The organism is Alcaligenes sp. 13f (assembly GCF_020496585.1).
Lineage (GTDB): Bacteria > Pseudomonadota > Gammaproteobacteria > Burkholderiales > Burkholderiaceae_B > Alcaligenes > Alcaligenes phenolicus.
Genome location: NZ_JAHKKC010000012.1, coordinates 57,374 through 113,893 on the forward strand (window position 1 = coordinate 57,374; position 56,520 = coordinate 113,893).

The 56,520-nt window shown below is 56.7% G+C and carries 55 protein-coding genes (1 of these 55 running past the window's edge); 37 read left to right on the plus strand and 18 right to left on the minus strand.

Translation table 11 applies throughout. The annotated features are described in order from the left end of the window. The first annotated feature begins 36 nt into the window (after positions 1-36). Genes smc through ligA form a run of 3 tightly spaced genes read left to right on the plus strand, consistent with a single transcriptional unit; the run spans position 37 to position 6,713 of the window. Positions 37-3,561, plus strand: coding sequence for a chromosome segregation protein SMC (gene smc / locus KOE80_RS11875; RefSeq protein WP_226349206.1), 3,525 nt, complete (start codon positions 37-39; stop codon positions 3,559-3,561). 45 nt (positions 3,562-3,606) lie between these two features. Next, entirely contained in the window at positions 3,607-4,629 is a 1,023-nt protein-coding gene (locus tag KOE80_RS11880; RefSeq protein WP_226349207.1) for a cell division protein ZipA C-terminal FtsZ-binding domain-containing protein, read from the plus strand. Further along, on the plus strand, positions 4,626-6,713 hold the full coding sequence (gene ligA, locus KOE80_RS11885; RefSeq protein ID WP_226349208.1) for an NAD-dependent DNA ligase LigA: 2,088 nt from the start codon (positions 4,626-4,628) through the stop codon (positions 6,711-6,713). The genes KOE80_RS11880 and ligA overlap by 4 nt, the downstream gene beginning before the upstream one ends. Positions 6,714-6,911: 198 nt before the next feature. Here ligA and KOE80_RS11890 read toward each other — a convergent pair whose 3' ends face one another. Genes KOE80_RS11890 through msrB form a run of 4 tightly spaced genes read right to left on the minus strand, consistent with a single transcriptional unit; the run spans position 6,912 to position 8,926 of the window. Then, positions 6,912-7,688 (minus strand): peptidylprolyl isomerase, encoded by a 777-nt coding sequence (locus KOE80_RS11890; protein ID WP_026483124.1) that lies wholly within the window; start codon positions 7,686-7,688, stop codon positions 6,912-6,914. Between the two features lie 8 nt (positions 7,689-7,696). Beyond that, positions 7,697-7,960, minus strand: a complete 264-nt coding sequence (locus tag KOE80_RS11895; protein ID WP_009456641.1) for a BolA family protein — start codon at positions 7,958-7,960, stop codon at positions 7,697-7,699. 7 nt (positions 7,961-7,967) lie between these two features. Next, a complete protein-coding gene (locus tag KOE80_RS11900; protein WP_009456639.1) occupies positions 7,968-8,534 on the minus strand; it encodes a septation protein A in 567 nt (188 codons plus the stop codon). Beyond that, the gene (gene msrB, locus KOE80_RS11905) at positions 8,531-8,926 is read right to left on the minus strand and encodes a peptide-methionine (R)-S-oxide reductase MsrB (RefSeq protein WP_009456637.1); all 396 of its coding nucleotides are present in this window, start codon (positions 8,924-8,926) and stop codon (positions 8,531-8,533) included. The genes KOE80_RS11900 and msrB overlap by 4 nt, the downstream gene beginning before the upstream one ends. Before the next feature lie 339 nt (positions 8,927-9,265). Between msrB and KOE80_RS11910 the strand changes: the two genes are divergently transcribed. The 4 genes from KOE80_RS11910 to KOE80_RS11925 all read left to right on the plus strand — a co-directional run bounded on the left by KOE80_RS11910 (position 9,266) and on the right by KOE80_RS11925 (position 14,228). Then, a complete protein-coding gene (locus tag KOE80_RS11910; protein ID WP_009456635.1) occupies positions 9,266-10,435 on the plus strand; it encodes an ABC transporter substrate-binding protein in 1,170 nt (389 codons plus the stop codon). 138 nt (positions 10,436-10,573) lie between these two features. Then, positions 10,574-11,611: a branched-chain amino acid ABC transporter permease gene (locus tag KOE80_RS11915; RefSeq protein ID WP_035272757.1), complete on the plus strand. Its 1,038-nt coding sequence runs from the start codon at positions 10,574-10,576 to the stop codon at positions 11,609-11,611. Between the two features lie 5 nt (positions 11,612-11,616). Next, the gene (locus KOE80_RS11920; protein ID WP_226349209.1) at positions 11,617-13,449 is read left to right on the plus strand and encodes an ABC transporter permease subunit; all 1,833 of its coding nucleotides are present in this window, start codon (positions 11,617-11,619) and stop codon (positions 13,447-13,449) included. Continuing rightward, complete coding sequence (locus tag KOE80_RS11925; RefSeq protein ID WP_026483121.1) at positions 13,446-14,228, plus strand: ABC transporter ATP-binding protein; 783 nt, start codon at positions 13,446-13,448, stop codon at positions 14,226-14,228. Before KOE80_RS11920 ends, KOE80_RS11925 begins: the two co-directional genes overlap by 4 nt. Here the strand turns inward: KOE80_RS11925 and KOE80_RS11930 are convergent. The 6 genes from KOE80_RS11930 to fdxA all read right to left on the minus strand — a co-directional run bounded on the left by KOE80_RS11930 (position 14,225) and on the right by fdxA (position 19,249). Further along, a complete protein-coding gene (locus KOE80_RS11930) occupies positions 14,225-14,866 on the minus strand; it encodes an OmpW/AlkL family protein (protein WP_035274508.1) in 642 nt (213 codons plus the stop codon). The genes KOE80_RS11925 and KOE80_RS11930 overlap by 4 nt on opposite strands. Positions 14,867-15,202: 336 nt before the next feature. Further along, positions 15,203-15,916 carry an ATP-binding cassette domain-containing protein gene (locus KOE80_RS11935; protein WP_226349210.1) on the minus strand — a complete coding sequence of 238 codons (714 nt, stop codon included), beginning with the start codon at positions 15,914-15,916 and terminating at the stop codon, positions 15,203-15,205. Between the two features lie 244 nt (positions 15,917-16,160). Then, positions 16,161-16,799 (minus strand): endonuclease III, encoded by a 639-nt coding sequence (gene nth / locus KOE80_RS11940; protein WP_026483118.1) that lies wholly within the window; start codon positions 16,797-16,799, stop codon positions 16,161-16,163. Then, positions 16,796-17,437, minus strand: a complete 642-nt coding sequence (locus KOE80_RS11945) for an RnfABCDGE type electron transport complex subunit B (RefSeq protein WP_009456623.1) — start codon at positions 17,435-17,437, stop codon at positions 16,796-16,798. Before KOE80_RS11945 ends, nth begins: the two co-directional genes overlap by 4 nt. A 52-nt stretch (positions 17,438-17,489) precedes the next feature. Then, entirely contained in the window at positions 17,490-18,713 is a 1,224-nt protein-coding gene (locus KOE80_RS11950) for a polyhydroxyalkanoate depolymerase (RefSeq protein ID WP_083053269.1), read from the minus strand. A gap of 212 nt (positions 18,714-18,925) precedes the next feature. Next, positions 18,926-19,249, minus strand: coding sequence for a ferredoxin FdxA (gene fdxA / locus KOE80_RS11955; protein ID WP_009456619.1), 324 nt, complete (start codon positions 19,247-19,249; stop codon positions 18,926-18,928). 240 nt (positions 19,250-19,489) lie between these two features. On the opposite strand from fdxA, the gene pncB reads away from it, so the two are divergent. Beyond that, positions 19,490-20,665, plus strand: a complete 1,176-nt coding sequence (gene pncB, locus KOE80_RS11960; RefSeq protein WP_035272486.1) for a nicotinate phosphoribosyltransferase — start codon at positions 19,490-19,492, stop codon at positions 20,663-20,665. A 181-nt stretch (positions 20,666-20,846) separates the two neighbouring features. Here pncB and KOE80_RS11965 read toward each other — a convergent pair whose 3' ends face one another. Next, complete coding sequence (locus tag KOE80_RS11965; protein ID WP_226349211.1) at positions 20,847-21,365, minus strand: flavodoxin family protein; 519 nt, start codon at positions 21,363-21,365, stop codon at positions 20,847-20,849. A gap of 83 nt (positions 21,366-21,448) precedes the next feature. On the opposite strand from KOE80_RS11965, the gene KOE80_RS11970 reads away from it, so the two are divergent. The 4 genes from KOE80_RS11970 to accD all read left to right on the plus strand — a co-directional run bounded on the left by KOE80_RS11970 (position 21,449) and on the right by accD (position 26,864). Continuing rightward, positions 21,449-23,743 carry a RelA/SpoT family protein gene (locus KOE80_RS11970; protein ID WP_031232614.1) on the plus strand — a complete coding sequence of 765 codons (2,295 nt, stop codon included), beginning with the start codon at positions 21,449-21,451 and terminating at the stop codon, positions 23,741-23,743. A gap of 75 nt (positions 23,744-23,818) precedes the next feature. Further along, complete coding sequence (trpB, locus tag KOE80_RS11975) at positions 23,819-25,018, plus strand: tryptophan synthase subunit beta (protein WP_009456612.1); 1,200 nt, start codon at positions 23,819-23,821, stop codon at positions 25,016-25,018. 16 nt (positions 25,019-25,034) lie between these two features. Continuing rightward, a complete protein-coding gene (gene trpA, locus KOE80_RS11980) occupies positions 25,035-25,868 on the plus strand; it encodes a tryptophan synthase subunit alpha (RefSeq protein ID WP_009456611.1) in 834 nt (277 codons plus the stop codon). A 117-nt stretch (positions 25,869-25,985) separates the two neighbouring features. Then, positions 25,986-26,864, plus strand: coding sequence for an acetyl-CoA carboxylase, carboxyltransferase subunit beta (gene accD / locus KOE80_RS11985; protein ID WP_035272491.1), 879 nt, complete (start codon positions 25,986-25,988; stop codon positions 26,862-26,864). A gap of 487 nt (positions 26,865-27,351) precedes the next feature. Here accD and KOE80_RS11990 read toward each other — a convergent pair whose 3' ends face one another. Next, on the minus strand, positions 27,352-30,693 hold the full coding sequence (locus tag KOE80_RS11990; protein ID WP_226349212.1) for an Rne/Rng family ribonuclease: 3,342 nt from the start codon (positions 30,691-30,693) through the stop codon (positions 27,352-27,354). A 488-nt stretch (positions 30,694-31,181) separates the two neighbouring features. On the opposite strand from KOE80_RS11990, the gene KOE80_RS11995 reads away from it, so the two are divergent. From KOE80_RS11995 to KOE80_RS12010, 4 genes are read left to right on the plus strand one after another with little or no spacing between them, the layout of a single operon-like run. Then, positions 31,182-32,144: an RluA family pseudouridine synthase gene (locus KOE80_RS11995; protein ID WP_264180248.1), complete on the plus strand. Its 963-nt coding sequence runs from the start codon at positions 31,182-31,184 to the stop codon at positions 32,142-32,144. A gap of 2 nt (positions 32,145-32,146) precedes the next feature. After that, entirely contained in the window at positions 32,147-32,800 is a 654-nt protein-coding gene (locus KOE80_RS12000; RefSeq protein ID WP_009456607.1) for an HAD family hydrolase, read from the plus strand. Positions 32,801-32,854: 54 nt separating this feature from the next. Further along, the gene (gene msrP / locus KOE80_RS12005; RefSeq protein ID WP_026483107.1) at positions 32,855-33,808 is read left to right on the plus strand and encodes a protein-methionine-sulfoxide reductase catalytic subunit MsrP; all 954 of its coding nucleotides are present in this window, start codon (positions 32,855-32,857) and stop codon (positions 33,806-33,808) included. Continuing rightward, on the plus strand, positions 33,808-34,416 hold the full coding sequence (locus KOE80_RS12010; RefSeq protein WP_115633916.1) for a sulfite oxidase heme-binding subunit YedZ: 609 nt from the start codon (positions 33,808-33,810) through the stop codon (positions 34,414-34,416). Before msrP ends, KOE80_RS12010 begins: the two co-directional genes overlap by 1 nt. A 42-nt stretch (positions 34,417-34,458) precedes the next feature. Here the strand turns inward: KOE80_RS12010 and KOE80_RS12015 are convergent, their stop codons facing one another. From KOE80_RS12015 to KOE80_RS12025, 3 genes are read right to left on the minus strand one after another with little or no spacing between them, the layout of a single operon-like run. Beyond that, positions 34,459-35,268, minus strand: a complete 810-nt coding sequence (locus KOE80_RS12015; RefSeq protein ID WP_009456601.1) for an N-acetylmuramoyl-L-alanine amidase — start codon at positions 35,266-35,268, stop codon at positions 34,459-34,461. Between the two features lies 1 nt (position 35,269). After that, positions 35,270-35,992, minus strand: coding sequence for an SAM-dependent methyltransferase (locus tag KOE80_RS12020; protein ID WP_226349213.1), 723 nt, complete (start codon positions 35,990-35,992; stop codon positions 35,270-35,272). A 12-nt stretch (positions 35,993-36,004) separates the two neighbouring features. Next, entirely contained in the window at positions 36,005-36,559 is a 555-nt protein-coding gene (locus KOE80_RS12025) for a Maf family protein (protein WP_021446872.1), read from the minus strand. 77 nt (positions 36,560-36,636) lie between these two features. On the opposite strand from KOE80_RS12025, the gene KOE80_RS12030 reads away from it, so the two are divergent. The 21 genes from KOE80_RS12030 to rarD all read left to right on the plus strand — a co-directional run bounded on the left by KOE80_RS12030 (position 36,637) and on the right by rarD (position 54,181). After that, entirely contained in the window at positions 36,637-36,870 is a 234-nt protein-coding gene (locus KOE80_RS12030) for a hypothetical protein (RefSeq protein WP_226349214.1), read from the plus strand. A 29-nt stretch (positions 36,871-36,899) separates the two neighbouring features. Continuing rightward, the gene (locus KOE80_RS12035; protein WP_226349215.1) at positions 36,900-37,421 is read left to right on the plus strand and encodes a YceD family protein; all 522 of its coding nucleotides are present in this window, start codon (positions 36,900-36,902) and stop codon (positions 37,419-37,421) included. 74 nt (positions 37,422-37,495) lie between these two features. Further along, positions 37,496-37,678 (plus strand): 50S ribosomal protein L32, encoded by a 183-nt coding sequence (rpmF, locus tag KOE80_RS12040; protein WP_003800968.1) that lies wholly within the window; start codon positions 37,496-37,498, stop codon positions 37,676-37,678. Between the two features lie 41 nt (positions 37,679-37,719). Continuing rightward, complete coding sequence (gene plsX, locus KOE80_RS12045) at positions 37,720-38,808, plus strand: phosphate acyltransferase PlsX (protein WP_226349216.1); 1,089 nt, start codon at positions 37,720-37,722, stop codon at positions 38,806-38,808. Between the two features lie 25 nt (positions 38,809-38,833). Beyond that, on the plus strand, positions 38,834-39,811 hold the full coding sequence (locus KOE80_RS12050) for a beta-ketoacyl-ACP synthase III (protein WP_226349217.1): 978 nt from the start codon (positions 38,834-38,836) through the stop codon (positions 39,809-39,811). 46 nt (positions 39,812-39,857) lie between these two features. After that, positions 39,858-40,796: an ACP S-malonyltransferase gene (fabD, locus tag KOE80_RS12055; RefSeq protein ID WP_226349218.1), complete on the plus strand. Its 939-nt coding sequence runs from the start codon at positions 39,858-39,860 to the stop codon at positions 40,794-40,796. Beyond that, positions 40,797-41,540: a 3-oxoacyl-ACP reductase FabG gene (gene fabG, locus KOE80_RS12060; protein WP_021446870.1), complete on the plus strand. Its 744-nt coding sequence runs from the start codon at positions 40,797-40,799 to the stop codon at positions 41,538-41,540. A 184-nt stretch (positions 41,541-41,724) separates the two neighbouring features. Then, entirely contained in the window at positions 41,725-41,964 is a 240-nt protein-coding gene (gene acpP, locus KOE80_RS12065) for an acyl carrier protein (protein ID WP_003800961.1), read from the plus strand. Positions 41,965-42,104: 140 nt separating this feature from the next. Beyond that, on the plus strand, positions 42,105-43,337 hold the full coding sequence (gene fabF, locus KOE80_RS12070; protein WP_021446869.1) for a beta-ketoacyl-ACP synthase II: 1,233 nt from the start codon (positions 42,105-42,107) through the stop codon (positions 43,335-43,337). A 274-nt stretch (positions 43,338-43,611) separates the two neighbouring features. Then, entirely contained in the window at positions 43,612-43,797 is a 186-nt protein-coding gene (locus KOE80_RS12075) for a hypothetical protein (protein ID WP_226349219.1), read from the plus strand. Beyond that, a complete protein-coding gene (gene rpoE, locus KOE80_RS12080) occupies positions 43,797-44,399 on the plus strand; it encodes an RNA polymerase sigma factor RpoE (RefSeq protein ID WP_009456579.1) in 603 nt (200 codons plus the stop codon). The genes KOE80_RS12075 and rpoE overlap by 1 nt, the downstream gene beginning before the upstream one ends. A 9-nt stretch (positions 44,400-44,408) precedes the next feature. Further along, positions 44,409-44,903 (plus strand): sigma-E factor negative regulatory protein, encoded by a 495-nt coding sequence (locus KOE80_RS12085; protein ID WP_021446868.1) that lies wholly within the window; start codon positions 44,409-44,411, stop codon positions 44,901-44,903. After that, positions 44,900-45,925, plus strand: a complete 1,026-nt coding sequence (locus KOE80_RS12090; protein ID WP_226349220.1) for a MucB/RseB C-terminal domain-containing protein — start codon at positions 44,900-44,902, stop codon at positions 45,923-45,925. Before KOE80_RS12085 ends, KOE80_RS12090 begins: the two co-directional genes overlap by 4 nt. Before the next feature lie 24 nt (positions 45,926-45,949). Then, a complete protein-coding gene (locus KOE80_RS12095; RefSeq protein WP_035272508.1) occupies positions 45,950-47,458 on the plus strand; it encodes a DegQ family serine endoprotease in 1,509 nt (502 codons plus the stop codon). Positions 47,459-47,701: 243 nt separating this feature from the next. After that, positions 47,702-49,495 (plus strand): translation elongation factor 4, encoded by a 1,794-nt coding sequence (gene lepA / locus KOE80_RS12100; protein WP_026483097.1) that lies wholly within the window; start codon positions 47,702-47,704, stop codon positions 49,493-49,495. Between the two features lie 64 nt (positions 49,496-49,559). Continuing rightward, the gene (lepB, locus tag KOE80_RS12105; RefSeq protein WP_009456564.1) at positions 49,560-50,444 is read left to right on the plus strand and encodes a signal peptidase I; all 885 of its coding nucleotides are present in this window, start codon (positions 49,560-49,562) and stop codon (positions 50,442-50,444) included. Continuing rightward, positions 50,444-51,202, plus strand: a complete 759-nt coding sequence (gene rnc, locus KOE80_RS12110; RefSeq protein ID WP_009456563.1) for a ribonuclease III — start codon at positions 50,444-50,446, stop codon at positions 51,200-51,202. The genes lepB and rnc overlap by 1 nt, the downstream gene beginning before the upstream one ends. After that, a complete protein-coding gene (era, locus tag KOE80_RS12115; RefSeq protein ID WP_026483096.1) occupies positions 51,199-52,089 on the plus strand; it encodes a GTPase Era in 891 nt (296 codons plus the stop codon). The genes rnc and era overlap by 4 nt, the downstream gene beginning before the upstream one ends. Then, entirely contained in the window at positions 52,082-52,672 is a 591-nt protein-coding gene (gene recO / locus KOE80_RS12120; protein WP_026483095.1) for a DNA repair protein RecO, read from the plus strand. The genes era and recO overlap by 8 nt, the downstream gene beginning before the upstream one ends. A gap of 1 nt (position 52,673) precedes the next feature. Further along, positions 52,674-53,279, plus strand: coding sequence for a PIN domain-containing protein (locus tag KOE80_RS12125; RefSeq protein WP_035272512.1), 606 nt, complete (start codon positions 52,674-52,676; stop codon positions 53,277-53,279). Further along, positions 53,276-54,181: an EamA family transporter RarD gene (rarD, locus tag KOE80_RS12130; protein WP_035272513.1), complete on the plus strand. Its 906-nt coding sequence runs from the start codon at positions 53,276-53,278 to the stop codon at positions 54,179-54,181. Before KOE80_RS12125 ends, rarD begins: the two co-directional genes overlap by 4 nt. Before the next feature lie 245 nt (positions 54,182-54,426). On the opposite strand, the gene epsC is transcribed toward rarD, so the two are convergent. The 3 genes from epsC to KOE80_RS12145 all read right to left on the minus strand — a co-directional run. Continuing rightward, positions 54,427-55,356: a serine O-acetyltransferase EpsC gene (gene epsC, locus KOE80_RS12135; RefSeq protein WP_021446866.1), complete on the minus strand. Its 930-nt coding sequence runs from the start codon at positions 55,354-55,356 to the stop codon at positions 54,427-54,429. 266 nt (positions 55,357-55,622) lie between these two features. Next, the gene (locus KOE80_RS12140; protein WP_009456559.1) at positions 55,623-56,333 is read right to left on the minus strand and encodes a Bax inhibitor-1/YccA family protein; all 711 of its coding nucleotides are present in this window, start codon (positions 56,331-56,333) and stop codon (positions 55,623-55,625) included. 81 nt (positions 56,334-56,414) lie between these two features. Next, positions 56,415-56,520 carry the final stretch of a DNA polymerase III subunit chi gene (locus KOE80_RS12145; protein ID WP_226349221.1) on the minus strand. 317 nt of this gene lie beyond the right edge of the window, so 106 of the gene's 423 nt are visible here — the last part of the coding sequence; the start codon falls outside the window, past its right edge; its stop codon occupies positions 56,415-56,417.

The window sequence follows — 56,520 nt, forward strand, 5'->3', positions numbered from 1 at the left end:
GTTCAAATTGGTCTTTTCTGAGCTGACTTCTACCCTGTGCGTCTAACCCAGATCAAACTAGCTGGTTTCAAATCCTTTGTGGACCCGACCTCCATCCCAACTCCCAGTCAGTTGGTTGGCGTTGTCGGGCCCAACGGCTGTGGAAAATCCAACATCATCGATGCGGTGCGCTGGGTGCTGGGCGAGAGCAAAGCCTCCGAGCTGCGTGGCGAGTCCATGCAGGACGTGATTTTCAATGGCTCCTCGCAACGCAAACCGGCGGGCCGCGCATCGGTTGAGCTGGTTTTCGATAATTCTGAAGGGCGGGCCTCGGGTCAGTGGAGCACCTATGCCGAGATCTCGGTACGGCGTGTCCTGAGCCGGGACGGGACCAGCAGCTACTTTCTGAACAATCAGGCTGTTCGCCGGCGTGATATTCACGACATCTTCCTGGGTACGGGCTTGGGGGCGCGGGGTTACGCCATCATCGGGCAGGGCATGATCAACCGCCTGATTGAAGCCAAGCCGGAAGAACTGCGTGTGTTTCTGGAAGAAGCCGCAGGCGTGTCGCGCTACAAGGAGCGTCGTCGCGAAACAGAAAGCCGCTTGCGCGATACCCGTGAAAACCTGCTGCGAGTGGAAGACATTCAAAGAGAACTGGATGCGCAGTTGGAGAAATTGCAGGCGCAGGCCGAAGTGGCACGCCAGTATCGTGACTTGCAGCAAGACGGTGAGCTCAAGCAAAACCTGCTGTGGCTGCTGAAAGAGTCCAATGCACAGAGCGATCAAAAAGCCCGTTTCCTGGCGATTGAACAGGCTCAGACCAAGCTGGAAGAATCCATTGCCGGTTTGCGGCATGCCGAATCCACGTTGGAGTCGCAGCGACAAGCTCATTTACAGGCTGGCGATGCTTTGCATCTGGCGCAAAGCCAGTTGTATGAGGCGGGCTCTCAAGTGTCCAGCCTGGAAGCAGAAATTCGCCACGTGCTGGATTCGCGCAGCCGCATGGCGCAGCGCCGTGAGCAACTGGAACAACAGCAGCATGACTGGATTGAACAACAAGAACATTGCCAGCAAGAACTGGAAAACAGTGAGCAGCAGCGCGAAGAAGCCGCGGTAAAGCTGGAAGAATTACAGATTTTGCTGGAAGAGGCTCAAGGAGCCTTGCCCGATCTGGAGCTGCGTGTACGCGAACAGGCTCAGCGTCGGGACGAAATGCGCATGGCTTTGGCGCGTCTGGAACAGAATTTGGCCCTGGCTGCGCAATCGCAGCGTGATGCCGACCGTCAGATCCAAGGTGTGGAGCAGCGTCAGGAGCGCTTGAAGCAGGAATTGCGCGAACTCAATGCCCCGGACCCGGACAATCTGGAGCGCCTGCAAGGCGATCTGAACATGCTGCAAAACCAGTTGCAGCAAGCTCAGGAGCATATGCAGCAACTGGAAGCCCAACTTCCTCGACTGGAAGAGGAGCGCAAGAAGGCGCAGGAGCAAGCCTTGCAAGGCGGGCAGGATATGGCCCGTCTGGAAGCACGTCATCTGGCCTTGAGTCGTTTGCAGGAGGATGTGGCGCGCAAGGGAACTCTGGAACCCTGGCTGGCCAAGCATGGACTGGAGAGCATGAAGCGTCTATGGCAAAGCCTGGACGTGGAAAAAGGCTGGGAAACTGCGCTGGAGGCTGTGCTGCGCGAGCGCATGACGGCCTTGGAGCTGCGCCGCCTGGATATGGCCGCAGCTTTCGCCAGTGATGCACCACCGGCCCGTTTAAGTTTTTATCAGTTGCCCGAGGCGGGAGCGCCGGCCAAGCCTGCCCTGGATTTACCCTTGTTGACTTCGGTGTTGCGACAGCAAGAGGGTGGCTTGCGCAGCTTGCTGGATAATTGGTTGCACCAGGTTTATGTCTGTCAGGACTTGAAGCAGGCCCTGAGCTTGCGCGATCAACTGACAGATCAAATGGCAATCGTGGTGCGTGACGGCCATTTGGTGGATAAGCACAGCATTCGCTTTTATGCACCCGACTCCGAACAAGCCGGGATGCTGGCACGTCAGCAGGAAATTGCTCATCTGGAGCGCGAGCTGCGCGGCGCTCAACTGATTGTCGATGAACTGGGCCATACCAGCACCCAGGCCGAAATGGCCTTGCAGCAAGTGCGTAACGGCCTGGTTCCGGCCCGGGCCCGCGTGGGCGAGCTGACAGCTCGGATGCACGATGTGCAGCTGGAGCACTCCAAGTTGGCCCAACAGGCGCAGCAGTCGCAAGAGCGTGGTAGTCGCATCAACGAAGAGCTGGAAGAACTGGCAGTACAGCGCGAAGAGCTGCAGGCGAACCGCGAGGAGTTCGAGGCCCGCTTTGAAACGCTGGATGAAGAGCTGGCCGAACATCAGGGCGTGTTTGCCGAAGCGCAGATGGAAGGCGAGAAGGGCGCCGAACAGGCAGAACAGGCCCGCCGTACCGTACACGAGCGTGAGCGCGCCGTGCATGATGCCCAATTTGCCGAGCGTGCTTTGGTGCAGCGCATGGCCGAACTGCAGCGCAATCTGGCCCTGGCGCAGGAGCAGGCACAACGCACGGCCGGTCAGCTGGAGGGTTTGCAAGGCGAACTGCTGGATCTGGATGCTTCCGCTGCACAAGCCGGTTTACAAGATGCCCTGGAGTTGCGTGCCGAACGTGAAGAAGCCGTTCGTCTGGCAAAAATTCAACTCGATACGCTGGCTGCCCAATTGCGTGAGCATGAACAGGCCCGTGCCGAGAACGAAAAGAATCTGGCCCCCTTGCGCGAGCAAGTCACTGAATTGCAGTTGCAGGAACAAGCGTCGCGTCTGGCGGTCGAACAGTTTGCTGAACAGCTGGACAGCAGAAAGGTAAACCGTTCCGAACTGTGGAGCTTGTTACAGGAAAAGACACCGGAATGGCAGCGTGTGGGCTGGTTGCAGTCTGAAGTGCAGCGCATCTCGCGCCAGATTGAAGGCCTGGGTCCGGTGAACCTGGCGGCCCTTGAGGAGCTGACTACGGCCCAGGAACGCAAGACCTATCTGGATGCTCAGCATAAAGATTTGAGTGATGCCATCGAGACTCTGGAAGATGCGATTCGCAAGATTGACCGCGAGACGCGCCAGTTGCTCATGGAAACATTCAACATCGTTAATCAGCACTTTGGCGAGCTTTTCCCAAGGCTATTTGGTGGTGGAGAGGCTAAACTGACGATGGTGGGCGATGAAGTGCTGGAAGCTGGGGTGCAGGTCATGGCTCAGCCACCAGGCAAGCGCAATAGCACGATTCATTTGCTCTCTGGTGGTGAAAAGGCATTGACAGCGACAGCGCTGGTTTTTGCCTTCTTCAAGCTCAATCCCGCACCCTTTTGTTTGCTGGACGAGGTGGATGCGCCACTGGATGATGCGAATACCGAACGCTATGCCAATCTGGTGGCCAGCATGAGTGACCAAACCCAGTTTTTATTTATTTCTCACAATAAAATTGCCATGCAGATGGCCAAACAACTGATCGGGGTCACCATGCAAGAGCAAGGTGTATCCCGAATTGTGGCAGTGGACGTAGACGCTGCCATGCAAATGAGCAGTGTGTAAGCCTGTTTTTTTTAATCCGCTAGTGTTGATTCGACGGAACTGACAATGAGTGATTTGCAAATCGCACTGATTTTATTGGGCATTTTGCTCATCTTGCTCGTGGTGGTCTTTAACTGGTGGCAAGACCGCCGAGTGCGCCAGCAGATGCAAAGCCAATTCCCGGATGGGGATACCGATCCCTTGATGAGCCAGCTCACCGAGCTGGAACGCCGCGAGCCCAGCATGACGCGTGGCGGTGATTCTGCGTCTGCTGACGGTGAGCACGATGCGGCCGAGGCCGACTGCACGACCGAGGCCGTTATCGATATCAGTTTCAGCCAGCCCGTGGATGCTCAGGATCTGGCTCAGGCCTTGCAATCGGTATCGCGTACCGGTGCCAAGTCTGTGCGTTATTTCGCGGAATGCGAAGGGGGCGGTCATCGTGCTCGCCTGCGTTCGGGCGAGTCCTACGCCAGCATGCAGATTGCCGTTTTGCTGGCCAACCGTAGTGGCCCCTTGTCGGCGATCGAGTGGTCGCAGGTCTGGATGGCTGCGCAAGCGCTGGCACAGCAGTTTGATGGTTCGGTAGAAGGTCCGGAACAGGATGATGTGCTGCGTCGTGCGGCTGCCCTGGATAATACCTGCGCTGATCTGGATGCCCTGGTGGGCGTGTCGGTGCGCTTGCCTGGCCCCATGCCTGCCTCGTCCGTGATTCAAATGGTCAAGGATGCCGGCTTTCTGCCCTTTGGCCAGCAACTGGCCTGGTTGGCAGATTCGGGACAGCCCCGTTTCACCGCCATGTTCGATGGTGCCCAGCCCAAAGATATTCAGTCGGCCAGCATTGAGCGTATCGACTTGCTGCTGGATTTGCCCAACAGCCCGGCGGACGATCATGCCTTCAGCCGCATGGCAACGGTGGCCCGTGATCTGGCCAGCCGTCTGGACGGCGTGGTGCTGGATGATCAAGGTCGCCCCTTGCCCGAGAGCACCGACCAAAACATTGATGAACAACTAAGTAATCTGTACGAACGCCTGGAGCAGGCTGGCTTTACAGCAGGCCAGGAACGTACAGGCAGGATTTTTTCGTGAGCTTGAAGCGAGTACAGCAGTTACATGAAGAACTGGCCCAGCATAACTGGGCCTATTACGTTCAGGATGCGCCCAGCATTTCGGACGCGCAATACGACGCATTGATGAACGAGCTGCTGGCGCTGGAAGCCGAGCACCCGGAATGGATTACTCCGGACTCGCCCACACAGCGTGTGGGTGCAGCGCCTCTGGACGGTTTTGATACGGTTCAGCACGCTGTCCCCATGCTGTCCTTGGGTAATGCCTTTGATGCTGAAGAAGTTCAGGCCTTTGACAAGCGTGTCGCCGATACCCTGGTCGAGGCAGGTGTGGTGGGACTGGACCGTCGGGTAGATTATCTGGCCGAATACAAGTTTGACGGCTTGGCGATCAGCTTGCGCTATGAGCAAGGCCTGTTGGTACAGGCATCGACTCGCGGTGATGGCACCACGGGCGAGGACGTCACCAGCAATATTCGCACCATCAAGTCCATTCCTCTGCGCTTGCGTGGCGAGGCGGCACAATTGCCCGCCGTGCTGGAGGTGCGAGGCGAGGTTCTGATGAACCGGGCGGACTTTGAGCGCCTGAACGAGAACCAGACCAAGCGTGGCGAGAAAGTATTTGTGAATCCGCGTAATGCGGCTGCAGGCAGCTTGCGTCAGCTGGACCCGAAAATAACTGCCAAACGGCCTTTGCGCTTTTTTGCCTATGGTTGGGGTGAGGTCAGCCCCATGCCTGCCGCGAATCAGCCGCAAAGTGCCTTGTTTGCGGAACCCGCTGGCGAGGCACTACCTCGTGATACCCAATCGGGCATGATGGACTGGCTGGAAAGCCTGGGTATGCCGTTGAGCCGCGACCGTAAAGTTGTGAAGGGCGTGCAGGGCTTGCTGGATTTCTATGGTGAAACCCAGCAACGTCGTCCCGGTTTGCCCTTTGAAATTGACGGTGTGGTCTACAAGGTCAACTCTTTGGCTGCACAGCGTGTCCTGGGCTATGTGGCCCGTGCGCCGCGCTTTGCTGTTGCTCACAAATTCCCCGCACAAGAAGAAATGACGCGTGTGGAGAGTATCGAGTTTCAAGTAGGCCGTACTGGGGTTGTCACGCCCGTCGCGCGCTTGAAGCCGGTCTTTGTGGGCGGTGTCACAGTCACTAATGCCACGCTGCATAACGAAGACGAGGTGCGTCGCAAAGATGTGCGAGCCGGCGATACCGTCGTGGTGCGTCGTGCCGGTGATGTGATCCCTGAAGTGGTTGCTGTGGTGTTGGAGCAGCGCCCCGAAAGTAGTGTGCCTTTCGAGATGGTCAAGGAGTGCCCCGCTTGTCAGTCGGCGCTGGAGCGTCTGGAAGGAGAGTCCGCCTGGCGTTGTACTGGCGGCCTGATTTGTCCCGCCCAGCGCAAGCAAACCCTGATTCACGCGGCCAGCCGTAAAGCGCTGGATATTGAAGGTTTGGGTGAAAAGCTGGTGGATCAGTTGGTGGAAACAGGTCTGGTCCATACCTTGGCTGATATTTTCAAGCTGAAAGTCGAAAAGCTGGTGCTGCTGGAGCGTATGGGACGCAAGTCGGCCGAGAACCTGATCGAGGCGATTGATAAGGTGCGCGAGCCGGCTTTAAATCGCTTGATTTACGCCTTGGGCATTCGCCATGTGGGTGAGACCACGGCGCGCGATCTGGCACAGCATTTTGGCTCCTTGCAGGCATTGGAGCAGGCTGATGAAGAAGCGCTGCTGCAAGTCAATGAGGTGGGCCCGGTTGTAGCAGCTTCCGTACGGCACTTTTTCCAGGAGCCGCATAATCGTGAGGCCCTGGATGCGCTGCTGGCGGCTGGGGTGACTCCTCAACAGGCGCAAGCCCGCGCCAATAGCGCTAATCTGCCGCTGGCGGGCAAAACGGTGGTCATTACAGGTACGCTACCCAGCATGAGCCGCGACGAAGCTACACGCCGTGTATTGGAAGCAGGGGGCAAGGCCAGTGGCTCGGTCTCCAAAAAGACGGCCTATGTGCTGGCAGGCGCAGAGGCGGGTTCCAAGCTGACCAAGGCGCAGGAGTTGGGCGTGACTATTCTGGACGAAGCCCAGTTCCTGGCTTTACTGGAGGGTGAATAGCACGGGGTGAGCCGTGAAGTTCTGGTGGCTTGAATCGTCCCGGTAGTGATTCAGTAGTGATCTGGGCTGGCCGTCACCTCATGAGCGACCTCCAGTGAAGGAGATCTTCACTACAAACAAATATGGCGCCCTTGAGGCGCCATATTTGTTTTTCCTGCCAGCTGCTTTATCGGGAAAACAAAGCGGCTGTCAAAGCCATTACTTGATGTTGGCTTCTTTCAGGATTTTCTGCTGGTACTCAGCCAGCTTGCGCTGACGCATCATTTCTTCCAGCTGAGGCTTCACTTCGGCCATGGCGGGGAAGGTCACAGGGCGAGCATCGTCCACCTGGATGATGTGCCAGCCAAACTGCGACTGCACAGGTGCAGCGCTCAGCTCGCCTTTTTTCATCTTCTCTACAGCCTGAGCGAACTCGGGTACGTAGGTGGAGCTAGGAGCCCAGCCCAGATCGCCGCCTTGCTGGCCGCTGCCGGTGTCGATGGAGTCTTTCTTGGCGGCATCAGCAAAGCTGATTTTTTTGGACTTGATCTTGGCCAGCAAATCTTTGGCGGCAGCTTCGTCCTTGACCAGAATGTGGCGCACCTTGTATTCCTGCTGACCTTCTTCCATCGCCTTGATGGTGTTGTATTCCTTGGTCAGGTCGGCGTCGGTGACAGGGTTCTTTTTCAGGTAGTCAGCCATCAGGGCACGGACCAGAATGCTCTGGCGGGCCAGTTCCAGCTCTTGCTGAACCTGGTTGGTCTTGTCGATACCGGCTTTTTCAGCGGCTTGCACCACAGCCAGACGGTTGACCATTTCCTGTTTGACTTGCTCACGCAGCTCGGGCGAGTCCTTGGCGCCTTGCTCGACCAGAACGGCGACGAACTGATCCAGGTCTTTTTGCGTGAGGTTTTTGCCGTTTACGGTGGCAATCGTCTGTGCATAGACGGGAGCAGCCATAGCGCAGGTCAGGGCAAATGCGGCAATACGTTTCATGAGCATCCTTAAGCGGTGGTTTTGGCTTGAATAGCCAATGCGTGAATCGGGAAAGGCATTAGATCGTGGACGCGATCATACACAAGTCTGTGTCGTGCCAGTGTTGAAATTCCATCAAATTGTTTCGAGGCGATGATCACCCGAAAGTGGCTTGCACCACCTTGTGCACCGGCGTGGCCAGCGTGCAGATGGGACTCATTGATGATGTCCAGCTCCGACGGTTCCAGTGCCTGGAGCCGTTCGTGAATCAGGGAAGCAAGAGCGTCTGTCATGGTGAAATCAGGATTTTGGGGGAGTGGAGTTGTCGGAAGAGTCTTGCAGGTAGCGGCCTAGCCACAAGGATTGGGCAACGACAAACACCAGCATCAAACCCAGCAGGCCGAAGGCCTTGAAGTTGACCCATTGGGATTCGGTAAAGTGGCCCGAGAAGGCAACGTACAGATTGACCAGGCCCATGGCGACAAAAAAGCTCGCCCAGACCAGGTTTAATTTGTCCCAGACATGGCCGGGCAAGACCAGATGGGTGCCCATGAATTTTTGCATCAGATTGCGATGCATCAGGTAACGTCCGCCCAGCAGCACCAGAGCAAAGATCCAGTACAGCACCGTGGGTTTCCAGCGGATGAAGACATCATTGTGGAAAAACAGGGTGGCACCGCCAAAGACCACAATGACGGCCAGATTGATCCAGTGCGAGGTCTCGATCGCCTTGCTGGTGAGCTTCAGCCACAGTATCTGCAGGACCGAGGCGGCCATGGCCACGCCGGTGGCGACATAAATGTCGGAGAAGCGAAACGCCAGAAAGAACAGTACGAGCGGGAATAGATCAAATAAGAGCTTCTTCATGCTTCGGGTTCAAAAGTCATGGATAGAGAGTTAATGCAATATCGTAGCCCAGTGGGTGGGGGACCGTCTTCAAAGACGTGCCCCAAATGAGCATCGCAGACATTGCAAAGCACTTCGGTACGGCGCATGCCGTGACTGGTATCCAGCTCCTCGCGCACATTGTCCGGGTTCAGGGGCGTGAAGTAGCTGGGCCAGCCGCAACCGGCATCAAACTTCGTGTCCGAGGCAAACAGGGGCGTGCCGCAACCGACGCAGCGGTAGATGCCGGGCGTGGTGGTGTCCCAGTAGCGGCCGGTAAAGGGGCGCTCCGTCCCTTTCTGACGGGTGACATAGAATTCTTCGGGGCTGAGCTGGGCGCGCCACTCAGCGTCTGTTTTACGTACTTTTTCCACGTGTGCTGCCTTATGAAAAACAGTTCAATGCCTACAGGAGGTGCAGTCCTACATAGTAATCGACAATTAGAGTGCGTTTGGAACAGAGGGTTCCAAAGTGCAGATCTTCCTGACCTCCAGTGGGCTCTCCAGTGAAGAAAATCGCGGCACAGGGCACTTAATTAGTGAGCTATCACTTTAGTTAGTGCACTATTTAAACTTTTAATATTTAAGGTAAACACCAATATCTGAAATTCTCGTGACTTGATACGTTTCTGGTATGTGCTGGTGATTATCTGTATTACGATTTTTTGACCGTTAAATCGGTCCACAACAATGAACAAAATTTGGGAGAAAAGGATGAACTGCATTACTACTGGTCGCCTGACGACATTGGCTGCAGCCCTGGCCTTGAGCCTGCCCGTGGCCGTGTCCGCGCAGATCAAGGTGGGTGTGACGGTGGCAGCGACAGGACCGGCGGCCTCGCTGGGCATTCCTGAGCGCAATACAGTCAGCCTGCTGCCTACTGAAGTGGCCGGCCAGAAAATCGAGTACATCGTTCTGGACGATGCAACCGATACCACCGTAGCCGTACGCAATATGCGCAAGCTGATCACCGATGACAAAGTGGACGTGGTGATCGGTACTTCCGTGACCCCCGGTTCCCTGGCCATGGTGGACGTTGCCGGTGAAACCAAGACTCCCATGATCAGTGTGGCCGCCAACGCCAAGATTGTTGATCCTGTGGAAGGCGCCCGTACCTGGGTGTTCAAGACCCCTCAGAATGACCAGTTGATGGCCGGTGCCCTGGCCGATGCCATGGTCAAGCAGAACGTCAAAACCCTGGGCTTTATCGGCTACAACGACGCCTACGGTGACGGCTGGCTGAACGTGATTACCGAAGCCGCTCAAGCCAAAGGCATCAAAGTGCTGGGCGCCGAGCGCTATGGCCGTAACGACACCAGCGTGACCGGTCAGGTTCTGAAGCTGCTGGGCACCAAGCCTGATGCCGTTCTGATCGCCGGTTCCGGCACCCCTGTTGCCTTGCCCCAGCGCGAACTGAAAGGTCGCGGCTACGCTGGCATCATTTACCAGACACACGGTGCCGCCAACAGCGACGTGCTGCGTGTGTGTGGCAAAGACTGTAACGACATGATCTTGCCAGCCGGTCCATTGCTGGTTGCCGAACAACTGCCTGACAGCAGCTCGGTGAAAAAGACCGCCATGGACTACAAGGAAAAATACGAAGCCAAATACGGCGCTGGCTCCATCAATACCTTTGGTGGTCACATGTGGGATGCCGGTCTGCTCGTGACCGAAGCCATTCCGGAAGCCCTGAAGTCCGGCGCCAAGCCAGGTACCCCCGAGTTCCGCGCAGCCCTGCGTGATGCTCTGGAGCAAACCAAGGAACTGGCTGCTTCCCAAGGTGTGTTCAATATGTCTGCAACGGACCACGCCGGTCTGGACAAGCGTGCCCACGTGATTGTGAAAGTGGTCGACGGTAAATGGACGTATCAGCCTGATCTGTAATATCTGACAGGCAAAAACCGGCTCAAGAGCCGGTTTTTTCCAAGGCGGGTGCTGGCTGATCCTGGCACCCGTTCCCGCTACAGGCCTGCGTTTGCCGTAAGCCCTTTGCCCTTTTTGTTGTACAGGATGTTGTCCGACATGGATACCACCATCGCTTTAATTTTGTTGCAGGATGGCATATTGAATGGCGCCATCTATGCCTTGCTCGGGCTCGCCCTGGTTCTGGTTTTCCTGGTTACCCGCGTTATCTTTATCCCGCAAGGTGAGTTCGTCACCTTTGGCGCCTTGACCCTGGCCTTTGTGGTCAATGGCCGCATGCCGGGAACCGTTATTTTGCTATTGATCGCTGGTGCGCTGGTGTTCTTGCTGGAGTTGCTCTCTGCCTTGCGCAGCCGCAGCCTGGCCGGCATGCCCCGCAAGTTTCTGGTCAATATCGTGATCCCCGTCGCGGTTTACTTTGCCGCTCCCGCCATTGTCAGCTCGGAGCTGCCATTGTGGGTGGCCGTGCTGTTCTCGCTGGCGGTAGTGATTCCTCTGGGCCCTATGGTCTACCGCCTGGTATACCAGCCTATCGCCGAAGCCAGTGTGCTGGTGCTGCTGATTACCTCGGTGGCCGTGCACTTCGCGCTGACGGGTCTGGGCCTGGTGTTCTTCGGTCCGGAAGGCTGGCGCACGCCTCCCTTCATGGAAGGTGAAGTGTCCCTGGGTGCAGTGAGCTGGTCCGCTCAAACCTTCTTTGTGATGGGCGCCTGCGTGGTCCTGATTCTGGCCTTGTGGGGCTTTTTTGGTAAGACTCTTTACGGTCGCGCCCTGCGTGCCACGGCGGTGAACCGTCGTGGTGCCCGTCTGGTGGGTATCAGTACCAATATGTCCGGCTCCCTGACCTTCACTCTGGCTGCGGCCATCGGTGCCTTGTCAGGCATGCTGATTGCGCCTGTAACGACCATCTACTACGACACGGGCTTTTTGATTGGTCTTAAAGGCTTTGTGGCTGCAATCTTTGGCGGCCTGATCAGCTACCCCGTCACCCTCTTGGGTGCCTTGTTCCTGGGGGTTCTGGAAGCGTTTTCCTCTTTCTGGGCCAGTGCCTACAAAGAAGTTATTGTATTTACCATGGTGATACCGGTGTTGTTGTGGCGCTCCTTCGGTAGCAAGCACGTGGATGATGAGGAGTAAATCACATGAGACACTGGCTGACGCTACTATTTATTGCGGTTCTATTGGTTTTGCCGCAGCTGGGCGCAACGCCCGAATTCTGGATTACCCAGCTTAACTATATTGGTTTGACCAGCTTGGTCGTGCTGGGTCTGGTGTTGTTGACTGGCGTGGGTGGTCTGACTTCTTTTGGTCAGGCTGCATTTGTGGGCCTGGGTGCATACACTACGGCGTACCTGACGGCTCGCCTGGGCTGGTCGCCCTGGTTCAATCTGCTGATTGGCATGGCCATTACCATGATGGTGGCCTACATTCTGGGCGCGATCACACTGCGCTTGTCCGGTCACTTCCTGCCCCTGTGTACCTTGGCCTGGGGCCTGGCCTTGTACTACCTGTTCGGTAACCTGGAGTTCCTGGGGCAGTACGATGGTATTTCCGGTATTGCTCCTTTGGAGTTCTTCGGTATTTCCCTGTCCTCCGGTCGGGATATTTACTACCTGATCTGGGCCTTTGCCTTGCTGGCCATGTGGGGTACGCGTAACTTGCTGAACTCCCGTCCCGGACGTGCTATTCGCGCTCTGAAGCACGGCAGCGGCATGGCCGAGTCCTTTGGTGTGAACATGGCCAATTACAAGGTCATCGTGTTCGTTTACGCCGCTTTGCTGGCTTGTGTGTCCGGTTGGCTCTACGCGCACTACCAGCGCGCCGTCTCGCCCAGCCCCTTCGGTTTGAACTACGGTATTGAATACCTGTTCATGGCCGTGTTGGGCGGAGCAGGCAGTGTCTGGGGTGCCATTCTGGGTTCGGCCCTGGTGCTGAGCCTGAAAGACCAGTTGCAGAACTGGTTGCCCAAGCTGCTCAATACCGACATCAACTTCGAACTGATTGTTTTCGGCATCTTGATGGTTCTGATTTTGCAGTACGCGCGCGACGGTTTGTGGCCCATTCTGCACAAGGCCTGGGAACAGGTTTTCGGTGCACAGAAGCGTAATCAGGCTGCTCCCCCACAAGCCGAGGCTTTGCCTCAACGTGAGCGTCCGCAGGCCGGTTCGCTGGTTCTGGAAGTGAACAAGATTCGCAAGGAGTTCGGTGGTCTGGTGGCTGTGAATGACATCAGCTTCACCTTGAATGCAGGTCAGATCATGGGCCTGATCGGTCCTAACGGTGCGGGCAAGAGCACGACCTTTAACCTGATTACCGGCGTGCTGTCGGCCACCAGTGGTCAGGTCAGCTTTCTGGGGCAGCGGATTGATGGCAAACCTGCACGCGAGATTTCTCGTCTGGGCGTGGGCCGTACGTTCCAGCACGTGCAGTTGCTGCCAACTATGACTGTGTTGGAGAACGTGGCACTGGGCGCTCACTTGCGTCGGAATGTCGGTGTAGTGTCCGCTGTCCTGCATACCGAGCGTCGCAGCGAAGCCGAGCTGTTGCACGAAGCGGCTGTTCAGTTGCAGCGTGTGGGTCTGGGTGACTACCTGTACGAAGAGGCGGGCAATCTGGCCCTGGGCCAACAGCGTATTCTGGAAATTGCCCGTGCTCTGGCTTCTGATCCGCTGCTTTTGCTGCTGGACGAACCGGCTGCCGGCTTGCGCTACAAGGAAAAGCAGGAACTGGCCAAAGTGCTGGATCAGCTGCGTAGCGAAGGCATGAGCATTCTGCTGGTGGAGCATGACATGGACTTTGTCATGAATTTGACGGACAAGCTGGTTGTCATGGACTTTGGCACCAAGCTGGCCGAAGGTTTGCCCAAGGAAATTCAGGAAAATCCAGCCGTGCTGGAAGCCTACCTGGGTGGTATTGATGACGACCTGGATCTGGATCAGGTCAATGAGCCCGCCTCGGCAGGAGCAGCGCTATGAGTTCGGCACAATCGAAAGACATTATTTTGAAGGTAGACAATCTGGCGGCTCAGTACGGCAAAGTCAGTGCCGTGATGGGTGCCAGCCTGGACGTGCGTGCCGGCAGCATTGTGACCGTGATTGGTGCCAACGGCGCCGGTAAGTCCACTTTGCTCAATTCCATGATGGGCTCCTTGCCTAGCGTGGGCCGCAGCACAGGCTCGGTGCAGTACGAAGGGCAGGAGATCAGCCATTGGGAAGTGGAGCGTCGCGTTGCGGCCGGTATTTCCCTGGTGCCAGAGCGCCGCGAGCTGTTTGGCAGCATGACGGTAGAAGACAATCTGCTGCTGGGCGGTTTTCGCCTGTATCGTGCCCGCCATCCCGGTTGGCGCGACACCATGGACAAGGTCTACACCTTGTTTCCCCGCTTGAAAGAGCGTCGTACACAGCTGGCAGGGACTTTGTCAGGCGGGGAGCGACAGATGCTGGCCGTAGGCCGTGCCTTGATGGCGCAACCCAAAGTGCTGATGCTGGATGAACCCAGTCTGGGCCTGGCGCCGCGTGTGGTGCGGGAGATCTTCATGATCATTGCCCGACTGCGCAGTACCGGCGTGGCCATCTTGCTGGTCGAGCAAAACGCTCGTGCCGCTTTGCAAGTGGCTGACTACGGTTATGTTCTGGAGACGGGCGATGTGGTGCTGCAAGGGCCCGCGTCTGACCTGGCTCATAATCCCCGAGTGATAGAAAGCTATCTGGGCTTGGGGCAGGGCAAACGCGAGCAGGAAGAGGCGACAGCTTAGAAGCGGTAGCCGACCCCGATGGTGGCAACCACGGGGTCCAGCTTGGCTTTGCCAATGGACTGGCCGTTCAGCTTCACGTCTGGGCGGATGCTGATGTAACGCACGTCAGCATTCAGGAACCAGTTCTTGTCCAGCTTGTAATCCACACCGACCTGAGCTGCAAAACCCCAGCTGTTTTTCAGTTTCAGGTCGGAGCCCGCCAGAGCACCGCGCGATTCGGTATCAAAGAACATGGTGTAGTTCACGCCCACGCCGACATAGGGCTGGAAGTCGCTGTCAGGCAGGAAGTGGTATTGCAGGCTCAGGGTTGGGGGCAAGTGCTTGGTCTTGCCGATACGGCCCAGATTGCTGTCGATATTGTGCTGGAACGGGAAAGCGCCCAGCAGCTCAATACCAATATTGCGGGTGGCCATGTAGGTCAGCGAGAAGCTGGGGCGAGCATTATTGCCTACGTCCAGATCCACGGTGCCATCGGCAACCGAGCCGTTATTGGATTTTGGGGATACCCAGGTCACGCCACCTTTGAGCAAGAAATCACCCGCTTCGTGTGTTTGGCCTTGAGGCGCGTACAAAACAGCGGCCAGTCCAACAGCAAGCAAGGACAGGTGCAGACCTGGAATCAAGTGGCGGGATTTCATAGGAGCTCCGTAGGTGTGTGTAAAGCCTACAGAGTGCATGAGGGCTGGGCCTGCGGATTTGATCCAAAGCAAGCTTCAGAGGTAGTTGGCCGCCTGACCTTGTTGTAGATCAAGTAAGCAGAATTCATGCGGGGCCAATTTGGCCGCTATGTCTGTTTTTAGCATCACCTGGTAACAGCCCGGAAATGGAAAGCCTTGGAACCTGTCCGGTTATTTCTGGGCGTTTTTCCACTTTTCGGGATACCTGTTTATTGGGATCCTGGGATCCTGTACCTGCCTTCCAGGCAAGGACAAGCAGGGGGAAGACGCAGGTTTGGAGCTTGGCGAATCAAGTGCTCATACATTCAGGAGTGCGTGCAGGGCTTCGTATTTATGGCTTAATTCGTTGCGGCTGAATCGCTCGACAATTTGCCCTTGTTCCAGCACATGAAACTGATCGCTGAACTCTGCCGAGAACTGCGGGCATTGTTCGGCCAGCACAATGGTGTAGCCCTCATTGCGCAGCGTGCAGATCAACTTGCTCAGTGTCTGGGCCTGCACCGGGGCCAAGCCCTCGGATACCTTGTCCAGAAGCAGCAGATTCACACCCGTGCGCAGCAAGCGCGCAATCGCCAGTATCTTTTGTTCCCCAGTAGACAGGTGGGTAGCCATATGGTGGCGTCGCTGCTCCAGACTGGGCAATAGTTCATAGATTTGTACCAGCGACATTCCACCACCCAGGGCTGTGCCTATGGCAGGTGGCAGCAGGAGATTTTCCTCGCAGCTCAAGCCGGTAAAAATACTTTGTTCGTAGGGGCTGTAGCCCACGCCCAGATCTGCCAGCTGATGCTGGTTCAGGTGAATGGCTTCGGTGCCTTGGATACGGATGGAGCCGCGGCGGCTATCCGTTAAACCCACGATGGCGCGTAGCATGGCGCTGCGGCCGGCCCGGTTGCGGCTCAAGACAGTGCAGATTTCGCCGGAAGCGACCTGCAAATTCAAACCGCGCAAGAGCGGGAACTCTCGGTGCCAGGCGTACAGATTCTCAATATCCAGGGCAGCCCGTGTCATGAGAACGCTCCTTGTCGTGAGTCGTCAATATGGGCCTGTACGTTGGCTGGTCGGCGCAGGAACCCGTTACGCGTCCTTTGCCTCTTACCGCGGTGATTCCATCGCCAGCAAACTATAGGCAGAGTCCTTCATGCGTTTCAGTATGGAAGCGCCGACGAAGCAAAACTATGCGGGTTTGTCATAGGATGGTCCGGTTTAATGCACTGTTTGGTAAACAAATGTTGTTAAACCGGGTATGTGTTACTTAAGTGTTAACGGTTTTCGGTTTGAAGTCGCATAAATCCGAGATGCCGCACTGGGGGCACTTGGGCTTGCGGGCTACACAAATGTAGCGGCCATGCAAAATCAGCCAGTGGTGGGCGTCCAGCAAAAAAGGCTTGGGTATGACTTTCTCCAGCTTCTTTTCCACTTCGACCACGTTCTTGCCGGGCGCAATGCCGGTGCGGTTCGCTACACGGAAAATATGTGTGTCTACCGCAATGGTGGGCAGGCCAAACGCGGTGTTCAAGACCACGTTGGCGGTTTTGCGACCTACACCGGGAAGCGCTTCCAGAGCGGCGCGATCACAGGGAACCTTGCCTTGATGCAAGTCCAGCAGCATCTGACAGGTCTTGATGACATTGGCGGCCTTGGTCTTGTACAGACCGATGGTCTTGATGGCCTCGCGCAAGCCTTCTTCACCCATGGCCAGAATTCCTTCGGGCGTGCCATGCTCGGGAAAGAATCGGGCTGTGGCCAGGTTCACGGAGCGATCAGTGGCCTGGGCCGACAAAATCACGGCAATCAGCAGCTGAAAGGTGTCAGCGTATTCCAGTTCGGTGGTGGGTTTGGGGTTGGCAGCCTGAAAACGACTGAAAATCTCGTAGCGCTTGGCAGCGTTCATGGTGTGGTTCCGCTTGCAGTCTTGCTGGCACGGCGGGCACGGGCGCGAGCCAGGGCAGAGGCGATGGATGCCTCGCGTTTATCAGCCTGATCGGCATCATTGGCCAGAACGGGTTTATTGGCCAGGGTACGGGCCGCCAGGTCCGAGCTTTCCTTGTGGCGATTCAGCAGGCGCTCCCGGCGCTGTTCGGTATCCAGGCGTGCTTGAGCGGCCTGTTCAGCGCTCCAGTCGTCGGTGGGCACCATGCTGATGCAGTCCACCGGACAGGGTGGTACACAGAGCTCACAGCCCGTGCAGCGATCGGCCAGCACGGTATGCATCAGCTTGTTGGCGCCAATAATGGCGTCCACCGGACAGGCCTGGATGCACAAGGTGCAACCAATACAGTGTTCTTCGATAATCACCGCCCGACTGGGGCCGGTGAATTCGCCACAGGACGGATCCAGGGGCAGGGCCTCACGACCCAGCAGCTCGGCCAGGGCTTGTACGCCTTCCTGCCCGCCTGGCGGGCAGCGGTTGATGGCCTCGCCCTCAAGCGCGATGGCTTGGGCATAGGGCAGACAGGCGTCGTAACCACAGCGGGTGCACTGGGTTTGAGGGAGCAGGGCGTCAATGCGCCGTATTAAGGTGTCGGACATGAATGCAAAAACGGGGCCAACTGGCCCCGTCAGAAACGGCCTGAGCTAAATATCAGTTGTGCTGACGGATGAAGTCCCTGATTTTAGGACAGATCAGCGTGCGCCAGCGACTTCCGGAGAAAATCCCGTAATGCCCACAGTTGGGTGCGGTGAATTGTTGCTTGAGTTCAGGGGCAATTTTTGCGCACAGCGCTTGAGCCGAATGGGTCTGGCCCTGGCCGGAAATATCGTCCAGTTCGCCCTCAATGGTGAACAAGGCTACGCCATCAATATCTTGTGGGCGCACCTGTTCGCCATGCACGTGCCATTGGCCCTTGGGCAGGCGGTGCTCCTGGAACACAATGCGGATCGTGTCCAGATAGAACTCGGCAGGCATATCCAGCACGGCATTGTATTCGTCGTAGAAACGGCGGTGTGCTTGTGCGTCGTCATCATCACCCTTGATCAGGTGCTGATAAAAGTCGTAGTGCGAGCTGACGTGACGATCCGGATTCATGGCCACAAAGCCGGCATGCTGCAAAAAGCCGGGGTACACGCGACGGTGAGCACCGGGGTACTTGGTGGGCACGCGATGAATCAGATTGTTTTCAAACCAGGAGTAGGACTTGGTCGTGGCCAGACGGTTCACCTCCGTAGGCGACTGACGCGTGTCGATGGGACCACCCATCATGATCATGCTGCGCGGCATCACGGCCGAGCGGCGGGTCGCCATTAGCGAGACGGCAGCCAGTACTGGCACTGTGGGTTGGCAAACCGACATGACGTGCACCTTCGAGCCCAGCGCCTGGATGAACTCCTGTACATACAGAACGTAATCGTCCAGATGGAAGGGGCCGGCCGAACGGGGCACCATGCGGGCATCAATCCAGTCGGTGACATAGACGGAGTGATCGGGCAACAGCGCACGTACGGTTTCACGCAGCAAGGTGGCGTGGTGGCCGGACAAAGGGGCTACCAGCAAAATTGTGGGGTCCTGAGCGGCTTTGGGGTGATCGCGCTCGAAGTGGATCAACTTGCAGAAGGGCTTGCTCAGGTGTTCGACCTCGCGCACGGCAACGGTCTGGCCGTCGATCTGGGTTTCGTTCAGCCCCCAGGCTGGCTTTTCGTAATCCTTGCCGATACGGTGTACCAGTTCAGAGGCCGCCGCCAGTTGGCGCGACAGGGGCGTGTAGGCCAGTGGACTGTATGGGTTGGAGAACCATTGGGAGCTGGTGCCGGTAAAGGCAGCCAGCGGGGCCAGAAAGGACCGCTGAAGTTCGTGCAGATCGTAAAGCATAGTGTGCGCCTTGGTGTTGCCTAATTTGATACAGAGGAATGTATATGCTTATTCCTGTGGGAAACAATACGACGTTTACCGTTCCTCTGTACTTGGGATTTTCCCTTGCTGCAGTGCGGCAAGTTTTTTTATCAAAAGGCGAGATTGGGCGCAAGAGTGGCTGGATAGGAACGCAGCCACCGGGTCGGACTTCTATAGAGCGAGCGAAGGGCTTAGCGCTCCAGATACTGTAGTTTGTTCTCCACACCGTTCCAGTCGTCCGCATCTTCCAGCGGTTTCTTGGAGCGGTTGATGCTGGCAAAAATAGGCGTCAGTTCTGCGTTCAGTTCGATGAAGGGAACTTGATCCTGCGGCACATCTTCTTCAGCAAAAATGGCATTGGCCGGGCATTCGGGAATACAGACGGCGCAGTCAATGCACTCGTCCGGGTCAATCACCAGAAAGTTCGGGCCTTCACGAAAACAGTCGACGGGGCACACATCCACACAATCGGTGAATTTGCACTTGATACAGTTTTCGGTGACGACGTGGGTCATTTCAGTAACACTCCTGCGGTATCGCTAAGGCGGTCAGTCACGGCAAAGGGCCGTGGATGGGGTGCGCGACAACGCACAGGGCCTGAACGATAAAAATGGGATTTAAATCGAATCTTTCGATTTTAACGAATATTCAGCTTCTTGCTTATTGAGATGGCGCAATAGCTCACCTGCTAGATAGCTGTACGCAAGAACTGGCGCCCGTGCTATGGTTGCGCAATCAAAATCGGTAGGTTTGTGATGATCATTACCTCTTTACTTGATACGGACCTGTACAAGTTTTCCATGATGCAGGTTGTTTTGCATCATTTCCCGGCTGCGCACGTGGAGTATCGCTATAAGTGCCGTACTCCCAATATTAATTTGAGCCAGTACCTGGACGAGATTCGGGCGGAAATTCACGCACTGTGCCAGTTGCGTTTTTCAGACGCCGAGCTGGATTATTTGCGTAGCCTGCGCTTTATCAAAAGCGACTTCGTCGATTTTCTGGGCCTGTTCCACCTGCCCGAGCGCTGCATTCAGGTGCAGGCCGGTGATGTGCCCGGCGAGATCGAAATTTCGGTTCAGGGGCCCTGGCTGCACACGATCCTGTTCGAGATCCCGGTGCTGGCCATTGTGAACGAGGTTTACTTTCGCAACGAATGTCCGCAGCCACCATGGGCAGAAGGGCGCGAGCGTCTGCAGTCCAAGATGCGGCTGGTGGTGGATGATCCGGCCCTGAGCGACTTTCGTGTAGCTGACTACGGTACGCGCCGCCGCTTTTCCAAGCAGTGGCACGAAGAAGTGGTCACTACCATGATCGAGCAGATGAAGCCGCACTTTGCGGGCACCAGCAACGTCTGGTTGGCCATGAAGTATGGGGTGACGCCGCTAGGCACCATGGGCCACGAATACTTGCAGGCTTGTCAGGCTCTGGGCCCCCGTTTGCGTGACTCGCAGATTTTTGCTCTGGAAGTGTGGGCCAAAGAGTATCGCGGTGACTTGGGTATTGCCTTGTCGGATGTCTACGGCATGGATGCCTTCCTGCGCGACTTTGACATGTACTTCTGCAAGCTGTTTGACGGTGCTCGCCATGACTCGGGTGACCCATTCATTTGGGGCGAGCGCTTGCTGGCGCACTATCAGGCCAACCGTACCGATCCACGTACCAAGACCTTGGTGTTCTCTGACGGTTTGACCATACCCAAAGCCATTGAGCTGGCCCTGCGTTTTGCAGGTCGCTGCAAGGTGTCTTTCGGGATTGGCACCAACCTGACCAATGACCTGGGCCATGAGCCCTTGCAGATTGTTATGAAGATGGTGCGTTGCAATGGCCAGCCCGTGGCGAAAGTCTCGGATGCGCCTGAAAAGACCATGTGTGATGATCCGGCGTATCTGGCTTACTTGCGGCAGGTTTTTCAGCTGCCTCCGGCTTAGAGCTTGAGGCTTCCCTTCTTGAGGTCCTTGCTGCTTGAGGCAAATGCTGCTTGGGTAGGGGAGCTAAGGGCATCGTAGTCAGTGATGCTCGTGATTTCAGACGGGCGGCATCGTTTTAAAGCGATAAAGCTATAGCACTAAAAGTTTGAATCAAAGCCTTTTGCACACGCAAAGGGCTTTTTCATAGACACAGCAGTGCTGCCAGATGCCCACCGGCTTCCCGAGCTTGGGCAATTTGCTCTTCGCTCAAGGTCTTGGGAGCCAGAATGGCTTCTGGCGTCTGGGCGTGAAAATTGAAGATACGGATGGGGGCGGCCAGCTCCAGCCGCCAGCCCGTACAAATCCGTTCCAGTTGCCGTTGCGCACCTTGCCCGTCGCTACCCGCACTGATCAGGGCGGAATAAGGACGCCCGTTGAGTTGATCCAGCACCTCGTAGTAGTTCCGGTCCAGACACTCTTTCATGGTACCGCTCAGACTGCCCAGATTCTCGGGCGCGCAGAACAAATAGGCGTGGGAATCGCGCAAATCCTGTGCTTGCACCTGATCACAATGCAAGCGTTTGATACAGACCTGCTCTGTCTCGCCCAGTTCTTTGAGTATCTGCAGCGCGCCTTCCTCGGCCTGTTCGGCCAGTTGACGGGCGGCGCCGGTACGGGAGTGCCAAATCAACAGAAGCTGGCGGCATGTGTTCAGACTCATAAGCTCTTACTCGCGGTGATAGACTAGCGTCTACAGTATAGAGAGCCACTTCAGCGCTGAGTGGCCACATCGACGTAATCCACATGAATCACACCGCTTCTCCCCCTATGGCCGAGTCGGCCTTCAATCCTCAATGGTTCGCGCAAGCCAGCCACGGACTGGATGAAGCAGGGCGTACGCTATTGCAGGCGGCTGCCGACTGGGCGGGGCCTATTTTGCTGGATCTGGCCGGAAGTACCGGCGAACCCTTGGACAGCCATTGCGCTCAGGTCGCGCTTATTTTGGCTGGTTTGGGTGTGGACGCTCAAACCCGTGCCAGCGCCTTGTTGGCCGTCACTCCTGCTCCTGGGCCGGAGGTCAAGCAAGACCCGGTTCAGAAAGCCTTTGGTGCCGAAGTCATGACGTTGGTACGTGGCTCGCGCGCCTTGTACCGTCTGGGTTCGCTGACCGGCCAGGCCAAGGAGCAGACAGGCGGGGGCGATCAAAAGGAAATGAAGCGCAAGATGCTGCTGGCAATGGCCGCTGACTTGCGCATTGTGATGATGCGTCTGGCTTCGCGCCTGCAGTCCTTGCGCTGGTATCGGCAGTCCAAGACCGTCTGCCCGGTCGAGTTTGCGCGTGAAACGCTGGAGCTTTATACGCCCTTGGCGAATCGTTTGGGGATTTGGCAGATCAAGTGGGAAATGGAAGATCTGGCCTTTCGCTTTCTGAATCCCGAGGTCTACAAGAATATTGCCAGTAAGCTGGAAGACAAGCGCGTAGAGCGCGAAACCCTGATCAGTCAGGTGCGCGACCAACTACTAGCAGCCTTGAAACGCGAGCATATCGTGGCCGAGGTTTCAGGCCGGCCCAAGCATATCTTCAGTATCTGGAACAAGATGCGCAACAAGCATCTGGATTTCGATCAGCTGTTTGATCTGCGCGCCTTGCGTGTCATTGTTGATGACGAGCGCAGCTGCTACCACACCCTGGCGGTGGTGCATTCGCTGTGGACGCCGGTGCCCGAGGAGTTTGACGATTACATCTCCCGGCCCAAGCCCAATGGCTACCGTTCCCTGCATACCGTTATTGCGGATGCACAGGGGCGCTGCTATGAAATTCAGATCCGCACGCGCGACATGCACCAGTTCGCGGAATACGGGATGGCTGCCCACTGGCGCTACAAGGAGGCTGGAGCCCAAGGCGGACAGCAGGTGGCCGATGGTGAGGACGATAGAAAGATAGCCTGGATGCGTCAATTGCTGGCCTGGGACAGGGAGGCGTCCACCTCGAACGCTACCGAGCCTGCCCCGCAAGCGGACAGCAGCAAAGATTCGGCTTCCGAAAAGGTAGTGGAGCCCGTTGCCAGCAAGAAACCGGCTGTTGCCAGGCCTTTGAAGGCTCAGGAAGACGAACATATTTATGTGCTGACGCCGCAGGCTCGGGTTATCGAGCTGCCTGTGGGGGCGACGCCGGTGGACTTTGCCTACTACCTGCATACCGATCTGGGCCATCGTTGCCGGGGTGCGCGGGTTGATGGGCAGATGGTGCCTTTGTCCACGCGCTTGTCGACTGGTCAGACGGTAGAGATTGTGGCGGCCAAATCCGGCGGTCCATCGCGTGACTGGCTGAACGTGCAGTTGGGCTTTCTGGCCAGCCCACGCTCGCGCTCCAAGGTGCGCGCCTGGTTCAACGCGATTGAATTGCAGCAGCGCATCTCCCAAGGCCAGAGCATGGTCGAAAAAGAGTTGCAACGGCTGGGTCGTACGGCCGTGAATCTGGAGCAGATGGCGCAACAGCTGGGCTTTGCCAAGGCGGATGACCTGTATGTTGCCGTGGCCAAGGATGAGTTCAGCCTGCGTCAGGTGGATGCCTTGTTCCGTGAGGATGTGCAGGAGGAAGAACCCGTACAGCGTGTGTTTGATGCGGCCCGGGAAAGTGTTTCCAAGACCGGGAAAAGCGGCGTGCTGGTGGTGGGTGTGGATTCGCTAATGACGCAGCTGGCCCGTTGCTGCCGTCCCGCACCCCCTGATCTGATCGCCGGTTTTGTGACTCGTGGCCGGGGAGTGTCCATACACCGTGCCGACTGCAAGTCCTACCAGGAACTGGCTGATCGACAACCTGAAAGGGCTATTAGCGTCGATTGGGGCGATACGGGGGATACTCAGTATCCCGTGGATCTGGCCATTGAGGCTCAGGAGCATCCCAGCCTCTTGCGTGATCTCTCGGAAGTGTTTGCCCGCCTGCGTTTGAACGTAACGGGTATCAACACCTTGAGTCGCCGCTCGTTGACGCGCATGATATTTACTATTGAAGTGCGTGATGGCGAGCAAATTCAAAAGGCTTTAGCGGCCTTGAACGAGTTATCGGGCGTCAGCGCCCGCCGCTACTCGTCCTGAACTGCTAAAATCGGTAAACCTAAACCTCGCGGGCGTTGTGCCCGCGATTGTTCTTGTCAATCAAGAGAGCGAGCTTTGAAAACCTATACCTTGCCCGACCCGGATGGACATTTTGGTCAGTTTGGTGGTTCGTTTGTCGCTGAAACGCTGGTCCACGCCCTGGACGAGTTGAAAGCAGCCTACGAACAGTATCGGAACGATCCTGAGTTTCTGCGCGAGTTTCACTACGAACTCAAGCATTTTGTCGGTCGTCCCAGCCCCGTGTACCATGCCCGTCGATGGTCGGAGCAACTAGGTGGAGCTCAGATCTGGTTCAAGCGCGAAGATCTCAATCACACTGGCGCACACAAGATCAACAACTGTATCGGTCAGATTCTGCTGGCTCGCCGCATGGGCAAGCCACGCATTATTGCTGAAACCGGTGCAGGCCAGCACGGCGTGGCAACGGCTACGGTCGCCGCCCGCTATGGTCTGGAGTGTGTGGTCTACATGGGTAGCGAAGACGTACGCCGTCAGGCTTCCAATGTGTACCGCATGAAGTTGCTGGGTGCGACGGTCGTTCCTGTGGAATCCGGTTCGCGCACGCTGAAAGACGCGCTGAACGAAGCCATGCGCGACTGGGTCACCAATATCAGCAATACCTTCTACATTATTGGCACGGTGGCTGGTCCTCATCCTTACCCGATGATGGTGCGCGACTTCCAATGCGTGATCGGTGACGAGTGCGTGGAGCAAATGCCTCAGGACGCCGGTCGTCAGCCGGACTACGTTTTGGCGTCGGTGGGCGGTGGTTCCAATGCCATGGGCATTTTCTACCCCTACATCGAGCACAAGGATGTGGAGCTGATCGGAGTGGAAGCGGCTGGCCGCGGTCTGGATACGCTGGAGCACTCGGCTTCCCTGAACAAGGGCATGGTGGGTGTGCTGCACGGTAACCGTACCTATGTGCTGCAGGACGATGACGGTAACGTCATGCCTACGCACTCGGTGTCGGCTGGCCTGGATTACCCCGGTGTGGGTCCCGAGCACGCCTGGCTGAAAGATTGTGGCCGTGCGCAATACGCCACCTGCACCGATGAAGACGCCCTGAAAGCGTTTCACGATTGCTGCCGCATCGAAGGCATCATGCCCGCGCTGGAGTCCTCGCACGCGCTGGCCCATGCGGCTCGCATTGCCCCGACTTTGCCCAAGGATAAAATCATCCTGGTCAGTTTGTCTGGTCGCGGTGATAAGGACATGCACACGGTCGCCGAGTACGGCGGCTTGACTCTGTAAGCAATCGGGAACGGATATGTCGAGTAATGTGCGTCTGAAAAAGACGTTTGAAGGTTTGAACGGGCGCTGTGCCCTGGTGCCTTATATTACGGCCGGAGACCCTTCGGTGCCTGCTACCGTGGCCTTGATGCATGCCTTGCGTCAGGCCGGGGCAGATGTCATTGAATTGGGTGTACCGTTTTCTGATCCCACTGCCGATGGCCCGGTGATTCAGCAAGCGGCTGAACGTGCCATCAGCCGTGGTGTGGGCTTGCGTAAAGTGCTGGAGATTGTGCAGCAGTTTCGCTTGATCGACGAGGAAACGCCGGTTGTTCTGATGGGTTACGCCAATCCTATTGAGCGTATCGGTCAGGCTGAATTTGCCGTCATGGCGGGCAAGGCGGGTGTGGACGGTGTGCTGACGGTGGACTACCCACCTGAGGAGTCCGAGGATTTCACCCGTTTGCTGACCGAGCAGGGCGTGGATACCATTTTCCTGCTCTCGCCCACGTCCACGGACGAGCGTATTGCCAAGGTAGCCGCTTTGGCGCAGGGCTATGTGTATTATGTGTCCCTGAAAGGTGTGACCGGTTCGGCCCAGATTGATGTGGCTGATGTGGAACACCACTTGCAGCGTATTCGTCAGCACGTCAAAATTCCGGTCGGAGTGGGTTTCGGGATTCGGGACGCGCAAAGCGCCAAAGCCATTTCCCGTAGCGCGGACGCAGTTGTCATTGGCTCCAAGCTGATCCAGACCATGGAACAGGCTGTGCAGGAGAACGCTGGCAAAGAGCAAAAGGATATGGATGCGGCTGCGGTTGCAGCAGCCAGCCAATGGCTCGCACAGATACGTCAGGCACTGGATAATTAGCCTAAATACCTATTCCGCGTATAGAATCATCTGCCTGTTCTTTAGGAACAGGCGCTTTTTTTCAGAATAAAGAGCTTGGTGGGCCGGGTGCCGGCCAGGCGAAAACAGGATCTAACAATGAGCTGGATCGAGAAAATACTCCCGCCGCGAATTAACCGTAACCCCGAAAGCAGCCGTCGCGTTCCCGAAGGGCTGTGGGTGAAATGTCCGTCGTGTGAGTCTGTGCTCTACAAGGAAGATCTCCAGGCCACCTTGAATGTCTGCCCCAAATGCAGCCATCACATGCGCATTGGTGCTCGTGCCCGGATCAAGTCCTTGCTGGACCCCGAAGGCCAGACCGAGATTGGTTCCAACACCCGTCCTATGGACCCCTTGAAGTTCCGCGATTCGCGCAAGTACACCGAGCGCGTTTCCGAGGCGGCCAAGCAGACGGGCGAAACTGAAGCCATGGTGGTCATGAGCGGCACGATTTTGTCTGTGCCTGCCGTGGTGGCCTGCTTCGAGTTTGAATACATGGCCGGTTCCATGGGTTCCGTGGTGGGCGAGCGTTTCACACGTGGTGTGCAGGCGGCTATTGCCAACCGCAGTCCTTTTATTTGCGTGGCCGCTTCGGGTGGTGCGCGTATGCAGGAGAGCTTGTTCTCTCTGATGCAGATGGCCAAGACGACGGCTATTTTGGCTGAATTGTCGGATGCGGGTTTGCCGTTTATCAGCATTTTGACTGACCCCACCATGGGTGGTGTGTCGGCCAGTTTCGCTTTTATGGGCGATGTGGTGATTGCCGAGCCTAATGCCTTGATTGGTTTTGCCGGTCCTCGCGTGATTGAGCAGACTGTGCGCGAGAAACTGCCCGAAGGCTTCCAGCGTGCCGAGTTCTTGCTGGAGAAGGGCGCTATCGATATGGTGGTTGATCGTCGCGAGCTGCAGCGTGAGCTGGCCGAGTTGCTGGCTTTGCTGACTCGTCAGCCTGCTGAGGCTGTGTCGCGGCATTCTTGATTGCCAAGGAATTGCTAAAGAAGAACGCCACCTGGGTTTAGGTGGCGTTTTTTTTGGGCTGCTGTTTTTTTGGGTAGAGAGGTTTGTGTTATTGAAGCATAGGCTTCTGGGTGGAGACCTCAGGGTGAGATTGGCTTGGTTTTCTTGGTGTGGGGAGTACGACTCTGGGGCGGGGCCTTGGCCCGTGCTGCGCACGGGTACCCTTGGCTATTGAACAATCCAGGCGCCCAGTGAACTCGCCAGGTACTTGGTCCCCCGGACCAAGTACAAGCGTCTGGCTCGAACAGCACTGGGCTTGCACCCTGGATTGTTCAATAGCCCGCGGCCAAGTCCCTGACTCGCCCCAGAGTCGTACTCCCCACACCAAGAAAAAAGGAATATCGCAGAGGGCTCAAGAAGAGGGAGAAGGAGCCTAGATGGCTGCTCTTTATGGATACGAGAGGAAAAAAAACGCCGCCCCAAAGGGCGGCGTTTTTAGTCTTGCTGTTTACTGCGTTTCGACCTGTTGCAGCGGCTCGCTGTTCTCGGTTTCTGCAGCACGTTGCTTGCGTGGGCGACCCAGGCGCACTGGTGCGGGCTGGTAGTCGTCCTGTGTTGTCGAGCGAACGGTTTCCACCAGTTCGATGCCCGCTGCGTTCAGCACGGCTTCCAGAGGGGCGGCTGCGGGCTTCTGTGCTTGTTCGGCAGCAGGGGCTTTTGCAGCAGCAGTCGTTTGAGTCTCAACGCGAGTCTCAACGGCTGTGGTTTCCACTGGAGTGGCTTCAACGGCCGGGGCTTCAACTGCAGGTTGTGCTTCTGCGGGAGTAGCAGTTGTCTCAACGGCTTCAGCTTGAGCTTCGGTGGCTTCTGCTTTGGCTGGTTCGGCAGCAACTTCTGCTTGCGCAGGAGCAACAGCTTCTTCAGCGGCAGGAGCTTCTGGCGCTACCTCGGCCTGAGCGGCTGGAGCAGCAACTTCTTCCTGGGCAGTAGCGGTTTCTACGGCTGCAGTTTCCACTGGAGCGGCTTCAACGGCTGGGGTTTCTGCTGCGGCTTGCGTTTCTGCGGGCGCTGCGGCTGTTTCTACAGCTTCAGCTTGAGCTTCGGTCACTTCTGCTTTGGCAGGTTCGGCGGCAGCTTCTGCTTGCACAGGAGCAACGGTTTCTTCTGCGGCTGGAGCTTCTGGAGCAACTTCGGCCTGAACGGCTGGAGTGGCTACTTCTTCCTGGGCTGGAGCGGTTTCAACAGCGTTTACCGGGGTCGTAGCGACTTCTTCAGCTTGTTGTGCGGCTTGAGCAGCGGCAGGAGCTTCTTCAGAGGCCTCTACGGCGACAGGAGCGGCTTCTTGGGCTGCAGGTGCCTCTACGGCTGCTTGTGGCTGTTCAGGCTCGGCTGCTGCGGTTTGGGCGGCAGCTTGTTCCTGGGCATCCAGGGCAGCGGGGTTGAAGCTAGGTGTTTCGTGAGCAACGTAGGCGCTGGTATTGCCTTCTTCGTTGTTCTCTTCGTTCTCGGCTACGGCGTTGGCGTCGGTATTGCGACGACCACGACGGCTACGACGACGGCGACGTTTGCGCTCTGGGTCCAGAGCGCCGTTTTCGCTGTTCTCGTCGGTTTCGGCATCCGAGTTGTCGCTGGTATCAGCGCTGTCGGCCTCGGCCAGCTGTTCAGCGCGGTTTTGCGCTTCTTGCTTGGTGGCGGCCACGGCAGCCACTGCGGCCACGCTGGCCACTGCGGCAGCAGCCTGTTCGGGCTGGGCTTCTGTGCTGGCGACGTCTTTGTTCAGCTCGACGTTTTCTGTGCTGCCTTCTTCACGGCGTTGACGGCCACGGCCACGGCGGTTACGTGGGTTGCGGCTGTTGCTGCTGCCTTCGTCGGCAGTGGCGGGCGTCGTGTTGGCGCTTTGTGGAGTTTCCAGAGCAGATTCGTTACCTGCTGAGGCGTTACGGCGGCGACCACGGGTATTACCCCCGGTGCTTTCCGTGCTGGCTTTTTCTTCCTGAGCCGCTTCCGGGCGGTTGGACTGGCGACGGCCACGACCACCTTGGCCACGGCCACTATTGGATTGGCCGGGACGACCTTGGCGGCGGCCAGAGGACGATTTGCTGCCTTCGGATTTGGTGGTCTCGGCCACGGGTTCGGCAGGTGCGCCGGACAACCAGTTCAGCAGGCGCTTGAGCAGGCCGGGTTTGTTGTCGCTAGCAGCGGCGCTGGCGGCTGCGGCGGCAGCAGGCTTGCTCATGGGAGCTGGCTGGGCCGGTGTGGTGCTCTTGACCAGGGCTTCTGGACGAGGCTTGATTTCGTGGCTGCGGTGCGGCACCAAGCTGTCTTGCTGCTCAGGCTGCTGGACCAGCTCGTAGCTGCTGCGCAGTTCATCCAGGCGTGGGTCGTCGTGGCGCAGGCGCTCGATGATGTGGTGCGGGGTTTCCAGATTCTTGTTCGGAATCAGGATCAGGGCAATGTTCAGGCGCGATTCGATCTTGGTGATGTCAGCGCGTTTTTCGTTCAGCAGGAAGGTAGCCACATCCACCGGCACCTGAGCGTGCAGGGCGGCTGTGCCTTCTTTCATGGCTTCTTCTTGCAGCAGACGCAGTACATGCAGAGCGCTGGATTCGGCATCGCGTATCACGCCAGTGCCGGTGCATCGTGGGCAAGTAATGTGGGAGCCTTCGTTCAGGGCAGGGCGCAGGCGCTGACGGGACAGTTCCATCAGACCAAAGCGCGAGATCTTGCCCATCTGGACGCGAGCACGGTCCAGGTGCAGGGCATCACGCAGGCGTTGTTCGACAGCACGCTGGTTCTTGCTGTCTTCCATATCGATAAAGTCGATAACAATCAGGCCACCCAAGTCACGCAAACGCAACTGGCGGGCCACTTCGTCAGCGGCTTCCTGGTTGGTGCGCAGGGCAGTTTCTTCAATGTCGGCACCACGCGTGGAGCGAGCCGAGTTCACGTCAATGGCAACCAGGGCCTCGGTGTGGTCGATAACGACAGCACCGCCCGAAGGCAATTGCACGGTACGCGAGTAGGCGGTTTCGATCTGGTGTTCGATCTGAAAGCGCGAGAACAGCGGGATGTCATCGCGGTACATCTTTACGCGATGCAGATTGTCGGGCATGACCACGCTCATGAAAGCGGCGGCCTGCTCGTGAATCTCGTCCGTGTCGATCAGGATTTCGCCAATATCGGGCGAGAAGTAATCGCGGATGGCCCGGATAACCAGGCTGGATTCCAGATAAATCAGGATAGGAGCTGCATTGTCGCGGGCAGCGCCGTCAATGGCGGTCCACAACTGCATCAGGTAGTTCAGGTCCCACTGCAGCTCTTCGACGCTGCGGCCGATACCTGCGGTGCGGGCGATGATGCTCATGCCCTGCGGGATGTCCAGCTGGTCCATGGCTTCGCGCAGTTCCTGGCGGTCTTCGCCTTCAACGCGGCGCGATACGCCACCCCCACGGGGGTTGTTGGGCATCAGAACCAGATAGCGGCCTGCCAGGGAAATGAAGGTGGTCAGGGCAGCGCCCTTGTTGCCACGCTCTTCTTTTTCAACCTGGATGATCAGTTCCTGGCCTTCAACCAGGGCGTCCTGGATGCGGGCGCTGCGTACATCAACCCCTTCCTTGAAGTAGCTGCGAGCTACTTCCTTGAATGGCAGAAAGCCGTGACGCTCTTCACCGTAGCTGACGAAGCAGGCTTCCAGGCCGGGTTCGATGCGGGTGATGACCCCTTTGTAGATATTGCCTTTGCGCTGTTCGCGCCCGGCTGTTTCGATGTCGAGGTCAATCAGTTTTTGACCGTCGACAATGGCGACGCGTAGTTCTTCTTGATGCGTCGCATTGAACAACATGCGTTTCATGAGTGTGGATCTCCGTTGTCATGGAGCACCGAAATATCGGCGCACGACCGCGGGTCACAGGTGTGTAGCGCTATAGCTGCATCAGTTTGGTGCAGGCAGGCAAAATCGGCCTACCGGCTTATAGTCTGGGAGGCACGAGTCGCGCCAAAGCGCGAAGTTCAATCAGCAGGGGGGTCAGAGTCACGGTGTGTGTTTGACGAATATAAAATTGCTGGGGGAACGGCAGCCGCATAAATCATGCGGCTGGTGCAAAAGAGCGGGACAATCTGTGCAGGAATTCAGCGCCGCACGCGGGAGGAAAACATCTCTTGGAAAGCGGGCCTTCTTGCCACACGACTTTCGCTATTTCGGACTCACCCCGGCGACCTTATGACCCGGAAGCTGGAACTCAAGGATACAATTATCAGTCCTTGGTCATCCAACGGAGACGCACCCTTTGCATCTCTACGCTGGACCCAGTCTCAGCTTCCATAGGCTGAAGCGATTATATGCCCCTTTTTGTTATGTGCAAACCTCATGAATCACAAAGATCAGCCCCTCAAGTGCGAATATTACGCATTGATGAAACGCGGGCAGGTCAGCGTATAGATAATTTTTTGTTACGTGAATGTAAAGGGGTGCCAAAAAGCCACATTTACAAAGCGATCCGTGGCGGTCAGGTGCGCGTGAATAAAGGCCGTATCAGCAGTGACTATCGTTTGCAGGACGGCGATATGGTGCGGATTCCGCCGCTGCGCCTGCCCGAGCCCGAGCAGCCGCGTCATGTTCCCGCTGCCGTTTTCCCGGTGGTGTTCGAGGACGAGCACCTGATGGTCATCGACAAGCCTGCCGGTGTTGCCGTGCATGGTGGCAGTGGTGTGTCTTTTGGTGTCATCGAGCAGTTGCGTGCTGCCCGTCCTCAGGAGCCCTTTCTGGAGCTGGCCCACCGTCTGGACCGGGATACCTCCGGTTTGCTGATTATCGCCAAGCGTCGTGCTGCCCTGGTTGGTTTGCACGATATGTTCCGCGAAATCCGTGCTCGCAAATTTTATTGGGCGCTGGTGCAGGGCGATTGGGTGAACGATCGCCAGCATATCCGTTTCCCCTTGCTGCGCTGGCTGACCGAAAGCGGGGAGCGGCGCGTCAAGGTTGACCCCACAGGCAAGCCTGCGCATACCATCATCACCATGCAGCGCCGTTTTGGTCGCTTTACTTTGGTACAGGCGGAGCTGAAAACCGGCCGCACTCACCAGATCCGGGTTCATTTGGCCCATTCGGGCTTTCCGATTGTGGGCGACGACAAGTATGGCGACGATGCCATTCGCGATCAATTCGCCCGCCAGGGCTTCAAGCGCATGTTCCTGCATTCGGGGCGCCTGGAGTTCAATCATCCTGTCACCGGACAGCCTCTGGTTCTGGAGGCCGCCTTGCCGGCTGCCTGTCAGGCCGTTCTTGAGCGTTTGGAGAAGTAGTTATGACGCGTTACGCCGCCGTTCTGTTTGATTGGGACGGCACAGTTATGGATTCGACGTACTCAATTGCCAGTTCTATTCAGTTGGCCAGTGCGGATCTGCAATTGCCTGTGCCCTCGATTCAGCAAGCCAGCTGGGTTATTGGTTTGTCGCTGGAAAGCGCCTTGTATCGCGCTGTGCCGGATTTGACTGCCGAGCAGATGCCGCTGTTTCTGGAGCGTTATCGTCATCACTTTATGCAGCGTGACCCGCATATCAAGTTATTTGACGGAATTTTGCCTTTCATGGGTGAACTTCGTGGCCGCCAGATTGCCTTAGGAGTGGCAACGGGTAAAAGTCGTCAAGGTTTGGATAGAGTGCTGCAGCAGGTCAATCTCAGCACTTTTTTTGATGCTACCCGTTGTGCAGATGAAACCCGCAGCAAGCCGGACCCGGAAATGCTGCATCAATTGCTGGCCGAATTGATGTTGGAGCCCGAGCAGGTCTTGATGGTGGGCGACACCGTGCACGATATTCATATGGCGGCCAATGCGGGCATGGATAGCGTGGCTGTCACTTACGGCGCGCATGATCCTCAAACCCTGGCAAAGGCTGAGCCCACGGTCATGGTTGATAATGTGGCGCAAATGCGCGATTGGGTATTGGCACGGATTTAATAGGCGGCAAGCCGGTTTGACGACCATCTTGCCAGACAGGTTCAGGAGATGGAGATGTTCAAATCACGTTCGCAGCCCATACGTCCCTCTGAAATTACCGACGAGTCGGTCTGGCGGGCGCGCCGCCGCCTGCTTTTGCAGGCTCCCGGCGCCTTGGCCTTGGCGGCCAGCTTGCCGGGTCGGGCTCAGGCGGTCCCGGTAGGGCAGGACTTGTCGTTCACGCCTTCCCAGCGCTGGAAACTGGACGATATGCCCACCAGCGAGTCCGATGTCACCTCCTACAATAATTTCTACGAATTTGGCACGGGCAAGGAAGATCCTGCCCGCCATTCGGGGAAATTCAAGACTGAACCCTGGACTTTGCAGATTGACGGTTTGGTGAACAAGCCGCTTACCTTGGATATGGACCAGATATTGAAGCTGGCCCCTTTGGAAGAGCGTATTTATCGTCTGCGTTGTGTTGAAGCTTGGTCCATGGTGGTGCCCTGGGTGGGCTATTCCTTGTCGGCCTTGCTAAAGCAGGCGTCGCCCCAGGGCTCGGCCCGCTTTGTTCGGTTTGAAACAGCGGCGGACCCGGAAACCATGCCGGGTCTACGCTCTCGTATCTTGGCCTGGCCCTATGTGGAGGCGCTACGGTTGGACGAGGCCATGCATCCTTTGACTCTGCTGGCTACCGGTCTGTACGGAAAAAGCCTGCCTGTTCAGAATGGAGCGCCGGTGCGGCTTATCGTGCCGTGGAAGTATGGGTTCAAATCGGCCAAGTCTTTGGTGCGCATCACCTTGACGGACACCATGCCCGAGTCCAGCTGGATGAAGGTGGCTCCGCATGAGTATGGCTTTTACGCCAATGTGAACCCGGAAGTGCCGCATCCCCGCTGGAGCCAGGCCACTGAACGTGTCATCGGTTCGGGATTCTTCGCCACCAAAAAGCCGACTTTGCCTTTTAACGGCTATGCCGAAGACGTGGCAGGTCTGTATGCCGATATGGACTTAAGGCGTTACTACTGATGAGTACCTGGAAGGCTGCGCAGTTGGATAGGCTCAAGCCCTTGGTATTCTTGCTGGGCTTGTTTCCCTTGGGGCGCTGGGTATGGTTGGGTTTCAACAATGGCCTAAGTGCCAATCCAGCTGAATTTTTGACCCGATCCAGTGGGATCTGGGCCTTGGTACTCTTGCTGCTGACCCTGGCTTTAAGTCCTGTAAGGCGTTTGCTGGCTCAGCCCGCCTTGGTGCGTTGGCGCCGCATGTTGGGCTTGTTCAGTTTTTTTTATGCAGCTTTGCATACCTTGGCCTGGGCCTGGTGGGATCGCTCGGGCGACTGGCTGTCCATGTGGCAGGACGTGATGCAGCGGCCCTTGATTGCGATCGGGGTGGTGGCTGTGCTGATTTTATTGGCCCTGACCCTGACCTCCACGCATGGCTGGCAGAAACGTTTGGGTCGTGGCTGGAGCCGCTTGCATCAAACCGTGTATTTGGCGGCGGTCCTTTCCATCCTGCACTTTTACCTGATTCGTACTGGTAAAAATGATGTGGTGGAAGTTTATGTCTATGGTTTGGTTCTGGTGGGCTTGCTGGTTTTGCGCCGCTGGCCCGTATTGAATAAGACAGCGCACTAAGAAAAACAGGTAATGAGCATAAGCCCATTACCTGTTTTTTTATCAATCCAGACTTTGCAGAATGGCAGCTGTTTCGGCATCCAAAGTGCCGTCGTAGCGGGCTGGGCGGTAGTGCATCTGGAAGGCGGCGATCACGTTTTGTGTGGCCTTGTCGAACACGCCGCTGTCAGGCGTTTCGTAGCCTGCTTTGCGCAGCAAGGCCTGGGTTTGAGCGGCAGAGGGCAGGGGACGCGTGGCGTACTGCGCCTGCAGTGCTCGGGCCTGTGATTCCTTGTACCAGCGGCCTATGCCTGCTTGGGCCAGTTCCTTCCAGGGGAAATGAGGGCCGGGGTCCAGCTTGCGTTGTGGGGCAACATCGCTGTGGCCAATAATATTGCGGGCAGACACGCCATGGCGCTGAGCCAGGTCTTTCAACAGTGCTTTGATTGCTTCAATCTGCCCGGACGTATACGGAGCCCAGCGACCATCTGCCAAGCGGCCCATATTAACGATTTCGATGCCGATAGAGCCGGTATTCAGGTCTGTGAAACCGTACCAGGAGCCCAGACCTGCATGCCAGGCGCGGCGTTCCTCTGGAACCAGACGGTAGACAGTGGGACGGCGCTCGTCGCTGACCAGGTAATGGGCGCTGACATCACGCTGCGTCAGCACCTTCAAGGAGGTGGCGTGGTCGCCAGCGGTGTAGTGCATGACCAGATAACGCACTCGGCTGTTCTGGCCCTGAGCGCTATAGCTGTCATCAAGTTTGAAGGGACCGCTACTGCCACAGGCCGCCAATAAGGCCGTCAGGCTAAGTACGCCAATCTGAACGCTGCGCTTCAAGACGGGTGTAAGAAAAGACAGGGATTTCATCTTAACGACCAGCCAGAAACAGGAAAATGCAGGGGGTTTTGTCCAGGGCAGGCGGCTGGCGCTCGCGCCATTGTTCAATTGTGGCAGTCTGGATCAATTCACGCGTACCTGTCAGGTCACGAGCCAGGCACAAGCGTGTTGTGGGCTTGAGGGACTGCAGCAAGGTGCTGTACATGGCCTGATTGCGATAAGGTGTTTCGATCAGGATCTGGGTTTGCTTCAGGGTTTGTGACTGGCTTTCCCATTGTTTGAGCTGCTTGGCGCGTGCGCCGCCATCCACGGGCGCATAGCCGTGGAATACAAACTGCTGACCGTCCAGGCCGCTGGCCATCAGGCTCAGCAAAATGGAAGAGGGGCCAACGTGAGGGCGCACGGGGATCTTCATTTCGTGGGCCATGGCAACCACCAGCGCACCGGGGTCGGCGACGGCGGGGCAGCCAGCTTCCGATACCAGACCAATGGCTTGACCTTGCAGGGCTGTTTTCAACCACTCACGCATTTCACCGGGTTTATTGCCGCGCTTGTCCAGCGTGTGAATAGTGATTTCTTGCAGAGGTACCACGGGCTCAACCAGTTTCAGGAAGGCGCGGGCGGTTTTGGCGTTCTCGGCAATAAAGACGGTCAGTTCGCGCGTCAAAGCCTTGACGTCGGCGGGTAGCCAGCCGCTGATCGGGCTCTCACTTAAGCCTACGGGGATCAGGTGCAAAGGGGCGGCTTGGGGCATGGCGTATCAGTCCTAAACGGAAGGGGGCAAAAGGGTGGGGCGCAAGGGGTTCAAGCCAAAGTGACGCAGCATGGTGCACAGCTCGATCAGCGGCAGGCCAATGATAGCGGTTGGGTCGTCCGAGCGCATGGACTCCATCAGGGCAATACCCAGGCTTTCGGCCTTGGCGCTGCCAGCGGTGTCATACGGTTTTTCCTGCAGCAAATAGTGCTCGATTTCTTCATCACTCAATGCGCGAAAACGACAATTGGTAACAATATCGCTGCACAGAAATTCCTGGCCATCCGTCACGCATAAAGCGCTATGGAAATCGATGTCTTGACCGCTCAGGCGACGCAGTTGTTTCTGCGCACCGGCATGGTCGCCAGGCTTGCCAATAGCGTCCTGGCCCGATGTGGCGACCTGATCGGAGCCGATCACGAGCGCGCCTGGGTTCAGCTGGCTGATACGGGCCGCTTTTTCACGCGCCAGACGCAGGCTGAGCTGGGCGGGAGCCTCTGCGGGAAGTGGGGTTTCATCAATGTCAGGAGACTGGCAGGTGAAAGGCAAGCCCAAACGCGCTAACATAGCGCGGCGATAGACTGAGCTTGATGCAAGGATGAGACGCATAGTGTGTTTTAGCTGTGCTTTGGTTTGACTGCCTTGTGCTTAGCACGGTATTATCTAATGTTTTCTTCGTTATTGAAATGGTTGTGGGCTGGCTTGGCGGTTTGCCGGCTGCGCTTTACATGCTTCAATACCGAGGGGCAGGAAAAAAAGCAGTACAAGAAAAAGTGGTAGAGCCCCCAAGCGATACCAAGGCAGTGAAACAAGCAAGCAGCAAACAAGCGAAAGCGACAAATAAAGCAGAACAAACAAGCGGTTCCAGATCCTGGTAAAACCGTGGTTTGATGCCCTAAGCATACTTATGACGACACAGTATATCGACACCTTGAATCTAGCCCGTGCCCCTCAGGAAATGTCGGGTCAGGTGCTGGTGGAAAATTTGTCTCGTCTGGTATCCGATTTGCCCGTTCAAGGCGATTTGCGCATTGACTGGAGTGTGTCGGGTCGGGAAGATTCTGCCCGGCGTCGTTTTGTGCATGTGCAGGCCAAAGGTAGTGTCATTTTGGAATGCCAGCGCTGTGTGAAGCCTTTTGAGTGGCCCATCGATATTTCCAACGAAGTACAGATTGTGGCAACCGAGGACGAACTTGAGCTGGATGATGACGATACGGAAGGTCCTGATCGCATCTTGTGTGAAGGCCAGTTGGATGTCCTGGGACTGGTCGAGGACGAGCTGATTCTTAGCGTGCCTTATGTGCCGCGCCATGAGGTTTGTCCCGACGCGCAGTCGCTGTCCATGGAAGCCAAGTCTGACGACCTGGATGAGTCCGCCTTTGAGCGGCCGTCCCCGTTTGCCGTATTGGGCTCGCTCAAGAAGTCTTGATTGTTTGTTACTAATTCGTTAATTTTTTCGGGCTGCACCCATTTATTCGGGGTTGTCCATCTACAGGAGTCATCATGGCTGTTCAGCAGAATAAAAAGAGCCCGTCCCGGCGTAACATGCGTCGTTCGCACGACGCGCTTACTGGTCCTTCGACGGCTATCGAGCCTACGACTGGCGAACTGCACCTGCGTCACCACATCAGCCCTAACGGCATCTACCGTGGCCGTAAAGTGCTGAAAACAAAGAACGACGAGTAATAGTCTCTTTGTCGTTGCAAGCAACATAGGTTGCATGCTTGATGTCTAACAAAAAAATACGTATTGCCATCGATTGCATGGGCGGCGATATCGGTTTATCCGTCACTGTCCCTGCAGCGCTGCTTTTTGCCAAGCGCTATCCGGATGTGCACTGCTTATTGGTTGGCGAGCCTCAGGCCATCGAGCAAACATTGCGTGCGCAAGGTAATGTCGATACCTCCTGGTACGACATTCTTCCCGCATCCGAAGTTGTCACCATGGCCGATTCGGTCGAGGTGGCCCTGCGCCGCAAAAAAGACTCCTCCATGCGAGTGGCTGCCCAGTCCGTCAAGGACGGGGTGGCTGATGCCTGCATTTCTGCGGGCAATACCGGCGCATGGATGGCAATTTCGCGCTACGTACTCAAAACTCTGGATGGGATTGATCGCCCAGCCATTGCCACGTCCATCCCGAACCAAAAGGGCGGGGCCACGATCATGCTGGATCTGGGTGCCAATGTGGATTGCTCCGCAGAACACCTGCTGCAGTTCGCCATTATGGGATCTGCTCTGGCCAGTATTGTGGATCGTCATGAGCGTCCCACCGTGGGTCTGCTCAATATTGGGGAAGAGGTCATCAAAGGCAACGAGGTCGTCAAAAAGGCGGCTGAACTGTTGCGCTCCAGCGGACTGAATTTTTACGGCAACGTAGAAGGTGACGATATCTGCAAAGGTACCGTCAACGTGGTCGTGTGCGACGGTTTCGTGGGCAATGTGGTCCTTAAATCCATTGAAGGGCTGGCCAAGATGGTCGGCAGTATGCTGCGCGACGAATTTACCCGTGACCCATTGAGCAAAGTGTCCGCTTTGCTGGCTCGTCCTGTCTTGAATCGTTTCCGCGACAGGGTGGATAATCGCCGTCATAACGGTGCGGCCCTTTTGGGTTTACGCGGTATTGTTATCAAGAGTCATGGTTCTGCCGATGCCTACGCTTTCGGTTATGCTTTGCAACGGGCCCGCGGTGCGGTGCTCAATGGTCTGCTCAGCGGTACCAGCCAGGCAGTCGAACGCATCATGCAAAGTGTGAACTTGCATGAAGAGCAAAGCGGCGAACCAGATACACGCCATACTTCAGAGCCCTCGTCCTCATAAGAACGGGCTTGATCGGGAACATAAAATGACGATATTTGCCAAGATTATCGGTACAGGCGGCTACCTGCCTCCTCGGATTGTGTCTAACGATGATCTAGCGGTGGAGCTGGCTCAAAAGGGTATCGAAACCTCCGATCAGTGGATTGTCGAGCGTACCGGTATTCACCAGCGTCATCTTGCCGATCCCGGTGTCCGTACCAGCCACTTGGCAACCCAGGCCGCGCGTCAGGCGCTGGAAGATGCGGGCATTGCTGCCCAGGATCTGGACCTGATTGTGGTGGCTACTTCCACTCCCGATTACGTTTTCCCCAGCACCGCGTGTCTGGTGCAGGCCGAATTGGGTAACAAGGGCGCTGCCGCGTACGACGTACAAGCGGTGTGCAGCGGCTTTGTCTATGCACTGACGACTGCCGACGCCATGATCAAGGCCGGCCGTGCGCGCAATGCGCTGGTCATCGGTGCCGAAGTGTTCTCCAGCATCCTGGACTGGAACGACCGCTCTACCTGCGTCCTGTTTGGCGACGGTGCGGGCGCTGTGGTTCTGCAAGCCAGCGATGAACCCGGTGTTCTGGCTGCCCAGCTCAATGCGGATGGCAGTCAAATGGGTATTTTGTGCGCGGCCGGCAATGTCTCGCACGGTCAGGTAGTGGGCGATCCCTTCCTGCGTATGGATGGTCAGGCTGTGTTCAAGCTGGCTGTCACTTCTCTGGCCGCTTCGGCCAATCAAGTCTGCGAACAGGCTGGCGTCTCTCTGGCCGATATCGATTGGCTGGTGCCGCACCAGGCCAACGTTCGTATCATCAATTTTCTAGGTCGTAAGCTGGGTATCCCCTCCGAGAAGGTGGTTATCACGGTTGATCAACATGCCAACACCTCGGCAGCCAGTGTACCTTTGGCCCTGAATGCCGCTCGCCGGGATGGTCGTATCCGTGCCGGTGATCTGGCGCTGTTGCAAGGCGTGGGTGGCGGCTTTACCTGGGGTTCGGTGCTGGTCTGCTGCTAAGTAGCGCGATCCGGATTACCGCCTCATCTCTTTGGGTTTTTCTACCATGAAAATTGCGTTTGTCTTTCCAGGACAAGGCTCGCAGTCCGTAGGCATGCTCGATGCCTGGGCCGAGTCTGCTGTCGTACAGCAAGCCATTGCACAAGCCAGCCAGTCGCTGGGCCAGGACCTGGCTCAGTTGATGGCACAAGGGCCTGCCGAGGCTCTGAGCCTGACTACCAATACTCAACCTGTCATGCTGGCTAGCGCCGTGGCCATGTATCGGGCCTGGATTCAGGCCGGTGGCGCCGCTCCTGCCGTGATGGCCGGTCATAGCCTGGGTGAATACTCGGCCCTGACTGCTGCCGGTGCTCTGAGCCTGGAACAAGCAGTTCCGCTGGTTCGCATCCGTGCCGATGCCATGCAAGCTGCCGTACCTGTGGGTGTCGGTACCATGGCTGCCGTGCTGGGTCTGGATGACGATCAAGTGCGCGATGTGTGTGCTCGTGCCTCTGAGGGACAGCAGATTGTTCAGGCTGTTAACTACAATGCGCCTGCTCAGGTTGTGATAGCCGGGAATGTGGAAGCGGTAGATCGTGCATGTGCGCTGGCTAAAGAAGCCGGTGCCAAGCGTGCCTTGGTGCTGCCTGTATCGGCTCCTTTCCACTCCAGTCTGTTGGAACCGGCAGCTGCTGTGCTGGCCCAGGCTCTGGCTTCGGTGCAAGTGCAAACACCTGCTATTTCCGTGATCAATAACGTGGATGTAGCCGCGCCTACCGACCCCGAACAGATTAAAGATGCGCTGGTCCGTCAGGCCTGGCATCCCGTGCGCTGGGTTGAGACTATCCAGGCCATGAAGGCTCAAGGAGTCACCCACGTGGTCGAGTGTGGTCCAGGCAAAGTGCTGACGGGGCTGGTCAAGCGTATTGACCGTGATCTGGTCGCCTTGTCGATCAGCGACCCTGCGTCCTTGCAGGCCACTTTGGAAGCCCTGGAGGGAGCATAAATGCAAGAATTGGACCTAAGCGGCAAGACTGCACTGGTAACCGGCGCATCGCGCGGTATCGGTCAGGCGATTGCTAAAGAATTGATGGCACGAGGTGCCAAGGTGGTTGGTACCGCTACTTCCGAGTCCGGCGCACAGGCGATTTCCGCTGTGCTGGATCAGAACGGCAGCTATGGCCATGTATTGAACGTGGACGACCCGGCTGCTTGCGAAGCACTGATCTCTGCCTTGAGCAAAGAAGACGGTGGCCCGCACATTCTGGTCAATAATGCCGGTATTACGCGTGACAACCTGGCCATGCGCTTGAAAGATGAAGACTGGGATGCCGTTATCCAGACCAATCTAAGTGCCGTGTTCCGCCTGTCGCGTGCCGTTATCCGCCCCATGATGAAAGCCCGCTGGGGCCGTATCATCAGCATCACTTCGGTGGTGGGCGAGAGCGGTAACCCCGGTCAAGCCAACTACGCAGCTGCCAAAGCCGGTGTCGCCGGCATGAGCCGTGCCTTGGCGCGCGAGCTCGGTAGCCGTAACATTACAGTTAATTGTGTCGCTCCGGGCTTTATTGATACGGACATGACACGCTCTCTGACCCCTGAGCAGTCGGCGGCAATTTTGTCGCAAATCCCCCTGGGACGACTGGGCGCTGCTGAAGATATCGCTAATGCGGTAGCCTTCCTGGCCGGGTCGCAAGCGCAATATATTACGGGCAGCACCATCCATGTGAATGGTGGTATGCACATGTAAGGCTTGGCATCGCGCCCGGCTGAGGTAAAATTGCGGGATTATTTGGGGCCTATTGCTTGAGCCGGCGTTGTAAGAATAACGTTGGGCCTCATACAAGAACGCCGTTTTTTGTCATAGCTTATCCCTCTTAGCAGTATGGATTGGCTATAATTTGCGGGAATTTTTCCCAACTTGGAGAATCTGCATGGAAAGCATCGAACAGCGCGTCAAGAAGATCGTCGCTGAACAACTTGGCGTTAACGAAGCCGAGATCAAAAACGAATCTTCTTTTCTCGACGACCTCGGTGCCGACTCGCTCGACATGGTCGAGCTCGTGATGGCGCTCGAAGACGAATTCGAAACCGAAATACCAGACGAAGAAGCTGAGAAAATCACGACGGTCCAGCAAGCTGTGGACTACATCAATTCTCACAGCAAGCAGTAAGTTCAATTAAGAGGGTGGGCGGCATCGTGCACGCCCTCGCTCCAGAGCGGTTTCCAGAGAGTAGCCTGTGCCCGGCGGCTTTAGCTTGCAAGACGCAGTTATTCCCTTTAAACCGCTTTTTTTGTGTTTAGGAGTCATCCGTGAAACGACGTGTCGTGATTACCGGGCTGGGTATTGTTTCCCCGGTCGGCAACGATATTCCTACCGCGTGGGATAACATCGTCAATGGGCGTTCGGGCATCGGGCGTATTACCCGTTTCGATCCTTCGGCCCTAACAGCCCAGATAGCGGGTGAGGTCAAGGATTTTGATTTAACACCATACATTTCGTCCAAAGAAGCCAAGCAGATGGATACCTTTATCCATTACGGCGTGGTCGCAGGTATGCAGGCCTGGAAGGATTGCGGTCTGGATATCAACAGCATCAATGCTGAGCGTGTGGGCGTTATCGTCGGTTCGGGGATTGGTGGTTTGCCCCGCATTGAAGAAACCCAAAAAGATTATCTGGAACGGGGCCCACGTCGGATTTCCCCGTTCTTTGTGCCTGGCTCCCTGGTCAACCTGGTGTCTGGCCAATTGTCTATCGGCCTGGGCCTGAAAGGTCCTAGCTACGCTGTTGTGTCGGCATGTACAACCGGCCTGCACTCCATTGGTGACGCTGCTCGCTTGATCGAGTATGGCGACGCTGATGTGATGATTGCCGGCGGTGCCGAATCCACCGTGTCCCCTCTGGGCATTGGCGGTTTTGCCGCCATGCGTGCTCTGTCCACCCGTAACGACGATCCTGAAACAGCCTCGCGTCCTTGGGACATGGACCGTGACGGCTTCGTACTGGGTGAGGGCGCTGGTGTACTGGTGCTGGAAGAGTACGAACATGCCAAGAAACGTGGCGCACGCATTTACGGCGAGTTCTCCGGCTACGGCATGAGCTCTGACGCTCATCACATCACTTCGCCTGACCGAGACGGTCCGCGTCGTGGCGTGATGAATGCCTTGCGTAACGGTGGCATCAACGCTGACGAAGTTCAGTACGTCAACGCACACGGTACTTCTACGCCACTGGGCGACGTGAACGAGTCCGAAGCATTGAAACTGGCTTTTGGCGACCACGCTTACAAGCTGGTGGTCAACTCCACCAAGTCCATGACGGGTCACCTGCTGGGTGCGGCCGGTGGTATTGAAGCGGTGTTCACCACCTTGGCGGTGTATAACCAGATCTCGCCTCCAACCATCAACATCTTCAACCAGGACCCTGCTTGCGACCTGGATTACTGCGCCAACCAAGCGCGTGACATGAAGATTGATGTGGCCTTGTCCAACTCTTTCGGATTTGGCGGCACTAACGGTTCGATGGTGGTTCGTCGTCTTCGCTAAGTTAGACTGCCCCACTCGTAACGCCCAGTCCTGGTCGATCGGAGCTCCGGCTCCGGTGCGCCGACTGGGCGCTTTTGTCTGTGCCTTGCTTGCAGCAGGCCTGGCCTGGACAATGTCTAGCTGGCAATGGCCCTGGGCCCTGGCAATATTGGCAGGTGCTTTGTGGGCTTATTTTTTGTATGCTCGCAGTCGTGGGGCATGGGATGAGCGCGCTACACTAGCGCATCGTGCAGGGCTATACTCCTTGCAGTGCGAGGGGACAGCAAAGGAGTCCGTGCAAATAGAGCAGATCTGGCGTTGTGCCTGGTTCATGACCTTGCGTTTGCGCCGTGATTGCACCAAGGCTTGCCGTACCGTGACCGTATGGCGCCGCGCCCAGTCGCAGCAGGACTGGTGGGCCTTGTCTCTATGTGCCAACCGACTGTCTCATCAGGTCCGTGCTCAGAATAAGGATTCTTAATGAGTGAACGCGATACCGATGCCGAACTAGTTGCACGTGTTCAGCGTGGGGATAAGCGAGCCTTTGACCTGCTGGTACTGAAGTACCAGCGCAAGATCATGCGTCTGCTCAGCCGCATGGTACGTGACCCGTCTGAAGTCGAGGACGTGGCTCAGGAAACCTTCATCAAAGCGTACCGAGCTCTTCCCCAGTTCCGGGGCGAGAGTGCTTTTTACACTTGGCTGTACCGCATTGCGATCAACACGGCCCGTAACTGGCAGGCCTCGGCCGCCCGACGTCCCAATACTTTGCAGAACGTCGAAACTGAAGAAGGTGAAACTTTTGACCGAATCGACAACCTAAGCGATATAAGCACGCCAGAATCCATGATGGTCAGTCGCCAGATTGCTGAAACGGTAAATACAGCGATCCAGGCACTGCCCGAAGAGTTGCGGACGGCTATCGTGCTACGTGAAATAGAAGGTATGAGCTACGAAGATATTGCTCAGACCATGGACTGCCCTATAGGAACTGTACGCTCACGCATCTTTCGAGCCCGTGACGCCATTGCTGCGCAATTGCGTCCCATACTCGATGGTGAAGATAGTGAACGACGGTGGTAAGGATTGATGATGCAAGCCCTGAAATCCCATTCCGATGATGATCAACTCAATGCCTGGGAGGCCGCCGTGTCTTCCTGGGTGGATGGCGAGGCTGAAATACGCCCCGAGGAACTGGACTCCCCCTACGGGCGTCAAGTCTGGGATACCTACCATTTGATTGGTGACGTCATGCGTACCGATGCGCTGGCGATCCGTACGTCGGATCGCTTTTACGCGCGTCTGTCCAAAGCAATTGACGAGGAGCCTACCGTGCTCGCCCCGAATGCCATGAAACGGCCCCTGGTGCAGCGCTATGGTGTCAGCGGCCTGGCCGTGGTGGCTGCCGTGGCTGCCGCCTTGTGGGTGGGTCTGCCGTATATGGGGGTGAACTCCGTGCCAGGCACACTGGTGGCCAGCGCCCAGGATGATCAGCTCTGGAATGATTACGCGGATTTGCACCGCGACTTTGTTGGTACCGGTCCGGTACGCCATGTTTCCTTTGAAAGTGGAGCCCTGGGTCAATGAGGTCTGTACGTATGCCGTCGCAGATGGGCTTGGCGCGTCTCTATAAGGGCTTGTTTGCCCTTTCTCTGGCGGTGCTGTGCACACCTGTACTGGCTCAGGATGCCAGCGGGCTGGAGCCCCTGGATCTGCCCTGGTTGCAGAAAGTCCATAAAGCGGCGCGTGACCTGGATTACTCCGGGGTCATTATTTACACCCAGGATCAGGCCAGCCAGTCCATGAAACTGGTCCACATTATTGACGGCACCGGCGAGCGCGAGCGTCTGGAGATTCTGGACGGCGAGCCGCGTGAGTTTCTGCGTCAGAACGAAGTCACCCAATGCCTGATCCCCGAAAAGAAAATGGTGGTGATCGAGCGTCGTGAAAACGAGCGCTTTCCCAGTTTTCTGGTCGGTGATGTCAGCCAATTACCCAATTTTTACGATATGCGCCGCTTGCCATCGCGCGAGCGTGTGGCCGGTCGCCCTTGCGACCTGATCGAGCTGGTTCCCAAGGATGATCAGCGTTACGGCTACCGCGTGTGTGCCGATACCGATCATCATTTGCTATTGAAAATGCAGACTCTGGACCCACAACAAGCGGTAGTGGATCAGATCGCTTTTGCCTCTGTTGCCTTTGGCGAGCAGGTGGATTTGCAGGAACTGCGTACCAGTTGGAACCCCAGCAAGTGGGAAGTGGTCGAACCCGAAGTACGAAAAATAGATTTGAACGAGCTGGGTTGGCATCTGGCCATGCCTGCCGGTTTTACCTTGCGGTCCGAAATGCTCCGACCCATGCGTGCGGGGCGTCAGGTTACCCATTTGATGCTGTCTGACGGTCTGGCTGCCATCTCCGTGTTTCTGGAGAAGGTAGGCACCCCCGAGGCAGAAGAAAACAGCCTGGGGGCCTTTCACCGTGGCTCCATGAATATGTACCGCAGTCGCATTAATGATTATGTTTTGACCAGCACGGGTGCCGTACCTGTACAGACCTTGCGCGCCTTGCTGGAAGGTACCCAGTTCACCCCTCTATCCCGGACACATTGACTATCGTCCACCAGGAGTATTTGAATGGAAAAATCGAGTCAAAAAATGCGTATTCCTGTTCTCTCGGCCTTGACGGTGGCCGTGATGCTGGCGGCGGGTGCGCCTATGGCCCACGCGCAGGCTCAGCCTGTCACGACAACCGAGCAAGTCCAGAGCACGACGCTGGGGCTGCCTGACTTTACTGGCGTTGTTGCCAAGACCGAGGATGGAGTAGTCAATATCCGTACCACCGAGGCCGTCCGGGTGCGCTCCCCCGCCATGGGTCCGGGTTCGGATCCTTACGATATGTTCCGCTGGTTCTTTGGGCCCGATTTCATGCCGCCCGGCATGGCGCCGCAGCGCCCTCGTGGCGGTGGCAATGAAGGCCAGCAACCTCAAGAGCGCACAGTACCACGTGGTGTGGGTTCGGGTTTCATCATCTCTGCTGATGGCTACATCCTGACCAATAACCATGTGGTGGCCGACTCCAACGGCATTTTCGTCACGCTAAGCAATGGCAAGGAATATCCAGCCAAGATCATCGGGACTGACGAGCGCACCGACGTGGCCCTGATCAAGATCGAAGCCAAAGACCTGAAGCCCATGGTGATAGGGGACTCCAAACAGCTCAAGAAAGGGCAATGGGTTCTGGCTATCGGTTCGCCCTTCGGTCTGGAATCCACCGTGACCTCCGGGATTGTCAGCGCTATCAACCGTGAAACCGGCGATTACCTGCCTTTCATTCAGACCGATGTGGCTGTGAACCCCGGTAACTCCGGGGGGCCGCTGATCAACCTGAATGGCGAAGTAGTGGGTGTGAACTCCCAGATCATTTCGCGTAGCGGTGGCTTCATGGGTATTTCCCTGGCCATTCCTATCGACGAAGCCATGAACGTGGTCGAGCAGCTCAAGTCTGACGGCAAGGTGACTCGCGGCCGTATCGGTGTGCAGATCACTCCGGTAGCCGATGATGTCGCTACCGCGCTGGGTCTGAAAGACAGCAAGGGTGCCTTGGTCAGCAGCGTGGAAGAGGGCGGTCCTGCCGCCAAGGCCGGTATTCAGTCTGGCGACGTGATCCTGAAGTTCAACGGTCGCACCATTGATCAAATGACAGACCTGCCCCGTATTGTGGGAGGCACCAAGCCTGGCCAAAGCTCCACACTGGAAATCTGGCGCAAGGGCAAGTTGCAGACCATCAAGATTGATGTCGAAGAAATGCCTTCCAGCAGCCCAACTGCTGCCGCCAAGGACGAGAAAGACAGTCCTGCTGCCAGCACGGCCGATGCCTTTGGCTTGAAAGTGACGGCAGTTCCTGCTGCTGATCTGAAGCGTTTGGGCGTGGAAAGTGCGGTTCAGGTGACAGAGGCTACGGCCCCTGCCAGCGAAGCCGGTCTGCAGCCTGGTGACCTGATTTTGCGTGTCAACGATAAAGACGTAGGGACGCCGGATCAATACGCTAAAATGGTGGCTTCCTTGGATAAATCCAAAGCAGCAGCCTTGCTGGTTTTGCGTGCGGGCCAGTCGCAATGGGTTTTGATTACGCCATCGAAATAAAAATTCTGTAAAACGGCTAAAATGGTAGTCATTGATGAACTCCGGCCAGGGGCCGGAGTTTTTCCGCCGCTATTCGCGGGGGCAGTTTGCCCCGAATGGATACTGGCTCCACGTGCGCCCGTCTGACAGGACGGGTCTTGCGTTTTCGGCGCGTGGACTGAAAAGGGGCGTCATGGGCGCCCCTTTCTTGTGCCGTCTCTCTGGCATTGCGCCTCAACATTTTCTTTGTTTATTAACGGGTTTATGGATCACATCCGCAATTTCTCTATTATTGCCCACATCGATCATGGCAAATCGACCTTGGCTGACCGCCTGATCCAACGCTGTGGTGGCCTGGCCGACCGCGAGATGTCGACCCAGGTTCTGGATTCGATGGACATCGAGAAAGAGCGTGGCATCACGATTAAGGCCCAGACCGCCGCTTTGCACTACAAGGCTCAGGATGGCAAGGTTTACAACCTGAACCTGATCGACACCCCCGGCCACGTTGACTTCTCCTATGAAGTCAGCCGTTCCTTGTCGGCCTGTGAAGGTGCCTTGCTGGTCGTGGACGCTTCCCAAGGTGTGGAAGCGCAGACTGTAGCCAACTGCTATACCGCTTTGGATCAGGGCGTGGAAGTGATTCCAGTGCTCAACAAAATGGACTTGCCCTCGGCTGACCCGGATGCCGCTCGCCAGGAGGTGGAAGACGTGATTGGCATTGATGCCAGTGACGCAATTGCCGCCAGTGCGAAAACCGGCCTGGGTATCGACGAGATCCTGGAAACCATCGTGGCGCGTGTTCCCCCGCCAGTGGGTGATCCGACCGCTCCCTTGCAAGCCCTGATCATTGACTCCTGGTTTGACAATTACGTGGGCGTGGTCATGCTGGTGCGCATCGTCAACGGTGTGCTCAAGCCCAAGGAAAAAATTCTGCTGATGGCCACCCGTGCGACGCACCTGGTCGAGCATATCGGTGTCTTTACCCCCAAGTCTGAAAACCGTCCTCATCTGTCTGCAGGCGAGGTGGGTTTCATCATTGCCGGTATTAAAGAGCTGGAACACGCCAAGGTTGGTGACACCATCACTTTGGCCGGCAAACCGGCTGAAAAAGCCTTGCCGGGCTTCAAGGAAGTGAAGCCTCAGGTGTTTGCCGGTTTGTACCCGGTGGAGAGCAGCGAGTACGATCAACTGCGCGATTCCCTGGAAAAGCTCAAGCTGAACGATTCCTCCCTGATGTTTGAGCCCGAAGTGTCTCAGGCGCTGGGCTTCGGTTTCCGTTGCGGTTTCCTGGGCCTGCTTCATATGGAAATCGTCCAGGAGCGTCTGGAGCGCGAATTCGACATGGATATCATCACCACCGCGCCGTCGGTGGTGTACGAGGTCGAGCGTCGTGACGGCGAAGTCTTGATGATTGAAAGCCCTTCCCGCATGCCGGAAGTGTCCCATATCGAAGACGTACGCGAGCCTATTGTTGTGGTTTCGCTGCTAATGCCGCAGGAATACGTGGGCCCGGTCATGACCCTGTGTACAGCCAAGCGCGGTTTGCAGTTAAATATGACCTATCATGGCCGTCAGGTGAACCTGGTCTATGAGATGCCTCTGGCCGAGATCGTGCTGGACTTCTTTGACCGACTCAAATCGGTATCGCGCGGCTACGCTTCCATGGACTACGAGTTCAAGGAATACCGTTCGGCCGATGTGGTCAAGGTTGATATCCTGATCAACGGCGACCGGGTTGATGCCCTGTCCATGATTGTGCACCGTAGCAACGCCCGTTACCGTGGACGCGAAGTGGTCGCCAAGATGCGCTCTCTGATTCCGCGGCAGATGTTTGATATTGCGATTCAGGCTGCCATTGGCGCCGAAGTTATTTCTCGCGAAAACGTCAAGGCATTGCGCAAGAACGTGCTGGCCAAGTGTTATGGCGGCGATATTTCTCGTAAGAAAAAGCTGCTTGAGAAGCAAAAAGCCGGTAAGAAGCGGATGAAGCAAGTTGGGAACGTGGAAATTCCGCAGGAAGCCTTTTTGGCAATTTTGCAGGTCGAGGATAAGTAATGCTCTGGTCGGCAGCTCAAGCCGACCACAGCCAGGACTGCTTTAATTTCTTTAAAGGAAACCGATGAGCTGGGATTTCGCTCTGATTTTGTTTGTACTGCTGATACTGACCGGCGCAATCTGGTTTTTGGATCGTTTCTCCCTGCGCTCGCGCCGTCTGGCGCGTGCGCAGGCCGCGATGCAGGCGGTACCGGAAACGGCAGCTCAAGACCCCGAGCACTTGCAGCAACTGCGCCAGGACGCTTATGACCAGGCCAACCGCATGCCGTGGTGGATTGAGTATGGCGTCAGTTTTTTCCCAGTCATTCTGTTCGTGTTTGTATTGCGCTCTTTTATCATCGAGCCTTTTCGCATTCCGTCGGGCTCCATGTTGCCCACGCTGAAAAATGGCGATTTGATTCTGGTGAACAAATACGAGTACGGCATTCGCCTGCCTGTCAGTGGTACCAAGGTTGTGCCTTTGGGCCATCCTGAGCGTGGCGATGTGATTGTGTTCCGCTATCCCGTTGATACCACTGTGGATTACATCAAGCGTGTGGTTGGTGTGCCGGGTGACCGCGTGGAGTACCGCGACAAGGTATTGTCCGTGAATGGTCAAGTCATTACCCAAGTGCGCAGTGGCGATTACTACGAGCCGGATCGCTCCGCCTACATTGGGCGCTATCTGGAAGAGCTGGGCAAGGTGCAGCACAACATCTTGCTGAACAAGACTCAGCCTCAGGGTTTGATGCCTATCGTGGCGTTCCCCAACCGCGACTCCTGTGAGTATTTCTCCAACGGTATCTCTTGTGTGGTGCCCGAAGGTAATTACTTCGTCATGGGAGATAATCGCGACAATAGTCTGGACAGTCGTTATTGGGGCTTTGTGCCCGATGAGAATATTGTGGGACGCGCCTTCTTTATCTGGATGAATTTCCGCGAACTTAGCCGTATAGGTCGCTTCCATTAATGAAACGTCTTGCTTTGCTTGAAGCCGCTATCGGCTACTCCTTCAAAGACACAGGCCTGCTTGAGCAGGCCTTGACCCATCGTAGCCACAGCGCTCGCCATAACGAGCGGCTGGAGTTTCTGGGGGATTCGGTCTTGAACTTCACGGTTGCGGCCTTGTTGTTCGACCGTTTCCAACGCATTGATGAAGGCGATCTGTCCCGCCTGCGAGCGAATCTGGTCAAACAGGCCGCTCTGGCTGAAATCGCAACCCGTCTGGGTTTGTCGGATTATTTGCGTCTGGGGGAAGGGGAGCTGAAAAGCGGTGGTTTCCGCCGTCCCTCCATTCTGGCGGATGCGCTGGAAGCGATTTTTGGCGCTGTCTTTCTGGACGCGGGCTTTACGCAAGCCCAAACCGTCATCACCCAGCTCTATGAACCCATGCTGGTGGATGTTGACCCCAAGACTTTGGGGAAAGATCCCAAAACCTTGCTGCAGGAGCTGCTGCAAGGTCGCAAGCTGGATTTGCCGGTGTATACCGTGGTGGCCACCCATGGCGCAGCCCACGATCAGCTCTTCGATATCGAATGCACGATCGCCAAGCTCAACATCCATGTTCGTGCCAGTGGCAGCAGCCGTCGTGCGGCTGAACAAGCCGCCGCGACGCAGGCCATTGCTATTTTAGAAGCTGAATTTCCAGCCAAGACGACGCGCGCCAGTCGCCATCGTCGCCCCTCACAATTGACATTGCCCGTGGCAGTGTCGCAGGAAACAGAATGACAGAGACCCCTTTTCGCTGCGGCTTCGTGGCTATTGTTGGACGACCGAATGTCGGCAAGTCCACGCTGGCCAATGCCCTGATCGGCAGCAAGATTTCGATCGTGTCGCGCAAGGCGCAGACCACGCGTCACCGCATCAACAGTGTGCTGACGCGTGATCACGATCAAATGGTGTTTGTGGACACCCCCGGTTTTCAGACCAAGCACGGCGGGGCCATGAACCGCATGATGAACCGCGTCGTGACCCAGGCCCTGGCCGATGTGGACGTGGTGGTGCATGTGGTTGAAGCCGGCAAGTGGTCCGCTTCGGACGCCGAATTGCTGCCCATGCTGCCTAAAGGCGGCAAGACCATTCTGGTCATCAACAAGGTTGATGCCTTGAAAAGCAAGAATGACTTGCTGCCTTATATCGCCCGCCTGTCGCAGGAGTTCGAGTACGGCGCCGTGATTCCGGTCAGTGCTGCCAAGCGCCTGCAACTGGACCCTTTGCTGAACGAGATCGCCTCCCGCCTGCCTGAAGGTGAGGCCATGTTTGACGCTGACACCATTACCGACCGCTCGGTGCGCTTCATTACCTCGGAGCTGCTGCGCGAGAAGATCTTCCGCCTGGTGGGTGACGAGCTGCCGTACGGGTGTACCGTGGTTATCGAACAATGGGACGAGAACGAGCAGGGCGCGCGTATTTCGGCTTGCGTGGTCGTAGAACGCGAAAGCCACCGTCCGATTCTGTTGGGAGCGGGTGGCATGCACATGAAGCGCATTGCTACGGAAGCTCGCCAAGATATTGCCAAGCTGATCGACAAGCCCGTGTTCCTGGATGTGTATATCAAGGTGCGCAAGGGCTGGTCCGATCGTGAAGCGGTCCTGCGCGACCTGGGGTATGAGTAATCCCCGTCATCGCTTTCAGGACGAAGCGGGCTACATACTGCACACCAGTGCCTGGCGTGAAACGTCCCTGATCTGTCATGCCTTTACGCGTAACCACGGGCTGGTGCCTCTGGTCGCGAAAGGCGCCAAAAGGCCGCATTCCATTTTGCGGCCTGCTTTGTCTGTGTTTCAGCCTTTGTTATTGGCCTGGTCGGGCAAAAATGAAGTCAAAACGCTGACACGGGCGGACTGCGCCGGGATTCGCCCCTTGAAAGGTCGTGCTCTGATGTCGGCCTGGTACATGAACGAATTGTTGATTCGTTTGTTGCCGCGTGAAGACCCACATCCTGTTTTGTTCGATGCCTACGAAGAGGCTCTGGTGCACTTGGCCCAGATACCTCGTCCACCCGTGGCGGGGGCCTTGCGGCGCTTTGAGTGGGTGCTGCTGACCGAAACCGGGTATGGCTTTGATGAAGCCACGCCAGACTTCGACGATCCTGTTGGTGAGCCTGAGTTGCGCATACGCTTGCGTGAACGCCTGAACAGCTTGCTGGGTCGTCCCTTGCATACCCGCTCCGTTCTTATGCAGCTGCAACGCTATTGATATGGCCGTCTCCCTTCCTTCCGTGCTGGTTCTGGATACCTGCGTACTGATCTCCAACGTACTGCGCCGCTTGCTCCTGGCCCTGGCTGACGAGCAGTTGTTCAAGCCTGTCTGGAGTCCGGTGATCGGGGACGAATGGCGGCGTAATGCGGGCAGGTTGTGGAAAGTCATGCCCACCTCTATCGAGGAGCAGTGGGAAGCGCTGCAACAGCGTTACCCCGAAGCCGATTTAGGCGATAGCAGCGAGTTCAAGAAGGACTTGCGCTACTCCGATGCCAAGGACTGGCATGTGATCGCCACTGCCCGTTTGGCACAGCAGCGTTATCCCGATCAGCCGGTCGGCATCTTGACCCGTAATCTGAAAGACTTTAATCGTTCCGAGCTGCGTCGCCTGGGGATCAGCTTGTGGGAGCCGGATCAGCTTTTGAGTTTGTACATGGCCGCGCACCCGGATTTGATGCAGCGTTTGCTGGATGGTTTGCCCGCTTTGATGCTGACGCCCGAAGCGCAGGCACTGGATACGCATACCTTGTTAAAGCGTGATCGTTTGTTCAGTGTGGGGCAGGCTTATTTGCGGCGTCAGAAAATGGACGAGGCGCACTCATGAAGCAAGGTGTTTTGCTGTCGGTCCTGGCCTCCGCTTTATTTGCCTGCCTGTACTACTACGCCACCGTCTTGCAGCCACTTAGTGGCGAGCAGGTTTTTGCCTGGCGTATTGTGCTGGGGCTGCCTGCTTTGGCTTTGGTGATCACTCGGGCACGGCGCTGGCGGGAAGTGCGTTGGGTATTGCGTCACTGGCCCGGGAATTGGCGCTATTTTGCCTTGCTCTTGCTGGCTGCAGCCCTGGTCGGGGTGCAGCTCTGGATTTTTGTCTGGGCGCCTTTGCACCAGATGGCGCTGGACGTGTCCCTGGGCTACTTCCTCTTGCCGCTGATGATGGTGCTGGTAGGGCGGGTGATCTACAAAGACAGATTGAGCACCATTCAGTGGATTGCTGTGGCATTGGCCGGCGTGGGTGTGCTGCATGAGCTGTTCCGCGTAGGGAGCGTCTCCTGGGCGACAGCGGTGGTGGTTGTGGGTTATCCACCTTATTTCATGCTGCGCCGTTATCTGCGTCTGGGCTCGCTGGCTTCACTCTGGTTTGATCTGAGCTTCTTGTTCCTGCCAGCTTGCTGGCTGCTCTTTGTTCAAGACACGCAGATGTGGGGCCTGTTCGCGGATCAGCCTCGCTTGATCTGGCAGGTCCCGGTTCTGGGCCTGATCAGCTCGGTTGCGTTGGTCAGCTATCTGTCTGCCAGTCGTCAGTTGCCTTTGGCCTTGTTTGGCATTCTGGGCTATGTGGAGCCGGTGCTCTTGTTCTGGGTGGCGTATTTGCTGCTGGACGAGCCCATGAGCGCGAATCAGTGGTGGACCTATATTCCGATCTGGATTGCCATTTCCTTGATGGCGATGGAAGGTTTCATCAAGATGTGGCGACCCGGACCGCCTGTGCCGCCTCCCAAGGCGTAAATTCTGCTAGTTAGTACCAGCCATTGCCGAAGGGCAGTTAGCGTCTGCCTAGACGTTCTGGGGGCTTCCTGAATGATGCAGAACTCCAATAGAAAACGACTCCTGAGAGTCCCTCTCCAAAGTTGGATAGCTATCCATGCTTTTGGGAAGGACATGACAGGAGTCGTTTTTTTACTACGGGGCTCTTCTAGAGGAGATAGTCCGGGCCGTACCAGACTGGGTCCTGCGCGATATAAGCAGGCTGCTTAGCGCAGTTTCTCCGGGCAGTCAGGTTGATTGCGCAACAAATTGGCCTGGGTCACCGAACAACCCGCTGGTACGTCTTCCGTAATCCAGACATTACCGCCAATCGTAGAACCTGCACCCAGAGTGACGCGCCCCAGGATGGTGGCACCCGCGTAAATAACCACGTCGTCTTCCACGATGGGGTGACGTGGCTGACCTTTCAGCAGCAAGCCTTTTTCGTCCTTGCTAAAGCGCTTGGCACCCAGGGTGACGGCCTGATAAATACGAACCCGCTTGCCGATGATGGCGGTCTCGCCAATCACAACGCCGGTGCCGTGGTCGATGAAACAGGAATGGTCAATTTGCGCGCCGGGGTGAATATCAATACCGGTCTGGCTGTGGGCCAGTTCTGCAATAATGCGCGCCGTCAGGGGCAGTCCCAGATTGGTCAGAGCGTGGGCGATGCGGTGGTGAATCATGGCCAGCAGGCCGGGATAGCACAGCAGTACCTCGTCCACATTGCGGGCAGCCGGGTCGCCTTGATAGGCAGCAACCACGTCCAGATCCAGGGTGCGGCGCAGGTCTGGCAGCTTGTTGGCAAAGGCCTGTATGGCCTTGTGTGCCTGCTCTTCAATGGTTTCGCGGTCGTACTTGTCACCACGGAGCAGGGCAGCGCGTTGCAACTCGATACGCGCCTGTTGCAGCAGCGTATTGAGCGCCTGGCCCAAGTGGTGGCCGACAAAGTGATCTTCGTACTCGCGACGCAGCTCCGGGCTGCCCAGGCGCATGGGAAACAGGATGCCTTTGAGCTGCTCGGTCACTTGAATCAAAGCTTGTACCGACGGAAATTCCTGGCCTTCAAGCTCGTTCAAGCGTTGATGCGCCTGTCGCCATTCTTCGCGGGCCCCGCGCAGATTGTCGACGATATGTTGAGTTTCAAAGACTGCCACCAGTGTTCTCCAAAGGGGAAATTTTCTACAAGGTTTACTATACCCGCGCGTCTGAGCAAGGACACGAAAAACAGGGCGCTGCGTCAGGGTGATTCCCTTTGCCATGGCTCAGGCCTGGTCGTGCCGCTTCAAGGCCCCATGAGCTTGGGGCAAGATCAAGCAGATGAGGGGCATGGTCAGGTTTTCAAGCCAGCGTGCATGAGCGTGCGGATAATAAAAAAAGCCCCCTTCGAAAAGGGGGCTTGGGGAGTGCGGGGTCCGCGATCTTATTCGCGGTTACCGCCCAGCACGCCTAAAAGCACCAGCAGGTTGCTGAAAATGTTGTAGACGTCCAGATAGATCGCCAGGGTGGCCGACACGTAGTTGGTTTCACCACCGTTGATGACGCGCTGCAGATCAACCAGCAAGAAGGCCGAGAAGATACCGATAGCCATCACGGAGATGGTCAGCATCAGCGCAGGCAGTTGCAGGAAGATGTTGGCCAAGGCCGCAACCAGCAGGATAACGGCACCGACAAACAGGAATTTCTGCATGCCGGAGAAATCACGCTTGGTGGTGCTGGCAATAGTTGCCATGGCGCCAAAGACCGCAGCGGTACCGCCAAAGGCCAGCATGATCAGTTGTGCGCCATTACCCATGCCCAGGACAAAGCCCAGCAGACGGGACAGCATCACACCCATGAAGAAGGTAAAGGCCATCAGCAGGGCGACACCCAACGAGCTGTTCTTGTTCTTTTCGATCAGGAACATCAGGCCAAAGGCACCGACCAGGAAAACAATGGCGCTCAGGCCTGGGCTGGCGCCCATAACCCGGTTAATGCCGGAGGACAGGCCCAGCAAGGCTCCCAGCACGGTGGGAATCATGGACAGGGCCAGCAGCCAGTAGGTGTTGCGCAGGACGCGATTGCGAGCAATCAGCGACTGGGCGCCCAGGGTGCCGTTATGCTCAGGCAAGCTTGATTGACGAAATTCGCTCATGATGAGTCCTTAGAGTACAGAGAGATCAGTGGTCAAGAATAACTGACAACTACCTGAATAATCAAGAATCTTCTTTATTATTCAAGCACCCAGTTTATGAGCATGCACTTGGCAGCCTTGCGCCTGGTAGACACGCCAGCGTTCGCGAGCCTGGGTACGGTCAGCTTCCCGTTCGGAGACAATTTCC

Excerpts from the sequence above, each read along its gene's own strand:
- KOE80_RS11880 (WP_226349207.1), top strand. The coding sequence starts at position 3,607 with ATGAGTGATTTGCAAATCGCACTGATTTTATTGGGCATTTTGCTCATC.
- KOE80_RS11890 (WP_026483124.1), bottom strand. The coding sequence starts at position 7,688 with ATGAAACGTATTGCCGCATTTGCCCTGACCTGCGCTATGGCTGCTCCC.
- KOE80_RS11895 (WP_009456641.1), bottom strand. The coding sequence starts at position 7,960 with ATGACAGACGCTCTTGCTTCCCTGATTCACGAACGGCTCCAGGCACTG.
- KOE80_RS11900 (WP_009456639.1), bottom strand. The coding sequence starts at position 8,534 with ATGAAGAAGCTCTTATTTGATCTATTCCCGCTCGTACTGTTCTTTCTG.
- KOE80_RS11910 (WP_009456635.1), top strand. The coding sequence starts at position 9,266 with ATGAACTGCATTACTACTGGTCGCCTGACGACATTGGCTGCAGCCCTG.
- KOE80_RS11915 (WP_035272757.1), top strand. The coding sequence starts at position 10,574 with ATGGATACCACCATCGCTTTAATTTTGTTGCAGGATGGCATATTGAAT.
- KOE80_RS11920 (WP_226349209.1), top strand. The coding sequence starts at position 11,617 with ATGAGACACTGGCTGACGCTACTATTTATTGCGGTTCTATTGGTTTTG.
- KOE80_RS11925 (WP_026483121.1), top strand. The coding sequence starts at position 13,446 with ATGAGTTCGGCACAATCGAAAGACATTATTTTGAAGGTAGACAATCTG.
- KOE80_RS11930 (WP_035274508.1), bottom strand. The coding sequence starts at position 14,866 with ATGAAATCCCGCCACTTGATTCCAGGTCTGCACCTGTCCTTGCTTGCT.
- KOE80_RS11935 (WP_226349210.1), bottom strand. The coding sequence starts at position 15,916 with ATGACACGGGCTGCCCTGGATATTGAGAATCTGTACGCCTGGCACCGA.
- nth (WP_026483118.1), bottom strand. The coding sequence starts at position 16,799 with ATGAACGCTGCCAAGCGCTACGAGATTTTCAGTCGTTTTCAGGCTGCC.
- KOE80_RS11945 (WP_009456623.1), bottom strand. The coding sequence starts at position 17,437 with ATGTCCGACACCTTAATACGGCGCATTGACGCCCTGCTCCCTCAAACC.
- KOE80_RS11950 (WP_083053269.1), bottom strand. The coding sequence starts at position 18,713 with ATGCTTTACGATCTGCACGAACTTCAGCGGTCCTTTCTGGCCCCGCTG.
- fdxA (WP_009456619.1), bottom strand. The coding sequence starts at position 19,249 with ATGACCCACGTCGTCACCGAAAACTGTATCAAGTGCAAATTCACCGAT.
- pncB (WP_035272486.1), top strand. The coding sequence starts at position 19,490 with ATGATCATTACCTCTTTACTTGATACGGACCTGTACAAGTTTTCCATG.
- KOE80_RS11965 (WP_226349211.1), bottom strand. The coding sequence starts at position 21,365 with ATGAGTCTGAACACATGCCGCCAGCTTCTGTTGATTTGGCACTCCCGT.
- KOE80_RS11970 (WP_031232614.1), top strand. The coding sequence starts at position 21,449 with ATGAATCACACCGCTTCTCCCCCTATGGCCGAGTCGGCCTTCAATCCT.
- trpA (WP_009456611.1), top strand. The coding sequence starts at position 25,035 with ATGTCGAGTAATGTGCGTCTGAAAAAGACGTTTGAAGGTTTGAACGGG.
- accD (WP_035272491.1), top strand. The coding sequence starts at position 25,986 with ATGAGCTGGATCGAGAAAATACTCCCGCCGCGAATTAACCGTAACCCC.
- KOE80_RS11990 (WP_226349212.1), bottom strand. The coding sequence starts at position 30,693 with ATGAAACGCATGTTGTTCAATGCGACGCATCAAGAAGAACTACGCGTC.
- KOE80_RS11995 (WP_264180248.1), top strand. The coding sequence starts at position 31,182 with ATGCCCCTTTTTGTTATGTGCAAACCTCATGAATCACAAAGATCAGCC.
- KOE80_RS12000 (WP_009456607.1), top strand. The coding sequence starts at position 32,147 with ATGACGCGTTACGCCGCCGTTCTGTTTGATTGGGACGGCACAGTTATG.
- msrP (WP_026483107.1), top strand. The coding sequence starts at position 32,855 with ATGTTCAAATCACGTTCGCAGCCCATACGTCCCTCTGAAATTACCGAC.
- KOE80_RS12010 (WP_115633916.1), top strand. The coding sequence starts at position 33,808 with ATGAGTACCTGGAAGGCTGCGCAGTTGGATAGGCTCAAGCCCTTGGTA.
- KOE80_RS12015 (WP_009456601.1), bottom strand. The coding sequence starts at position 35,268 with ATGAAATCCCTGTCTTTTCTTACACCCGTCTTGAAGCGCAGCGTTCAG.
- KOE80_RS12020 (WP_226349213.1), bottom strand. The coding sequence starts at position 35,992 with ATGCCCCAAGCCGCCCCTTTGCACCTGATCCCCGTAGGCTTAAGTGAG.
- KOE80_RS12025 (WP_021446872.1), bottom strand. The coding sequence starts at position 36,559 with ATGTTAGCGCGTTTGGGCTTGCCTTTCACCTGCCAGTCTCCTGACATT.
- KOE80_RS12035 (WP_226349215.1), top strand. The coding sequence starts at position 36,900 with ATGACGACACAGTATATCGACACCTTGAATCTAGCCCGTGCCCCTCAG.
- rpmF (WP_003800968.1), top strand. The coding sequence starts at position 37,496 with ATGGCTGTTCAGCAGAATAAAAAGAGCCCGTCCCGGCGTAACATGCGT.
- plsX (WP_226349216.1), top strand. The coding sequence starts at position 37,720 with ATGTCTAACAAAAAAATACGTATTGCCATCGATTGCATGGGCGGCGAT.
- KOE80_RS12050 (WP_226349217.1), top strand. The coding sequence starts at position 38,834 with ATGACGATATTTGCCAAGATTATCGGTACAGGCGGCTACCTGCCTCCT.
- fabD (WP_226349218.1), top strand. The coding sequence starts at position 39,858 with ATGAAAATTGCGTTTGTCTTTCCAGGACAAGGCTCGCAGTCCGTAGGC.
- fabG (WP_021446870.1), top strand. The coding sequence starts at position 40,797 with ATGCAAGAATTGGACCTAAGCGGCAAGACTGCACTGGTAACCGGCGCA.
- acpP (WP_003800961.1), top strand. The coding sequence starts at position 41,725 with ATGGAAAGCATCGAACAGCGCGTCAAGAAGATCGTCGCTGAACAACTT.
- rpoE (WP_009456579.1), top strand. The coding sequence starts at position 43,797 with ATGAGTGAACGCGATACCGATGCCGAACTAGTTGCACGTGTTCAGCGT.
- KOE80_RS12085 (WP_021446868.1), top strand. The coding sequence starts at position 44,409 with ATGCAAGCCCTGAAATCCCATTCCGATGATGATCAACTCAATGCCTGG.
- KOE80_RS12090 (WP_226349220.1), top strand. The coding sequence starts at position 44,900 with ATGAGGTCTGTACGTATGCCGTCGCAGATGGGCTTGGCGCGTCTCTAT.
- KOE80_RS12095 (WP_035272508.1), top strand. The coding sequence starts at position 45,950 with ATGGAAAAATCGAGTCAAAAAATGCGTATTCCTGTTCTCTCGGCCTTG.
- lepA (WP_026483097.1), top strand. The coding sequence starts at position 47,702 with ATGGATCACATCCGCAATTTCTCTATTATTGCCCACATCGATCATGGC.
- lepB (WP_009456564.1), top strand. The coding sequence starts at position 49,560 with ATGAGCTGGGATTTCGCTCTGATTTTGTTTGTACTGCTGATACTGACC.
- rnc (WP_009456563.1), top strand. The coding sequence starts at position 50,444 with ATGAAACGTCTTGCTTTGCTTGAAGCCGCTATCGGCTACTCCTTCAAA.
- era (WP_026483096.1), top strand. The coding sequence starts at position 51,199 with ATGACAGAGACCCCTTTTCGCTGCGGCTTCGTGGCTATTGTTGGACGA.
- recO (WP_026483095.1), top strand. The coding sequence starts at position 52,082 with ATGAGTAATCCCCGTCATCGCTTTCAGGACGAAGCGGGCTACATACTG.
- KOE80_RS12125 (WP_035272512.1), top strand. The coding sequence starts at position 52,674 with ATGGCCGTCTCCCTTCCTTCCGTGCTGGTTCTGGATACCTGCGTACTG.
- rarD (WP_035272513.1), top strand. The coding sequence starts at position 53,276 with ATGAAGCAAGGTGTTTTGCTGTCGGTCCTGGCCTCCGCTTTATTTGCC.
- KOE80_RS12140 (WP_009456559.1), bottom strand. The coding sequence starts at position 56,333 with ATGAGCGAATTTCGTCAATCAAGCTTGCCTGAGCATAACGGCACCCTG.